The organism is Streptomyces sp. NPDC017940 (genome assembly GCF_044328435.1).
GTDB lineage: Bacteria > Actinomycetota > Actinomycetes > Streptomycetales > Streptomycetaceae > Streptomyces.
Map to the genome: position 1 here is coordinate 226,975 of NZ_JBIRHJ010000003.1, position 56,614 is coordinate 283,588.

The 56,614-nt window shown below is 71.3% G+C and carries 50 protein-coding genes, 2 tRNA genes and 1 riboswitch (1 of these 53 cut by a window edge); of the genes, 21 read left to right on the forward strand and 31 right to left on the reverse strand.

Features of this window, described 5'->3' with window-relative positions; all coding sequences use genetic code 11:
- Positions 1-641 precede the first annotated feature (641 nt).
- Positions 642-1,916 (reverse strand): extracellular solute-binding protein, encoded by a 1,275-nt coding sequence (locus tag ACH4DX_RS11165; RefSeq protein WP_398120457.1) that lies wholly within the window; start codon positions 1,914-1,916, stop codon positions 642-644.
- A 386-nt stretch (positions 1,917-2,302) separates the two neighbouring features.
- Between ACH4DX_RS11165 and ACH4DX_RS11170 the strand changes: the two genes are divergently transcribed.
- The 8 genes from ACH4DX_RS11170 (at position 2,303) to ACH4DX_RS11205 (ending at position 12,908) form a co-directional block, all read left to right on the forward strand.
- A complete protein-coding gene (locus tag ACH4DX_RS11170; RefSeq protein ID WP_398154896.1) occupies positions 2,303-3,124 on the forward strand; it encodes a GntR family transcriptional regulator in 822 nt (273 codons plus the stop codon).
- A 245-nt stretch (positions 3,125-3,369) separates the two neighbouring features.
- Positions 3,370-5,520, forward strand: coding sequence for a carbon starvation CstA family protein (locus tag ACH4DX_RS11175; RefSeq protein WP_398154897.1), 2,151 nt, complete (start codon positions 3,370-3,372; stop codon positions 5,518-5,520).
- Positions 5,520-5,717 carry a CstA-like transporter-associated (seleno)protein gene (locus ACH4DX_RS11180; protein WP_398155249.1) on the forward strand — a complete coding sequence of 66 codons (198 nt, stop codon included), beginning with the start codon at positions 5,520-5,522 and terminating at the stop codon, positions 5,715-5,717. Before ACH4DX_RS11175 ends, ACH4DX_RS11180 begins: the two co-directional genes overlap by 1 nt.
- Positions 5,718-5,850: 133 nt before the next feature.
- Positions 5,851-6,132: a DUF3311 domain-containing protein gene (locus ACH4DX_RS11185; protein ID WP_398120451.1), complete on the forward strand. Its 282-nt coding sequence runs from the start codon at positions 5,851-5,853 to the stop codon at positions 6,130-6,132.
- Positions 6,129-7,754: a monocarboxylate uptake permease MctP gene (mctP, locus tag ACH4DX_RS11190; RefSeq protein ID WP_398120449.1), complete on the forward strand. Its 1,626-nt coding sequence runs from the start codon at positions 6,129-6,131 to the stop codon at positions 7,752-7,754. Before ACH4DX_RS11185 ends, mctP begins: the two co-directional genes overlap by 4 nt.
- Before the next feature lie 165 nt (positions 7,755-7,919).
- A riboswitch (cobalamin riboswitch) is annotated at positions 7,920-8,078 on the forward strand.
- A gap of 128 nt (positions 8,079-8,206) precedes the next feature.
- Positions 8,207-10,663: a ribonucleoside-diphosphate reductase subunit alpha gene (locus ACH4DX_RS11195; protein ID WP_398154898.1), complete on the forward strand. Its 2,457-nt coding sequence runs from the start codon at positions 8,207-8,209 to the stop codon at positions 10,661-10,663.
- Positions 10,663-11,703 (forward strand): ribonucleotide-diphosphate reductase subunit beta, encoded by a 1,041-nt coding sequence (locus ACH4DX_RS11200; RefSeq protein ID WP_398120445.1) that lies wholly within the window; start codon positions 10,663-10,665, stop codon positions 11,701-11,703. Before ACH4DX_RS11195 ends, ACH4DX_RS11200 begins: the two co-directional genes overlap by 1 nt.
- 233 nt (positions 11,704-11,936) lie before the next feature.
- On the forward strand, positions 11,937-12,908 hold the full coding sequence (locus ACH4DX_RS11205; RefSeq protein ID WP_398154899.1) for a helix-turn-helix domain-containing protein: 972 nt from the start codon (positions 11,937-11,939) through the stop codon (positions 12,906-12,908).
- Between the two features lie 67 nt (positions 12,909-12,975).
- On the opposite strand, the gene ACH4DX_RS11210 is transcribed toward ACH4DX_RS11205, so the two are convergent.
- The 10 genes from ACH4DX_RS11210 to ACH4DX_RS11255 form a co-directional block, all read right to left on the reverse strand.
- On the reverse strand, positions 12,976-14,355 hold the full coding sequence (locus tag ACH4DX_RS11210; RefSeq protein WP_398154900.1) for a cytochrome P450: 1,380 nt from the start codon (positions 14,353-14,355) through the stop codon (positions 12,976-12,978).
- The gene (locus tag ACH4DX_RS11215; protein WP_398120437.1) at positions 14,355-15,344 is read right to left on the reverse strand and encodes a multidrug MFS transporter; all 990 of its coding nucleotides are present in this window, start codon (positions 15,342-15,344) and stop codon (positions 14,355-14,357) included. The genes ACH4DX_RS11210 and ACH4DX_RS11215 overlap by 1 nt, the downstream gene beginning before the upstream one ends.
- 574 nt (positions 15,345-15,918) lie before the next feature.
- Positions 15,919-16,569: a peptide deformylase gene (def, locus tag ACH4DX_RS11220; RefSeq protein WP_398120435.1), complete on the reverse strand. Its 651-nt coding sequence runs from the start codon at positions 16,567-16,569 to the stop codon at positions 15,919-15,921.
- A gap of 707 nt (positions 16,570-17,276) precedes the next feature.
- On the reverse strand, positions 17,277-18,257 hold the full coding sequence (locus ACH4DX_RS11225; RefSeq protein ID WP_398120804.1) for a tetratricopeptide repeat protein: 981 nt from the start codon (positions 18,255-18,257) through the stop codon (positions 17,277-17,279).
- A gap of 164 nt (positions 18,258-18,421) precedes the next feature.
- A complete protein-coding gene (locus ACH4DX_RS11230; protein WP_398154901.1) occupies positions 18,422-19,741 on the reverse strand; it encodes an HD-GYP domain-containing protein in 1,320 nt (439 codons plus the stop codon).
- A complete protein-coding gene (locus tag ACH4DX_RS11235; protein WP_398154902.1) occupies positions 19,738-21,168 on the reverse strand; it encodes an HD-GYP domain-containing protein in 1,431 nt (476 codons plus the stop codon). Before ACH4DX_RS11235 ends, ACH4DX_RS11230 begins: the two co-directional genes overlap by 4 nt.
- Positions 21,169-21,363: 195 nt before the next feature.
- Complete coding sequence (rsrA, locus tag ACH4DX_RS11240) at positions 21,364-21,690, reverse strand: mycothiol system anti-sigma-R factor (protein WP_398120429.1); 327 nt, start codon at positions 21,688-21,690, stop codon at positions 21,364-21,366.
- The gene (locus ACH4DX_RS11245; protein WP_398120427.1) at positions 21,687-22,370 is read right to left on the reverse strand and encodes a sigma-70 family RNA polymerase sigma factor; all 684 of its coding nucleotides are present in this window, start codon (positions 22,368-22,370) and stop codon (positions 21,687-21,689) included. Before ACH4DX_RS11245 ends, rsrA begins: the two co-directional genes overlap by 4 nt.
- Positions 22,371-22,591: 221 nt before the next feature.
- The gene (locus ACH4DX_RS11250; protein ID WP_398154903.1) at positions 22,592-23,254 is read right to left on the reverse strand and encodes an alpha/beta family hydrolase; all 663 of its coding nucleotides are present in this window, start codon (positions 23,252-23,254) and stop codon (positions 22,592-22,594) included.
- Between the two features lies 1 nt (position 23,255).
- Positions 23,256-24,071: an SOS response-associated peptidase gene (locus tag ACH4DX_RS11255; protein WP_398154904.1), complete on the reverse strand. Its 816-nt coding sequence runs from the start codon at positions 24,069-24,071 to the stop codon at positions 23,256-23,258.
- A 105-nt stretch (positions 24,072-24,176) separates the two neighbouring features.
- Here ACH4DX_RS11255 and ACH4DX_RS11260 point away from each other — a divergent pair, with 105 nt between their 5' ends.
- The 4 genes from ACH4DX_RS11260 (at position 24,177) to ACH4DX_RS11275 (ending at position 27,931) form a co-directional block, all read left to right on the forward strand.
- Complete coding sequence (locus ACH4DX_RS11260; RefSeq protein WP_398154905.1) at positions 24,177-24,899, forward strand: M50 family metallopeptidase; 723 nt, start codon at positions 24,177-24,179, stop codon at positions 24,897-24,899.
- A gap of 218 nt (positions 24,900-25,117) precedes the next feature.
- Positions 25,118-26,449, forward strand: coding sequence for a 3-phosphoshikimate 1-carboxyvinyltransferase (gene aroA / locus ACH4DX_RS11265; RefSeq protein WP_398120419.1), 1,332 nt, complete (start codon positions 25,118-25,120; stop codon positions 26,447-26,449).
- Between the two features lie 16 nt (positions 26,450-26,465).
- The gene (rsgA, locus tag ACH4DX_RS11270) at positions 26,466-27,476 is read left to right on the forward strand and encodes a ribosome small subunit-dependent GTPase A (protein WP_398120417.1); all 1,011 of its coding nucleotides are present in this window, start codon (positions 26,466-26,468) and stop codon (positions 27,474-27,476) included.
- Positions 27,477-27,607: 131 nt separating this feature from the next.
- A complete protein-coding gene (locus ACH4DX_RS11275; RefSeq protein ID WP_016645400.1) occupies positions 27,608-27,931 on the forward strand; it encodes a multidrug efflux SMR transporter in 324 nt (107 codons plus the stop codon).
- 104 nt (positions 27,932-28,035) lie between these two features.
- On the opposite strand, the gene ACH4DX_RS11280 is transcribed toward ACH4DX_RS11275, so the two are convergent.
- Positions 28,036-28,641: a TetR/AcrR family transcriptional regulator gene (locus ACH4DX_RS11280; RefSeq protein ID WP_398154906.1), complete on the reverse strand. Its 606-nt coding sequence runs from the start codon at positions 28,639-28,641 to the stop codon at positions 28,036-28,038.
- A gap of 174 nt (positions 28,642-28,815) precedes the next feature.
- On the opposite strand from ACH4DX_RS11280, the gene hisN reads away from it, so the two are divergent.
- Entirely contained in the window at positions 28,816-29,616 is an 801-nt protein-coding gene (gene hisN, locus ACH4DX_RS11285; protein ID WP_398120410.1) for a histidinol-phosphatase, read from the forward strand.
- A gap of 223 nt (positions 29,617-29,839) precedes the next feature.
- Complete coding sequence (locus ACH4DX_RS11290) at positions 29,840-30,238, forward strand: cyclic nucleotide-binding/CBS domain-containing protein (RefSeq protein WP_398120408.1); 399 nt, start codon at positions 29,840-29,842, stop codon at positions 30,236-30,238.
- Positions 30,239-30,302: 64 nt separating this feature from the next.
- Here the strand turns inward: ACH4DX_RS11290 and ACH4DX_RS11295 are convergent, their stop codons facing one another.
- On the reverse strand, positions 30,303-31,754 hold the full coding sequence (locus ACH4DX_RS11295) for a catalase (RefSeq protein ID WP_398154907.1): 1,452 nt from the start codon (positions 31,752-31,754) through the stop codon (positions 30,303-30,305).
- Between the two features lie 144 nt (positions 31,755-31,898).
- Between ACH4DX_RS11295 and ACH4DX_RS11300 the strand changes: the two genes are divergently transcribed.
- Positions 31,899-32,309, forward strand: a complete 411-nt coding sequence (locus ACH4DX_RS11300; protein ID WP_398120405.1) for a Fur family transcriptional regulator — start codon at positions 31,899-31,901, stop codon at positions 32,307-32,309.
- A 193-nt stretch (positions 32,310-32,502) separates the two neighbouring features.
- On the opposite strand, the gene ACH4DX_RS11305 is transcribed toward ACH4DX_RS11300, so the two are convergent.
- The 4 genes from ACH4DX_RS11305 to ACH4DX_RS11320 form a co-directional block, all read right to left on the reverse strand.
- Positions 32,503-32,576 (reverse strand) — tRNA-Met (locus ACH4DX_RS11305).
- An 80-nt stretch (positions 32,577-32,656) separates the two neighbouring features.
- On the reverse strand, positions 32,657-34,675 hold the full coding sequence (locus ACH4DX_RS11310; protein WP_398154908.1) for a sel1 repeat family protein: 2,019 nt from the start codon (positions 34,673-34,675) through the stop codon (positions 32,657-32,659).
- Between the two features lie 246 nt (positions 34,676-34,921).
- Positions 34,922-34,995, reverse strand: a tRNA-Met gene (locus ACH4DX_RS11315).
- 76 nt (positions 34,996-35,071) lie between these two features.
- On the reverse strand, positions 35,072-38,038 hold the full coding sequence (locus ACH4DX_RS11320) for a UPF0182 family protein (RefSeq protein ID WP_398155250.1): 2,967 nt from the start codon (positions 38,036-38,038) through the stop codon (positions 35,072-35,074).
- Positions 38,039-38,183: 145 nt separating this feature from the next.
- Between ACH4DX_RS11320 and ACH4DX_RS11325 the strand changes: the two genes are divergently transcribed.
- On the forward strand, positions 38,184-38,741 hold the full coding sequence (locus tag ACH4DX_RS11325; protein ID WP_398120403.1) for a PPA1309 family protein: 558 nt from the start codon (positions 38,184-38,186) through the stop codon (positions 38,739-38,741).
- A gap of 53 nt (positions 38,742-38,794) precedes the next feature.
- On the opposite strand, the gene ACH4DX_RS11330 is transcribed toward ACH4DX_RS11325, so the two are convergent.
- The 4 genes from ACH4DX_RS11330 to ACH4DX_RS11345 all read right to left on the reverse strand — a co-directional run bounded on the left by ACH4DX_RS11330 (position 38,795) and on the right by ACH4DX_RS11345 (position 42,065).
- Positions 38,795-39,883, reverse strand: coding sequence for a PDZ domain-containing protein (locus tag ACH4DX_RS11330; RefSeq protein WP_398154909.1), 1,089 nt, complete (start codon positions 39,881-39,883; stop codon positions 38,795-38,797).
- Between the two features lie 77 nt (positions 39,884-39,960).
- A complete protein-coding gene (locus ACH4DX_RS11335; RefSeq protein ID WP_030560632.1) occupies positions 39,961-40,143 on the reverse strand; it encodes a hypothetical protein in 183 nt (60 codons plus the stop codon).
- A gap of 138 nt (positions 40,144-40,281) precedes the next feature.
- A complete protein-coding gene (locus ACH4DX_RS11340; RefSeq protein ID WP_398120400.1) occupies positions 40,282-40,743 on the reverse strand; it encodes a molybdenum cofactor biosynthesis protein MoaE in 462 nt (153 codons plus the stop codon).
- A gap of 230 nt (positions 40,744-40,973) precedes the next feature.
- Entirely contained in the window at positions 40,974-42,065 is a 1,092-nt protein-coding gene (locus ACH4DX_RS11345; protein WP_398155251.1) for an SDR family oxidoreductase, read from the reverse strand.
- 365 nt (positions 42,066-42,430) lie between these two features.
- On the opposite strand from ACH4DX_RS11345, the gene ACH4DX_RS11350 reads away from it, so the two are divergent.
- Together ACH4DX_RS11350 and ACH4DX_RS11355 are read left to right on the forward strand one after the other, a co-directional pair.
- Positions 42,431-43,879: a zinc-dependent metalloprotease gene (locus tag ACH4DX_RS11350; protein WP_398120396.1), complete on the forward strand. Its 1,449-nt coding sequence runs from the start codon at positions 42,431-42,433 to the stop codon at positions 43,877-43,879.
- The gene (locus ACH4DX_RS11355) at positions 43,876-44,400 is read left to right on the forward strand and encodes an NUDIX hydrolase (RefSeq protein ID WP_398120394.1); all 525 of its coding nucleotides are present in this window, start codon (positions 43,876-43,878) and stop codon (positions 44,398-44,400) included. Before ACH4DX_RS11350 ends, ACH4DX_RS11355 begins: the two co-directional genes overlap by 4 nt.
- A 38-nt stretch (positions 44,401-44,438) precedes the next feature.
- On the opposite strand, the gene ACH4DX_RS11360 is transcribed toward ACH4DX_RS11355, so the two are convergent.
- From ACH4DX_RS11360 to ACH4DX_RS11375, 4 genes are all read right to left on the reverse strand, one after another.
- On the reverse strand, positions 44,439-45,194 hold the full coding sequence (locus tag ACH4DX_RS11360; RefSeq protein ID WP_398120392.1) for an AIM24 family protein: 756 nt from the start codon (positions 45,192-45,194) through the stop codon (positions 44,439-44,441).
- Between the two features lie 16 nt (positions 45,195-45,210).
- Entirely contained in the window at positions 45,211-45,891 is a 681-nt protein-coding gene (locus tag ACH4DX_RS11365; protein WP_058849678.1) for an AIM24 family protein, read from the reverse strand.
- A gap of 11 nt (positions 45,892-45,902) precedes the next feature.
- Entirely contained in the window at positions 45,903-47,648 is a 1,746-nt protein-coding gene (locus ACH4DX_RS11370; protein WP_398154910.1) for a TerD family protein, read from the reverse strand.
- 116 nt (positions 47,649-47,764) lie between these two features.
- Positions 47,765-48,361 (reverse strand): M48 family metallopeptidase, encoded by a 597-nt coding sequence (locus tag ACH4DX_RS11375; protein WP_398154911.1) that lies wholly within the window; start codon positions 48,359-48,361, stop codon positions 47,765-47,767.
- A gap of 323 nt (positions 48,362-48,684) precedes the next feature.
- Here ACH4DX_RS11375 and ACH4DX_RS11380 point away from each other — a divergent pair, with 323 nt between their 5' ends.
- Both ACH4DX_RS11380 and ACH4DX_RS11385 read left to right on the forward strand, forming a co-directional pair.
- On the forward strand, positions 48,685-49,821 hold the full coding sequence (locus ACH4DX_RS11380) for a ThiF family adenylyltransferase (protein WP_398154912.1): 1,137 nt from the start codon (positions 48,685-48,687) through the stop codon (positions 49,819-49,821).
- A gap of 41 nt (positions 49,822-49,862) precedes the next feature.
- Positions 49,863-51,266 (forward strand): ABC1 kinase family protein, encoded by a 1,404-nt coding sequence (locus ACH4DX_RS11385; RefSeq protein ID WP_398154913.1) that lies wholly within the window; start codon positions 49,863-49,865, stop codon positions 51,264-51,266.
- Between the two features lie 28 nt (positions 51,267-51,294).
- Here ACH4DX_RS11385 and ACH4DX_RS11390 read toward each other — a convergent pair whose 3' ends face one another.
- The 5 genes from ACH4DX_RS11390 to ACH4DX_RS11410 form a co-directional block, all read right to left on the reverse strand.
- Complete coding sequence (locus ACH4DX_RS11390) at positions 51,295-51,612, reverse strand: hypothetical protein (RefSeq protein ID WP_398155280.1); 318 nt, start codon at positions 51,610-51,612, stop codon at positions 51,295-51,297.
- A 93-nt stretch (positions 51,613-51,705) separates the two neighbouring features.
- The gene (locus tag ACH4DX_RS11395; RefSeq protein ID WP_058849684.1) at positions 51,706-52,032 is read right to left on the reverse strand and encodes a hypothetical protein; all 327 of its coding nucleotides are present in this window, start codon (positions 52,030-52,032) and stop codon (positions 51,706-51,708) included.
- On the reverse strand, positions 52,029-52,397 hold the full coding sequence (locus tag ACH4DX_RS11400) for a WhiB family transcriptional regulator (protein WP_398120382.1): 369 nt from the start codon (positions 52,395-52,397) through the stop codon (positions 52,029-52,031). The genes ACH4DX_RS11395 and ACH4DX_RS11400 overlap by 4 nt, the downstream gene beginning before the upstream one ends.
- A gap of 166 nt (positions 52,398-52,563) precedes the next feature.
- Entirely contained in the window at positions 52,564-52,917 is a 354-nt protein-coding gene (locus ACH4DX_RS11405) for a hypothetical protein (RefSeq protein ID WP_398154914.1), read from the reverse strand.
- A 164-nt stretch (positions 52,918-53,081) separates the two neighbouring features.
- Positions 53,082-55,289, reverse strand: coding sequence for an ATP-dependent DNA helicase UvrD2 (locus tag ACH4DX_RS11410; RefSeq protein ID WP_398154915.1), 2,208 nt, complete (start codon positions 55,287-55,289; stop codon positions 53,082-53,084).
- 154 nt (positions 55,290-55,443) lie between these two features.
- Here ACH4DX_RS11410 and ACH4DX_RS11415 point away from each other — a divergent pair, with 154 nt between their 5' ends.
- Positions 55,444-55,701, forward strand: a complete 258-nt coding sequence (locus ACH4DX_RS11415; RefSeq protein WP_030560617.1) for a mycoredoxin — start codon at positions 55,444-55,446, stop codon at positions 55,699-55,701.
- 42 nt (positions 55,702-55,743) lie between these two features.
- Here ACH4DX_RS11415 and nudC read toward each other — a convergent pair whose 3' ends face one another.
- On the reverse strand, positions 55,744-56,614 hold the 3' portion of the coding sequence (gene nudC, locus ACH4DX_RS11420) for an NAD(+) diphosphatase (RefSeq protein ID WP_398120376.1). It continues 77 nt past the right edge of the window; only the last 871 of its 948 coding nucleotides appear in the window; the start codon falls outside the window, past its right edge — the gene reads right to left on this strand; its stop codon occupies positions 55,744-55,746.

The window sequence follows — 56,614 nt, forward strand, 5'->3', positions numbered from 1 at the left end:
GGGCGCGGAGAACACGGGTTGCGCCGCGGACGACGCGGAGGAGACCGGCTCACGCCGCCGGTGGCACGAGGAACACGGTCGCGCCGCGGGCGACGCGGGGGACACCTGTCGCGCCGGAAATGGCGCGATAAGTGCGGGTTGTGCCGTAAATGGCGTGAAGCACATTGGTGGTGCCGTCACGGTGCGAGAACGCCGTCACACCGTGACGGCGCGGGACCCGCGTACTCCCGGCGTGCGGGCGCGGGACCCGCATGCTCACGCCGGGAGGGCGCGGAGCCCGCGTACTCACGCCGCGAGGGCGCGAGGCCCGCACGCCCACGCCGGGACCGTACGGAACCCGCGCGCTCACGCTGGGCCGGTACGGACCCCGCATGCTCACGCCGGGCCGGTACAGGACCCGCATGCTCACGCTGGGCCAGTACAGGACCCGCATGCTCACGCCGGGCCGGTACAGGACCCGCGCGCTCACGCCAGGCCAGTACAGGACCCGCATGCTCACGCCGGGCCGGTACAGCACCCGCATGCTCACGCCGGGCCGGTACGGAACCCGCGCGCTCACGCCGTGACGGCGCGGAACGCACATGGGTACGCCGGGGGCGGCGGGGTCGGTGCACCCGCCGCCCCCGGCGGGGTCTGCGTCGTTACTGCTTCTGCGACAGGCGCTTGTTGAGCTCGCCCTCGACCTGCTTGGCGGCGTCCTCGGGCGACTTACCGTTCAGCACCGCGGTCATGTAGTTCTTGAGCGGGTTCGGCGGGTTCTCGACCGCGCCCCACTCCGGGATCAGCGGGGTGGTGCCACCGCCGGCGGCGGCGGGAGCGGCGGCCTCGGCGGCCGGGTTGCCCTCGAGGTTGGACTCGAGCGCCTTCTTGTTCGGGATCTGCCCGCCTTCCTTGGCGAACTGGCCCTCGAACTTGTCGGACAGCGCGATCTTCAGGAACTCCTTGGCCAGCTCCTGCTTCTTGCTGGTCGCGGCGATGGCGAGGTTGGAGCCGCCGAGGAAGACGCCCTCGGGCTTGTCGGCCGTGGCGCCCGGGATCGTGAAGTAACCGATGTCCTTCTCGATCTTCGGGTTGGCCTTGATGGCGGTGGGCGCTTCCCAGCTCATGCCGATGAAGGCGCCGGTCTTGCCCTTGGCGAAGACCTCGGCCTGCTGCGGGGTGGCCTCGTCCTTGTTCTTGGGAGCCTTGGAGAGGTCCGCGAACTGCTTGTAGGTCTTCATGGCCGCGGCGACCTTGGGGTCGTCGAGGTTGGAGACGTACTTGTCGCCGTCCTTCTTGACCAGCTCGGCGCCCTCGCCGATGGTCAGGCCGACGAAGTGGTACCAGTTCTGGCCGGGCAGGTAGATCGGCTCGGCGTCGGTCTTCTCGCCGATCTGCTTCAGGTCCTTGAGGAACTGGTCGCGGGTCTTCGGAAGCTCCTTGATGCCGGCGTCGGCCCAGATCTTCTTGTTGTAGATGACGACGCGGTTGAGCACGAACCACGGTGCGGCGTACTGCTTGCCGTCCACGACCGAGGACTTGTTCATCGACTCGGTCCAGTCGGCGCCGATGGTCTCCTTGAGGTCACCGAGCTCGGCGAGGCCACCGGTCTTGGCGTACGCGGCGGTCTGGGTGTTGCCGATCTCGAAGACGTCCGGCGGGTTCTCCTCGGACAGGGCGGTCGTCAGCTTCTGCTGAATGCCGTTCCACTGCTGGACCTCGAACTTCAGCTTCGCGCCGGTCTTCTTCTCGAAGGCCGCAGTAACATCCTTCTGCCACTGGTCCGGCGTCGAGCCGTCCATCGCCCAGAGCGTCAGGGTCTCCCCCTTGAAGCCGTCCGCCCCGGACTTCTTGTCGTCCTTGTCGTCGCCGCCACACGCCGCGACCGAGACCAACATGCCCGCGACACCGATAGCCGCTATGAGCTTGCGCTTCACAGTCATCCTCCTTTGGATGCCAGCCAACCCCCCACCCGCAGCGACCAAGAGGACCGAGAAAGGACCGAAAGACTGCCCGTGGGACTGGACCTGGTCTTTAATGGTGTAGACCAGTACGGGGAGCTTGGCCTAGACCTTTATAGGTGTCAAGGGTGTATAAGAAGGGCAGTCGCGTCCGTTATCGGACCGACACCTGAGGGGGTTCGGGCCTTTGTCGTGCCCGCGGAATTCCCCCGGGATCACGGCCCCGCGCGACCTTCGCACGAGCGGAGGGAGCCCCCTCGCCCCGGACCGTGCCACGATGTGAGCCGCGACAGACGGAGGACCCGGTGACCACAGCACAGGAGCCGGCGACAACAGCAGCACAGGAGCCCGGAAGGCGGAGCATGGGGACAGAGGCGGGCAGCACCCAGGCCGGGGCGGACACGTCCGCGACGGCGTCCGTGAGCGCGACCGTCCCCGCGGACGGCTCGGGCCCCGGAAAGTCGGTCCGCCCGGCGCGCGTGCCCAAGTACTACCGCCTGAAGCGGCACCTGCTCGACATGACCGAGACGCTGCCGCCCGGTACCCCGGTCCCGCCCGAGCGCACCCTCGCGGCCGAGTTCGACACCTCCCGCACCACGGTCCGCCAGGCCCTCCAGGAACTGGTCGTCGAGGGCCGCCTGGAGCGCATCCAGGGCAAGGGCACCTTCGTGGCCAAGCCGAAGGTCTCCCAGGCCCTGCAACTCACCTCGTACACCGAGGACATGAGGGCCCAGGGCCTGGAGCCGACCTCGCAGCTCCTCGACATCGGCTACATCACCGCCGACGACACCCTCGCGGGACTCCTGGACATCACCGCGGGCGGCCGCGTCCTGCGCATCGAGCGGCTGCGCCTTGCGAGCGGCGAGCCCATGGCCATCGAGACCACGCACCTGTCGGCCAAGCGCTTCCCGGCGCTCCGGCGCTCCCTGGTGAAGTACACCTCGCTCTACACGGCGCTCGCGGAGGTCTACGACGTGCACCTCGCGGAGGCCGGTGAGACCATCGAGACCTCCCTGGCGACGCCCCGCGAGGCCGGCCTGCTCGGCACCGACGTGGGCCTGCCGATGCTGATGCTGTCGCGGCACTCGCTGGACGGCGGTGGCCAGCCGGTGGAGTGGGTGCGGTCGGTCTACCGGGGCGACCGCTACAAGTTCGTGGCCCGCCTCAAGCGCCCCCAGGACTGACCCCCGCACGGGACCGCACACCGGCACCGCGTCCGGGCACTGCGCACCGGCACCGCGTCCGGGCACTGCGTACAGGACCGCGTCCGGGGACCACGTACGGGCACCGCACGGCACCCCACGCGCCCCCCGTACGGGCACCCCGCGAGGACCCGTACGGGCACAGTCCCGCCCGCCCCATGGCGCGGATCACATTCCTGCCCTACCGTCCTCCCGTCACCGCATGAACGTGAACGGGAGGACGGCCCGTGCGCACAGCGAACCCCAAGAGCATCGCCCTCTGGACGGTTGTCGGCCTGATCGGCGCCGCGGGCTGGACCGTACTCGCGCTCTCCCGCGACGAGGAGGTGTCCGCCGCCTGGATGGTGGCGGCCGCCCTCGGCTCGTACGCCATCGCCTACCGCTTCTACGCGAAGTTCATCGCGTACAAGGTCCTGAAGGTCGACAAACGCCGGGCCACCCCCGCCGAGCGGCTCGACAACGGCATCGACTACCACCCCACCGACCGCCGGGTGCTGCTCGGCCACCACTTCGCCGCGATCGCCGGGGCGGGGCCGCTCGTCGGGCCCGTGCTCGCCGCGCAGATGGGCTATCTGCCCGGGACCATCTGGATCATCGCGGGCGTGATCTTCGCGGGCGCCGTGCAGGACATGGTGGTCCTGTTCTTCTCCACGCGCCGCGACGGCCGTTCGCTCGGTCAGATGGCGCGCGACGAGATCGGCCCCTTCGGCGGCGCCGCCGCGCTGCTCGCCGCCTTCGCGATCATGATCATCCTGCTCGGGGTGCTCGCCCTCGTGATCGTGAACGCGCTCGCCGAGTCGCCGTGGGGCACGTTCTCCATCGCGATGACGATCCCCATCGCCCTGTTCATGGGGTTCTATCTGCGCGTCCTGCGGCCCGGCCGGGTCAGCGAGGTGTCGCTCATCGGCGTCGCGCTGCTGCTTCTCGCGCTGGTCGCGGGGCGGTGGGTGGCGGAGTCGTCGTGGGCGGAGGCGTTCACGCTCGCGCCGTCGACACTCGTGATCTGGCTGGTCGCGTACGGCTTCGTCGCCTCGATCCTGCCGGTGTGGATGCTCCTCGCGCCGCGCGACTACCTGTCGACGTTCATGAAGATCGGCACGATCGTGCTGCTCGCGCTCGGGGTCCTCGTCTCCCTGCCGACACTGCGGATGGACCCGGTCACCGACTTCGCCTCGCGCGGTGACGGTCCCGTCTTCGCGGGCTCGCTCTTCCCGTTCGTCTTCATCACGATCGCGTGCGGCGCGCTCTCCGGATTCCACTCCCTGATCTCCTCCGGTACGACACCGAAGATGATCCAGAAGGAGACGCAGGTCCGGATGATCGGGTACGGCTCCATGCTGATGGAGTCGGCGGTGGCGATCATGGCCCTGGTGGCCGCGAGCATCATCGACCCCGGCCTGTACTTCGCGATGAACGCGCCCGCGGGGGTGGTCGGCGACACCGTCCAAGAGGCGTCGAGGGCCGTCGCGGGGTTCGGATACACCATCTCCCCCGAGGACTTGGCGCAGGCCGCCAAGAACGTCGAGGAGAGTTCGCTGCTTTCGCGCACGGGCGGCGCGCCCACCCTCGCGATCGGCGTGTCCGAGATCTTCTCGAAGGTCACCGGCGACTCGCTGCGCGCCTTCTGGTACCACTTCGCGATCATGTTCGAGGCGCTGTTCATCCTGACCGCGCTCGACGCGGGCACGCGCGTGGGCCGCTTCATGCTCCAGGACATGCTCGGCAACGTCCACAAGTCCTTCAGGGACATCAGCTGGAAGCCGGGCCTCGTCCTCACCAGTGCCGCCGTGACCGGCGCGTGGGGCTACTTCCTGTGGGTCGGCGTGCACGAGCCGCTCGGCGGCATCAACCAGCTCTTCCCCATCTTCGGCATCGCCAACCAGCTGCTCGCCGCGGTCGCGCTCGCCGTCTGCACCACCCTGCTCGTGAAGTCCGGGCTCCTCAAGTGGGCCTGGATCACCGGGGTTCCGCTGGCCTGGGACGCCACCGTGACGCTCACCGCGAGCTGGCAGAAGGTGTTCTCCAGCGATCCACGGGTGGGCTTCTTCAAGCAGCGCTCGATCTACCAGGACGCCATCGACGACGGCAAGGTCCTGCCGCCCGCCAAGTCGATGGACGACATGCACACCGTCGTCACCAACTCCACGGTGGACGGGGTCCTTTCGGCCGCCCTCGCGCTGCTCGTCGTCGTCGTCGTGGTGGACGCGCTGCGCGTCTGCGTACGACACGTCCGCGACCCGCTGTCCTCGAAGCTGAGCGAGGCGCCGTTCGTGGAGTCGCGGACGGTGGCGCCCGCCGGTCTCTTCCCGACCGCGGAGGAGAAGGCCGAGCTGGCCGCCGCGTCGACCGCGCCCGCGGCTCCCCGGGACCCGTCGTGATCGCGGCACTGCGCCGCGTGGGGCGCTGGGTGCGGTGGTACGTGCGGGAGTTGACGGACGAGTCGGCGTACGACCGGTACGTGGCGCACGTACGCAAGGACCATCCGGCCGCCACCGTGCCGAGCCGCCGCGTGTTCGAGCGGATGCGGACGGACCGGCAGGAGTCGGACCCCCGGCAAGGGTTCCGCTGCTGCTGAGCTGCTGCTGAGCTGCTGCTGAGAAGCATGGTGATCCGTCCGTTATACGGACGGGGGTTCCGCACCGCGAGACCCGTCGCTTAGATTTCCCGCACGTTGAGCACGGGACAAGTGAGCGAACGGGAGCCACGGTATGCCAGCTGCGCCTGAAGAGAGTCCACCGGTGGTCACACCGGTCCGTGTGGTCATCGCCGTGTGCCTCGTCGCGCCCTTCGTGGCGATGCTCTGGGTGAGCTCCTACGCGAAGGCCGACCCGGACTTCATCGGCATCCCCTTCTTCTACTGGTACCAGATGCTGTGGGTCGTCATATCGACCGTGCTCACGATGGTCGCCTACCAGCTGTGGCAGCGTGACCAGCGCGCCCGCAAGGCTCTCCGGGACTCCCAGGACCTCAGCGAAAGGGCGTCCCGGTGAACGACGGCGTCAACGGCGTCGCACTCGCCGTCTTCATCTTCTTCTTCGTCGCCGTCACCGTCATGGGCTTCCTCGCGGCCCGCTGGCGCAGGGCCGAGAACGACAGCCTCGACGAGTGGGGCCTCGGCGGCCGGTCGTTCGGGACCTGGGTGACGTGGTTCCTGCTCGGTGGCGACCTCTACACCGCGTACACCTTCGTGGCCGTCCCCGCGGCGATCTACGCGGCGGGCGCGGCCGGCTTCTTCGCCGTGCCGTACACCATCCTGGTCTACCCGCTCATCTTCACCTTCCTGCCCCGCCTGTGGTCCGTCTCGCACAAGCACGGGTACGTCACCACGTCGGACTTCGTCCGCGGGCGCTTCGGCTCCAAGGGGCTCTCCCTCGCCGTGGCCGTCACCGGCATCCTCGCGACCATGCCGTACATCGCGCTCCAACTCGTCGGCATCCAGGCCGTCCTCGACGTGATGGGCGTCGGCGGCGGCGAGGACACCAACTGGTTCATCAAGGACCTGCCGCTGCTCATCGCCTTCGGCGTGCTCGCCGCGTACACGTACTCGTCCGGGCTGCGGGCACCCGCGCTGATCGCGTTCGTGAAGGACACCCTGATCTACATCGTGATCGCGGTGGCCATCATCTACATCCCGATCAAGCTCGGCGGCTTCGACGAGATCTTCCAGGCGGCCAACGAGAAGTTCTCCGCGACGAACGAGGCGACCGGGAAGCCGGTCGGGGCGCTCGTGCCGGGTGACGCGGGGACCTGGACCTACGCCACCCTGGCGCTCGGCTCCGCGCTCGCGCTCTTCATGTACCCGCACTCGATCACCGCGACGCTCTCCTCGCGCAGCCGGGACGTGATCCGCCGCAACACCACCATCCTGCCGCTGTACTCCCTGATGCTCGGCCTGCTCGCGCTGCTCGGCTTCATGGCGATCGCCGCCGGAGTCAAGGTCGAGAACGGGCAGTTGGCCATCCCCCAGCTGTTCGAGGACATGTTCCCGGACTGGTTCACCGGGGTCGCCTTCGCGGCGATCGGCATCGGCGCGCTCGTGCCCGCCGCCATCATGTCCATCGCGGCAGCGAATCTCTTCACCCGCAACATCTACAAGGACTTCCTCCGCCCCGACGCGACCCCGGCGCAGGAGACCAAGGTCTCCAAGCTGGTCTCGCTCCTGGTGAAGGTGGGCGCGCTCGCCTTCGTGCTCACCATGGACAAGACCGTCGCCATCAACTTCCAGCTGCTCGGCGGCATCTGGATCCTCCAGACCATGCCGGCGCTCGTCGGCGGCCTGTTCACACGCTGGTTCCACCGGTGGGCGCTGCTCGCGGGCTGGGCGGTCGGCATGATCTACGGGACGGTCGCCGCGTACGGGGTGGCCTCGCCGACGCAAGCGCACTTCGGCGGCTCCTCCAAGGAGATCCCGGGCATCGGCGAGATCGGCTACATCGGTCTGACCGCCTTCGTCCTGAACGTGGTCGTGACCGTGGTCCTCACCTTCGTCCTCAAAGCCCTCAAGGCCCCCGACGGCATCGACGAGACCTCTCCCGAGGACTACACCGCCGACGCAGGGGACAAGGGCGTGCAGGTCGAGCTGCCCACCGTGGGGGCGGGCACGGGACACTGATCCGCTACCGGCCCGGGCCACCGGGCCAGTAGTCTTCTGCCGCCCCTTCCACAGGGGATCCCCGTACGCGACACGGGCCGCCGACTCGTTCGGCGGCCCGTTCGTCGTGTCTGCCCCGAGGTGGCGGGCAACACGCCCGACACAAGATGTGGGCCCGCCTCGCACCACCGGACACAAGATGTATGCTCGTGCTCGCTGTCGCCGCAGGGGAATCCGGTGCAAGTCCGGAACTGTCCCGCAACGGTGTACTGGTACGCATTCGGGCGCTCGCGCCACACCCTGTACCAGTGAGTCCGACGACCTGCCGACGGCGTACCCGGATCGTCCGGTCCGGGTACCGAGACGTCCGGGCCTCGTGGAATGGGTTGGTGGACGCGGAGTCGCCCCTGCGTGGGCGCACGCGTGCCCCGCTGCTCCCCGAAGGCCCAGAGCCGAGCGAGGGAGAGCACCACGTGACCATCGCGCCCGCCGAGCCAGCGTCAGCGCAGGCCGAGCAGCAGCCCGCCGAGACCGGCCACCAGGCCGCGGCAGGACAGGCCGCCCCCGGACCGGCCGCACCCGGCGCCGAAGGCCCCGGTGCCGTCCTGCTGCGCACCCTGACCGACCTCACCGCCGACCTCCCCGACGCCGACCCCGGCCGGGTCGCCGCCGCTGCGCTGCGGGGCCGCTCGGCGAAGGCCGACGAGAGGGAGCTGCGGGAGCTGGCCACCGAGGCCGCCGCCGGGCTCATCTCCGAGGACCCGGCCTACTCCCGGCTCGCCGCCCGGCTCCTGAGCATCGGCATCCGCGAGGAAGCCGCGTCCCAGGGCGTCACGTCGTTCTCCGAATCGGTCGCCACCGGCCACCGCGAAGGCCTGATCGCGGACCGCACCGCCGACTTCGCCCTCCGGCACAGGGCCCGCCTCGACGCGCTCGTGGACGCCGCGCTCGCCGACGGCGCCGACCGCCGCTTCGGCTACTTCGGCCTGCGCACCCTGCACAGTCGCTACCTCCTGCGGCACCCGATCACCCGCAAGGTCATCGAGACGCCGCAGCACTTCATGCTGCGCGTGGCCGCGGGTCTCGCCGAGGACGAGAGCGAGCGGGCGCTCGACGAGGTCGCCGCCCTGTACGGCCTGATGAGCCGCCTGGACTACCTGCCCTCCTCGCCCACGCTCTTCAACTCCGGCACCCGCCACCCGCAGATGTCGAGCTGCTACCTGCTCGACTCGCCGCGCGACGAGCTCGACTCCATCTACGACCGGTACCACCAGGTGGCGCGGCTGTCCAAGCACGCGGGCGGCATCGGGCTCTCGTACTCCCGCATCCGCTCGCGCGGCTCCCTGATCCGCGGCACCAACGGGCACTCCAACGGCATCGTGCCGTTCCTCAAGACCCTCGACGCCTCCGTCGCCGCCGTGAACCAGGGCGGCAGGCGCAAGGGCGCGGCCGCCGTCTACCTGGAGACCTGGCACTCCGACATCGAGGAGTTCCTGGAGCTGCGGGACAACACCGGCGAGGACGCCCGGCGCACCCACAACCTGAACCTGGCGCACTGGATCCCCGACGAGTTCATGCGCCGCGTCGCCGCCGACAAGCCGTGGTCGCTGTTCTCCCCCGCCGACGTGCCCCAGCTCGTCGACCTGTGGGGCGAGGAGTTCGACGCCGCGTACCGCGAGGCGGAGGCGGCGGGTCTCGCGCAGAGGACCATCCCCGCGCGCGACCTGTACGGCCGGATGATGCGCACCCTCGCGCAGACCGGCAACGGCTGGATGACGTTCAAGGACACCGCCAACCGCACCGCCAACCAGACCGCGGAGCCCGGCCACACCGTCCACTCCTCCAACCTCTGCACGGAGATCCTGGAGGTCACGGACGACGGCGAGACGGCCGTGTGCAACCTGGGCTCGGTGAACCTCGGCGCGTTCGTGGACACCGCGGCGGGCGACATCGACTGGGAGCGGCTCGACGCCACCGTGCGCACCGCCGTCACCTTCCTCGACCGGGTCGTCGACATCAACTTCTACCCGACCGAGCAGGCGGGGCGCTCCAACAGCAAGTGGCGTCCCGTGGGCCTCGGCGCCATGGGCCTCCAGGACGTCTTCTTCCAGCTGAAGCTGCCCTTCGACTCGCCCGGGGCGCGCGCGCTCTCCACCCGGATCGCCGAGCGCGTGATGCTCTGCGCGTACGAGGCGTCCGCCGACCTCGCCGAGCGCAACGGCCCCCTCCCCGCCTGGGAGAAGACCCGCACCGCGCGCGGTGTCCTGCACCCCGACCACTACGGCGTGCGGCTCGCCTGGCCCGAGCGGTGGGCGGCGCTGCGGGAGCGCGTCGCGGCCACGGGCCTGCGCAACTCGCTGCTCCTCGCCATCGCGCCGACCGCCACCATCGCGTCCATCGCGGGCGTGTACGAGTGCATCGAGCCGCAGGTCTCCAACCTGTTCAAGCGCGAGACGCTGTCCGGCGAGTTCCTCCAGGTCAACACCTATCTGGTGGAGGAGCTCAAGCGGCTCGGCGTGTGGGACGCGCAGACCAGGGAGGCGCTGCGCGAGTCCAACGGCTCGGTGCAGGGCTTCAGCTGGGTGCCCGAGGAGGTCCGGACGCTGTACCGCACGGCCTGGGAGATCCCCCAGCGCGGGCTCATCGACATGGCGGCGGACCGCACGCCGTTCCTGGACCAGGCGCAGTCCCTGAACCTGTTCCTGGAGACGCCGACCATCGGCAAGCTCTCCTCGATGTACGCCTACGCCTGGCAGCGCGGCCTGAAGACCACGTACTACCTGCGCTCACGCCCGGCGACGCGCATCGCCCGCGCGGCCGGGGGCTCCGCCGCCACATCCGCTCCCGCCCCCGTCCCCGAGCAGGCGAGCGACCCCGAGGCGGTCGCCTGCTCCCTGGAAAACCCCGAGTCCTGCGAGGCCTGCCAGTGATGTCCCAGTCCGAACTGCACACCACGAACACCAGTGGTGAGAAGAACCTGCTCGACCCCGGCTTCGAGCTGACGCTGCGCCCGATGCGCTACCCGGACTTCTACGAGCGCTACCGGGACGCGATCAAGAACACCTGGACCGTGGAGGAGGTCGACCTGCACTCGGACGTGGCCGACCTGGCCAGGATGACGCCCGAGGAGCAGCATCTGATCGGCCGCCTGGTCGCGTTCTTCGCGACCGGCGACTCGATCGTGGCGAACAACCTCGTCCTGACGCTGTACAAGCACATCAACTCCCCCGAGGCGCGTCTCTACCTGAGCCGTCAGCTGTTCGAGGAGGCCGTGCACGTCCAGTTCTATCTGACGCTGCTCGACACCTATCTGCCCGACCCCGAGGACCGCAACGCGGCCTTCGCGGCGGTGGAGAACATCGCGTCCATCCGGGAGAAGGCCGAGTTCTGCTTCCGGTGGATGGACTCGGTGGAGAAGCTGGACCGCCTGGAGACCCGGGCCGACCGGCGCCGCTTCCTGCTGAACCTGATCTGCTTCGCGGCGTGCATCGAGGGCCTGTTCTTCTACGGTGCCTTCGCCTACGTCTACTGGTTCCGCAGCCGGGGCCTGCTGCACGGTCTCGCCACCGGCACCAACTGGGTGTTCCGTGACGAGACGATGCACATGAGCTTCGCCTTCGACGTCGTGGACACCGTGCGCAAGGAGGAGCCGGAACTCTTCGACGACGCCCTCGAGCAGCAGGTCACGGACATGCTGAAGGAGGCGGTCGAGGCCGAGTTGCAGTTCGCGCGCGACCTGTGCGGTGAGGGACTGCCCGGCATGAACACCGATTCGATGCGCGAGTACCTCCAGTGCGTCGCCGACCAGCGCCTCCAGCGCCTCGGCTTCGCGCCGGTCTACGGCTCCGAGAACCCGTTCTCGTTCATGGAGCTTCAGGGTGTGCAGGAGCTGACCAACTTCTTCGAGCGGCGCCCGTCGGCGTACCAGGTCGCCGTGGAGGGCTCGGTCTCCTTCGACGACGAGTTCTGAGGCCCGGGGCTGCCCCGCTCCGCGTCCCGCAGCTGGCGGTCGATCCGCCGGTCGTGCGCGTGGCCGATGAGTGAGGGCAGCGCCATGAGCAGGAAGACTCCGAGGACGGCCGCCGTGTCGAGTACGTCGTGTGCGTTCATGACGTCCACTCTCGCGGCGGCCGTCCGCGCACGGCAGTGGCAGTACTGCCGTACAGCCTCGATTTCCTGCCAGAGCTGCGGCACACTGGCGGCATGCTGACCAACGTGGCCGCCGTGGCGCTCGACGGGGTGCATCCCTTCGAACTCGGCGTGGTGTCCGAGGTGTTCGGGCTCGACCGCAGCGACGAGGGGCTGCCGGTGTACGACTTCGCGGTCGCCTCCGCCGAGGGCCCGGTGCTCTCCACCCACGCCGGTTACGCGATCATCACCGGGCACGGCCTCGAACGGCTCGAAGAGGCCGACCTCATCACCATCCCGGCAGGCGACTCCTACGTCACCAGGGACTTCCCGCCCGAGCTGCTCGACGCCCTGCGCCGCGCCGCCGACCGCGGCACCCGGGTCCTGAGCGTCTGCACCGGTGTCTTCGTGCTCGGCGCGGCCGGTCTCCTCGACGGGCGGCGGTGCGCGGTGCACTGGCGGCACGCCGAGGAACTGACGCGCCGCTTTCCCCGGGCCGTCGTCGAACCGGACGTGCTGTACGTCGACGAGGACCCGGTCATCACCTCGGCGGGCACCGCCGCGGGCATCGACGCCTGCCTGCACCTGGTCCGCAGGGAGAACGGGGCGGAGGTCGCCAACGCCATCGCCCGCCGCATGATCGTGCCGCCGCACCGCGACGGCGGCCAGGCCCAGTACATCGAGCGGCCGCTGCCCCGCACCCGGTGCGACACCGTCGGCGAGGTCCTGGCCTGGATGGAGCGCCACCTCGACCAGGAGGTGACCGTCGACCGGCTCGCCGCCCGCGCCCACATGTCCCCGCGCACCTTCGCCCGCCGCTTCCAGCAGGAGACCGGCACCACGCCGTACCGCTGGCTGCTGCGCCAGCGCCTGCTGCGCGCCCAGGAACTCCTGGAGACGACCGACGAGACCGTGGACACGATCGCGTACCGGTCGGGGTTCGGGAACGCGGCCGCCCTGCGCCACCAGTTCGTGCGCGCCCTCGGCACCACACCGAACAGCTACCGGCGCACGTTCCGCGGCCCGGGCACCGGCTCCGCCGCCTGAGAGGGCCCGGGCACCGGCCCCGCCGCCCGGGGAGGGAGGCGGGCCGGCGCCCGGGCCGGGGTGGGCGTCAGCGGCGCTCGGCCCGCAGGACCAGCTTCTTCGGGTGCAGCGTGATGCCCACCTTGGTGTCCGTGTCGGTCCGCCCGACCCGCCGGAGCCGCCACATGGGTGCGACGGTGGCGAGGATGATGGTCAGCTCCGCCAGGCTGAAGTGATCGCCGGGGCACTTACGGTTGCCGACGCTGAAGGGCATCATCGCGAACTCCGGTACGTCGGCCGCGCGTTCCGGATTCCAGCGGTCGGGGTCGAACTCCAGGTGCCGCTCGAAGGAACGCGGATCACGCTGCATCGCGTACACGCTGTAGACGATGTCCGCGTCGGCCGGAATCGCATATCCGCCGAGGTCGGTCCCGGCCACCGAGCGGCGCGTGAAAATCCACGCGGCCGGTCGGATACGCATCGCCTCCGTGACGACATTGCGCGTGTGCGGCAGCTCCTTGAGATCGGCGAAGGCGACCGGGCGCCCCCGCGCCACGGAATTTACCTCTTCAACCAAGCGCCTTTCCTGCTCCGGGTGTTCGGTGAGCAGATGGAACGCCCACGCCAAGGTGGACGCGACATTCTCCGCGCCGGCCACGACGAGCGAGACCACGTGGTCGTGGATCTCCCGGTCCGTCAGCGGCCGCCCGGATTCGTCGTGCGCCGCGAGCAATACGGCGAGGAGGTCCTGTTCGCCGCCGTTCCCGCGGGCGCGGCGTTCGGCGACGATCTCGTCGACGAGTGCGTGCAGATCGGCGAGCGCGCGGGCGAAGCGCCGGTTGGCGGGGGTCGGCACCCGGTGGAGCGGGCCGACGGAGAGCACCATGCGGCGGTACAGACCTTCGAAGACGGTGTGCAGCGAATCGCTGATCCGGTCCGCCTTCGCACCGATCGACTCGACCTCGAGGAGCGAGCGGGACACGATGCGCACGGCGGTGCGGAACATCTCCGCGCCGACGTCCACCGTGCTGCCGTCCACCCAGCGCGCGGCCGTCGCCTGTGCCTCCTGCTCCATCACGCGGGCGTAGTCGGCGATGCGCTCGGGCCGGAACGCGGGCTGCATCATCCGGCGCTGACGGCGGTGCAGCGGGCCGTTGCTGGTCGCGACGCCCTTGCCGAGCAGGACCTCCAGGGTGTCCCACAGCGGCCCGCCCACGATGTAGTCGGGGCTCTTGAGCATCTCGCCGACGAGCTCGGGAGCGCACACCGCGTAGGCGGTCCTCGGCCCGAGCCGGATGCGGACGAGGTCCCCGTGGTCGCGCAGGGCCGTCAGGAAGCCCAGCGGGTCGCGTACGAGGTTCCAGGCGTGGCCGAGAAGCGGTGCTCCGCCGGGGACCACGGGTGGGGTACGGAGCCCTTTCGGAGCGGTGTGGGCGGGTCGCGCGGAAGCGGCTGATTCGACGGTCATCATTCACCACCGGAGGGATCGGTTTCTGCCAGTGCGGTGCCGGATATTCCTGCCGTCGTGCCGCCCGGTAATTCGGGCGCGCCGGTGTCCGACACATACGGCGGAAGGGTTTGGTCGTCCCAACTCTCGACGCGATACCTGCCGGACTCGTGGTGGAACCAGTACACGGAACTGAACCAGTTCCGCATATTGAAGAGGCAGGATTGCAGCGCGGCGCTCACTTTCCTTCCCGAGGCACTCCCGTCCTTCAGCTCGGCGGCGAGCCGGAGGACTTCCGGCTCCGCCGCGAGGAAGTCACGGACGCAGTCGCTCACTCTCCTGTGGACTTCGGCGACCGCTTCCTGGAGCGAGAGTCCCTCGTGCTGGATGAGGGATATCCCGAGGTTGTGCACCTCGTCGCCCGCCAGTTCCTTGGGGAGCGAGCAGAGGTCGTTGTACCAGGCGGAGAAATCCTGGGTCGCGAGCGCCGCCGCGCGATAGGCCGGGTGTTTCCGCACCGCTTCCGGCAATTCGCAGCGCGCGGTGGGTTCGAGCAGATCGATCCACACCCAGTGCGCGAAGGTGAGGCGGCGCAGTTCCACGTACGCCGCCACGCCAGGGACGGTTCCGGTGCGCCGGTTGCCGAACTCGTGGTCGTAGGCGTCGATCACCGGGTGGAAGTGCCGGGCGAACCGGGCGTTCCAGCGCGGTCCGAGGTGTCCGTAGAGGCGCAGGACACAGTCCGCGAAGCCTGCGACCAGTGGGTCCGGGTGGTCCAGTTGCTCCCGCGGGTGCTCCAGGGTCCGGTGCAGGCCCTGGCACAGCCGCCGCCACTGCGCCGTCCTGCCGTGCACCGCGTCGCGGTCGTGCCGGTCGTCCCAGCCGAAGAACCAGGAGCTCAAGTCGGCTATGGCGTCGAGCAGTTCGTCAGGGGCACCGATGTAGTAGCCGGCCACGAGGTCGGTGTAGCAAAGGCTGTCGGCATATGCCGCCACCTTGTCGGGGGGCATGAGTCGCTTTTCCAGGAGCCATGCCCGCGAGTTCTCCTGAAGCTTTGGCCAATGCGGATGCAGATGCCGTGGAAACTCCGTCTCCACCACTGGGAGAGCCAGTGCGGGTGGTACGGATACCACCAGCCGACGAACGTCCGGACGCGCCGCACCGGCCGGCTTCCGGCGTTGCCGCGGGACGCGTTCCGCTGCATATGCCGCAAGCCCTGCCGGTACCCGTGTCGCCCGGTCCGACCGTGAAGTGCTGTGTGAGGAAGCAGGCACGAACAAACCCCTCTCGAACGCCTGAGGACCCACGCCCCTCCCGTCGTGCCGGGCGCGCGCCGTTGCGTATCACCGCGCTTTCCATTCAGCACTACAAGTGACCTTACAGGGAACAGATTTGCGCCATTCACTACCCCAGCATGCCGAGAACATCCCCTTACGTGACTGAATATGGATTAATGGCGGCTGATCGTGAACCAGTCCTGTCTGGTTTTGCACAGGTACGCCAACGGCCCCTGGTCGGTGGGGTGTCCCCGACCAGGGGCCGCTGTTGTCACGCGCTTCCCACGCGCCTCAGTCGTCGCGCACTTCAGTCATTCGGCACGACGGGGTAGCGCGGAGTGCCCTCCTCCATCTGCCGCAGCGCGTCCTTGCGCTCCCGCTTGGAGAGGCGGTCGATGTACAGATAGCCGTACAGGTGGTCCGTCTCGTGCTGGAGGCAGCGCGCGAAGTAGCCGGTGCCGCGCACCTTGACGGGGTTGCCCTTCTCGTCCTGCCCGGTCACGACCGCGTAGTCGGGGCGCGCGAGGGGGGCGTACGCCGTCGGCACGGACAGGCAGCCCTCGCCCGAGTCGTCCAGGCGGCGCCGGTCCGCGGGCAGGTCCTGAAGGACCGGGTTGCACACGACGCCCACGTGCCGCACGCCCTCGTCGTCCTGGCAGTCGTACACGAACACCTTCAGGTCGACGCCGACCTGGTTCGCGGCCACACCGACGCCCTGGGCGACGCGCTGGGTCGCGAACATGTCGTCGATCAGCTTCGCCAGGTCGTCGTCGAAGGCGGTGACGTCCTTGCACTCCTTGTGCAGGACCGGGTTGCCGACGACCGTGATCGGACGGGACGTGCCGCGCTCGCGGTAGGCCGTCTCGCGCGCCTCGCAGTCCTCCGTGTCGATGACGAAGCCCTCGTCGTCGACCGGGAGCACTCCACCCGGCTGCTGCTGCTCAGTGTCCTGCGCCATGTCCGCCGTATGCCTTCTTCCTGGGAACCGCTGCGTGTGGTGCCCGTACAGGGTACGGCGTCCTCCTCCGCCGGGCAGGCGATGCGGTCTGCTCCCACCCACCCGCCCTTCCCCCGCCCGGGGGCCGGGCCGGTCCGGCGCCTGCGGGCGGGCACGCGGAGCACCATCAAGCCGGTCTGGCACCTGCGGGCGGGCAGGCAGAACACCATCCGCCCCGTCTGGCACCTGCGGGCGAGCACGCAGAACACCATCCACCCCGTCTGGCGCCTGCGGGCGAGCACGCGGAGCACTACCAAGCCCGTCCGGCACCTGCGGGCGAGCGCGCAGAGCACCATCCAGTCCGTGCGGCGCCTGCGGGCGGGGGCGCAGAGCACCACCCAGCCCGTCCGGCACCTGCGGGCGAGCGCGCAGAACACCATCCACCCCGTCCGGCACCTGCGGTCGGGCACGCAGAGCACTATCAAGCCCGTCCGGCGATTGAGGACGAGCGCGCAGCGCGAAAAAGAGCCCGTCCGGCGATTGAGGACGAGCGCGCCAGCGCGACAACCCACCCACGCGCCCGCAGGCAAGCAATCCAGCTCAGCCCCACGCCAGCAGCCCCCAGGCAAGCAACCCGGCCCAGCCCCGCGCCAGCAGCCCGCAGGCAGTCGATCCAGCTCAGCCCTGCGCCAGCAGCCCCCAGGCAAGCAATCCGGCTCAGCCCTGCGCTAGCAGACCTCTTCCAGGTCCCGCCAGTCCCGGGAGTCCGGACTGTCGGCCACCCACCCGTCGAGGAGCCCACGGACGAGCCCGGCAGGGGCGGCGATCCCGCACTCGCGCTCGGGCACCCAGAGCGCACCGGGACTCCGGTGCCCGAGCGGCCCCGGATGCCCGGGCTCACTGTGGTCGTGGGGATCCAGATGCTCCCCGTCCCCCTCGTCACTGGGCATCCGCGACTCCGAGCACATCCGGCACAGCAGCCGCACGGACGACGACCAGTCCTCCGCGGCGAAGCCCGCGTCGGCAGCGAGCCGCTCCAGGGAGTCCCTGTCCTCCTCCGTGGCGGCCTCCAGGAGCACCACCCAGGTGGGCACCGGCGAGGGCGCCCACAGCTCGATCTCGTCGAAGACGGGGTAGGAGTGCCCGGCGGCCGTGGTGCGCTCGCCGTGCGGCACCCCGTCGTGCAGGACCACCTCGCCCCAGCGGCGCCCGGAGGACGGCAGCGGAATGGAGAGCACCTCCATGCGCGCCGGATCCAGCCTGCGGCCCCACACGACCTCCGCCTCGCCCTCCGGCGAGAGCCGCACGGCCGCGCTGCCGAGCTCCATGCCCGTGGGCTCACCCGTGGCCGCGACCCCGCCCGGCACCTTCAGACCGTACGCCTGCCAGGACCTGCGGGCCAGCGGCCAGTCCTGGAGGGCGGTCGCCGCGATGCCCACGTTCCACCAGTCCGGGGCGCCCGCCGACCGGTCCAGGAGCGCCACCGCCCGCAGCCCCGCGGCCCGCGCCTGGTCCCAGTCGTGCCGGAACTTGTGCAGGAGCGCGAGGTTGAACCAGGACTCGGACAGCCAGGGCTCGAGGTCCGCGGCACGTGTCAGGAGCGCGCCCGCGTCCTCGTAGCGGCCGTCGCCGATGAGCGTGAACGCCCGGTCGGTGGCCTGCCGCCAGGAGGCGGAGGGCCGGTGTCGTCCCTTGCCGAAGATCCTCACGATTCCCGCCTGCCAGCTCTTGTCGGGGTTGCCCCGCTTCCGTGCTGCCGCGCTCGCGCGCTTCCTTCGCATCCAACCACGGACCGTCGGACGGCCGCTCATTACCCATGGGTTACCCAGGTGGACGCGGGGTCAGACGGACTTTCCCCACACCCTCGACGGCGTCACCCGCGCTCCGCCGCCCGCCCGGTGCGCGCCGCCCGGCCCCGCGCGCTCCCCGGCCGTCGGCCCCCGGGCCGTCCCCGCGCCCGCGCGAGCACCCGTGCGAGGGCTTCCACGACTTCCGGCTGGTGGTCGCGGCCGGTGGCCAGGCGCAGGCGCTCCAGGGCGCCGAGGGACCCGTGCGGTCCTTCTTCCCGTGCCATCTCGTCGTATGCGTTCGCCGTGCGCACGATGCGGGCGGTGAGCGGCTGCTCGCGGTACGGGTCGGCCTGGCGCTCCACCACCACCGCGACGGCGGGCGCGACCCCTGTCCTGCGTACGACGGCGCCGCCGAGCAGGGCGATGCGGCGCTGCTCGGGCCCGGGCAGGACGGCGGTGGCCCCGTCAGGCACGGGGTCGACGAGGGAGAGCTGGCCGATGTCGTGCATCAGGGCGGCGTACTCGAGGACACCCAGGTCAAGGCCCGCGAGGCCCAGCTCGCGCCCCATGGCCCCGCTGAGGTCGGCGACGCGGCGGGCGTGCCCGGTGGGGGTGCAGCCGGCGATCTCGGTGGCGCGGGCCAGCGAGGCTATGGTCTGCCGGTAGGTGGTCCGCACGGCGGCGCACCTGCGGAAGGCCAGCTGGGTGAGGAGCAGCGGGAGGCTGAGGACGGGCAGCGCCCACAGCCCCGCCACGGCGACGGCCAGGGCCATCACGGCCCCCGTCGCGCACACCGCGGGCCCGATGCCGGACATGCCCCGCAGCTCCTCCCTGAGCAGCGGCCCGAACGGCCACCCCGACCGGACGTGCGCCATGGCGGCGGCGAGCACGGCGTCGTACAGCGCGGTGAGCGCGAGGAGCGTGACGATGACGACCGCGTACGCCGGGCCGTTGCCGGTGGCCGCCGTCAACCGGCCGGAGTCGTACAGGGGCTGGAAGCACAGCGCGGCGAAGCCCACCGTGAGGACCCGGCGGGCGATGTGGTCCAGGCAGGGGCCGCGGCCGAGCGCCACGTGCGGTACGGCGCCGACCAGGCCCGCCGCCACGACGACGGCGAGCACCTGGAGGACGCCGTGCTGACCGGGGCGGCCCGCGCACTCCCCCACGAGGGCGTACGCCAGAGCGCCCGCCGCCCCCAGGGGCGCCGGTTCGCGCCCTTTGCCGCTCCCCCAGCGCGCCAGCTCCCCCACGGCTATGAGCACCCCGAAGGCCAGCGCGGTGCCCGGGTCCTCGACACCGCGCCACAGGGTCGCGCCGAGCGCGCCGGCGGCGAGGAGGGCGGCGGCGGCCCGGACCGCCGCCGTGAGGGCAGCGGGGAGGCGCACCGCGGGGCGCGCGGTCACCGGCGGGCCGAACGCGGGCGGCCACCCTCGGCCCCGGGCGCCACATCGCCCTCGCCCCGCGACCGCCCGCCTTCGCCCCCCTCGGCTCCGAGACCCTCGCCCCCCAGATCTGGAGCCCCCAGATCAGGTGCCCCCAGACCAGGAGGCCCGAAATCAGGAGCCCCGAGGCCAGGCTCGCCCCCCGCCGTGACCTCCGAGTCCCACCCGTGCCGCCCCAGGGCCCGTGCGAGCGCCCGTACCATCGTCGCGTCGAACTGGGCTCCCGCGCAGCGCTCCAGTTCGGCGAGGGCGGCCGGGACGGGGCGGGCGCGGCGGTAGGAGCGGGTCGACGTCATGGCGTCGAAGGCGTCGGCGACGGCCACCACCCGGGCGACCTCGGGGATCTGCGCCCCCGAGAGGCCGTAGGGGTAGCCGCTGCCGTCGATGCGCTCGTGGTGGTGCAGGACGGCGGCCCGTGCCTCGCCGAGGAAGCCGATGCCCCGGACCATCTCGTGCCCGTACTCGGGATGCAGCTCGAGCACCCGGCGCTCCTCTGCGGTCAGCGGTCCTTCCTTGCGCAGCAACCGGGTGGGGACCCCGAGCTTGCCCACGTCGTGCAGGATCCCGGCGAAGCGCAGCAGTTCCACGCGGTCGTCGGCCATGCCGAGTTCGCGCGCGATGAGCACGGAGGCGCGGCCCACCCGCTCGCTGTGCCCGCGCGTGTACCGGTCCTTGAGGTCGACGGCCTGGACGAGGGCGCGGATGGTGGACCGGTGCGCCGACCGCTCGCGGTGGTACTGCGCGAACACCCAGCAGGAGACGCCCATGGGCAGCAGGACGAGCAGGGCCGCGGGCGGGCCGTAGGGGCTGGACCAGAGCACGGCCATCATCAGCCCGGCGAGCCCGTGCACGGCGACGGGCGCCAGCGACCTGGGCAGCAGGCCCCGCCAGGCCGTCCTTGCGGGCACCCGCTCCGCCGTCAGCAGGATCCCGCCGTCGAGCGCGCTCAGGACCAGGGCGAAGGCGAGCACGGCGGCCGCCGCGGGAAGGAACACGTAGGGGAAGTCGGGCGCGGAGGCGGCGGCGGGCCCGCCGAGCGCGGCGTACGCGTGCCCGGCGGCGCAGGCCGCCAGGGCCGGCTGCGCCGCGCGCCAGAGCCGCCGGAGCCCGCGCGGCCGCCGCTGAACGCGGGCGCACAGCGCCCCGGGGATGGCGACGAGCCCCGCGGCGGCGGGCGGCAGCAGGAAGACCCCGGCGAGCAGCACGGGGAAGAACGCGGCGGCGGCGACGTCACGCCGCAGGGCGTGCTCGCCCCCGGCGTACAGGACGGCGAGCAGGGCGAGCACGGACCAGCGCGTGTGCGGGCCGAGCGCGGGCGCGACACAGACCGCGCCGCCCAGGGCGGCGCACAGGACATACCCACGGGCCCGTGGCGGAACCGGGCGCACGGCCACCTCCTCCCCGATCCAGGTCCGGAGACTAGAACGGGGGTCGGGCACGCCACGGCTCACGGCCGCGAATTAGCACCTTCGAGTGAGAAAGCGCAGAGAAAGCACAGAAAGAAGGCGAGAAAGCGCGAAGAAACACGGAAAGAGGCCAGAAAGCGGCGACCCGTGAGAGAGGGAGCGGGAACGGGCGCCCGCTCAGGCCTCCGTGGCCCGGACGGCCGCGCCGTCGCCGGGCGCCGCCGTCAGGTCGTGCTCGGGCACGGCCTGGCCCGAGCGGATCAGATCGATCCGCCCCATCACCTTGGCGCGCAGGTCGGACGGTACGTCGTCGTGGCCGCAGCAGCGCTTGACCAGCTTCTTCACCGCCTGCTCGAGGCCGTACTTCTCCAGGCACGGAGAGCACTCCTCGAAGTGCGTCTCGAACTTGGTGCAGTCGCTGTCCGGCATCTCGTGGTCAAGGAACTCATAGAGATGGTCAAGGACTTCACTGCAATCAGTCTCGTGCGGCTCTCCGCAGCTCATGAGCCCGAGCCTTTCGCTTCGTTCGACTCTCCGGCACCGGCAGGGACCAGTCCGCGGTCGCGCGCGTAGTCCTCGAGCATGCCGCGGAGTTGGCGGCGGCCCCGGTGAAGACGGGACATCACCGTACCGATGGGTGTACCCATGATGTCCGCGATCTCCTTGTACGCAAAGCCCTCTACGTCCGCGAGATAGACGGCGATGCGGAATTCCTCCGGGATCGCCTGGAGCGCGTTCTTCACATCGGAGTCGGGCAGGTGGTCGAGCGCCTGCGACTCGGCGGAGCGCAGCCCGGTGGACATGTGCGACTCGGCCCGCGCGAGCTGCCAGTCCTCGATCTCCTCGGCGGCGCTGCGCTGGGGCTCGCGCTGCTTCTTGCGGTACGAGTTGATGAACGTGTTCGTGAGGATGCGGTACAGCCACGCCTTGAGGTTGGTGCCCTCACGGAACTGATGGAACGACGCGTACGCCTTGGCGTAGGTCTCCTGCACCAGGTCCTCCGCGTCCGCCGGGTTGCGCGTCATGCGCAGCGCCGCCGAGTACATCTGGTCGAGGAACGTCAGCGCGTCCCGCTCGAAGCGGGCCGTGCGCTCCGCGGCCGTCTCGGAGCCCCCGGCGGGACGCTCCGGGCGCTCGGGGTGACCGTGCTCAGTCTCTGCGTCGGTCCCAGTGACCGGACCCACCTCCTCCAACGACGTGGTGGTCCCGTGAGCGGTCCCACTGGTTTCGGAGGATAGACGACGACCCGCTTTGCGCGCCGCCCGAATAGGTGCCGCCTTGGGTGCGCGCAGCACGCTCCACTCCAGGTCAGCGGCGCTGGAGCGGTCCGGGCAGATGGTCGGTCCCATGGGGTGGGCTCCCTCTTCGGCGAACGGCTTGCAAGGTATGTCCGCCACAACAGCGCTCACGCGGCCCGCATTCCCGCCCACGCGGCGACGGCGTCCGTGATCCGCTTCACGGCCTCGTCCTGGGAGATGTCCGCGCGCTTGGGCACGGCGAAGGAGTGGTCGCCGTAGGGGATCTCGACGAGTTCGTAGGGGTAGGGGGTGCCGGTGCCGTCCGGGAACTCCGCGGGCCTGCCGAAGGGGTCGTTGCCGCCCTGCACGACCAGGGCGGGCACCCCGGCGCCGAGCAGTTCCTCCGCGCGGGACTTCTCCGGCCTGCCCGGGGGGTGCAGGGGGAAGCTGAGGGCGAGCACGGCCGCGGCGCCCAGCTCGGTCGCGGTGCGGCAGGCGACGCGGGCCCCGGCGCTGCGGCCGCCCGCGATCACGGGCAGGCCCTGCTTCTCCAGCGCGGGCCACAGGCCTCGCCAGCCCGTGTCCAGCGTCTTCGGCGCGGGCGCCAGTTTCTTCCCCGCGACCCGCCAGGGCTGCTCCACCAGGGCCACGGTCACGCCGTGCGCGGGCAGCGCGGCGGCGAGCGCCACGAGGTCCCGCGCCTCGATGCCGCCGCCCGCGCCGTGGCTGACGGCGAGCACGTGGTGCGCCCGCGGCGCCGGGTGCCAGGTGACGCGGGCCTCGCCCGCGTCGGTGGGGATGATCTCGCTCTGCGGTGCGTCCTTGGTCACGTCAGAAGAGTGTGCCCTCTTCCGGCCCCTCGAGCTCCTTCAGGAGCTCCGGCCCGTTGTTGCGGACGTTGCTCACCGCGGTGGAGACGGGATACGCCCGCAGCAGCCCCTCCGGCGGCGGCGCCAGCAGGGAGCGCAGGTCCTCGACGTCCGTACGGGAGGGGTCGAGCCAGGCGTCCCAGCGGTCCGGCGTGAGCATCAGCGGCATCCGCGGGTGGATGTCGGCGAGGGAGCCGGGCCCCTCCCCGGGGGCGCCCGCAAGCGGCGCGGTCTCCGCCTCCGTCGTGATCACCGAGCACGTCACCCACCAGGCCAGCGGGTGCTCGTCGGGCAGCGTGCGGTCGCGCCAGAACTCGTACAGACCCGCCATCGCGAACACCGATCCGTCGGCCGGCGTCACGAAGTACGGCTGCTTGCGCGGGCGCTTCTTCCTGCCCTCGACCTCCAGCTCGCGCTCGGCCTGCCCGGTCACCCACTCGTAATAGCCGTCCGCGGGCAGCACGCACCGGCGGGTGGCGAAGGCCCGCCGGTAGGAGGGCTTCTCGTGCACCGTCTCGGCGCGTGCGTTGATCATCCGCGCGCCGCCCTCCGGCGTCTTCGCCCAGGACGGCACGAGTCCCCACTTCAGCTTGCGCAGCTGACGAACCGGACGGCGCTCCTCAGCGTCCTTGAGAGGGCGGTCGAGGACGGCGTAGACCTCTTTCGTGGGAGCCACGTTGTAGTCGGGCTCCAAAGCCTCCTCCGGCTCCCACTTCTCCACCTCGAAGATCCCCGCGAGATCCTCCGGCCCACGACTCGCCGCATACCGTCCGCACATACGTGCAACACTGCCACGCCCGCCCGTCGCCCGACCACCACTCCGCGACGGCCGCGCCACCGCCTAGGGCCCGCCGCATGTCGAAGACAGGGAGCCATCCGAGCAATGCACACCACCGCTTCCGCCAGCCTCGGCGACCTCTGGGACCGGCTGACGGGCACGCAGTCCGCACCCGAGCAGTGGCTGGTGATCGTCACCGGCGTCGTCGCCCTGGGCGTCGTCGTCCCGCACGGCTTGTGGCGCGTGGCCCGCAACGCCGTCACCATCGCCCACGAGGGCGGCCACGGCCTGGTGGCCCTGCTCACCGGGCGCCGTCTGAACGGGATCCGGCTGCACTCCGACACCAGCGGCCTGACCGTCAGCCGCGGCAAGCCCACCGGCCTCGGCATGATCCTCACCGCGGCCGCCGGGTACACCGCGCCCCCGCTGCTCGGCCTCGGCGGCGCCGCACTGCTCGGCGAGGGCCGCATCACGGCGCTCCTGTGGATCGCCACGGCGCTGCTCGTCGCGATGCTGGTGATGATCCGCAACGCCTACGGCGCGTTGACCGTGATCGTCGCGGGCGGTCTGTTCCTCGGCGTGTCCTGGCTCGCGGACACCGACGTGCAGGCCGCCTTCGCCTACACCGTGGTGTGGTTCCTGCTCCTCGGCGGTGTGCGGCCCGCCTTCGAGCTCCAGGCCAAGCGCAGGCACGGCGGGGCGGGCGACTCCGACGCCGACCAGCTCGCGCGGCTCACGCACGTCCCGGCCGGAATGTGGCTGTTCCTGTTCCACGCCGTGTCCCTGTGCTCGCTGATAGGCGGGGGCCGCTGGCTGCTCGCGGTGTAACACCGGACGGCCGCCGGACGACGTGCCGGAGGCGGTCCGGTGCCGGGCGCCGTCCCGGTACCGCTCCCGCGCCGGTCGCCGTACGCGTTCGCGCGCCGCTCGCCGTGCGCGTTCGCGCGTCGGCGCGCACCGGATCTGTCGGCGGCTTCTCTGCTTCGCCTGGCTTTCGCCACTTCTGCTCACAATTCGCTGTCGGCGCCAACCACTAAAGTGTGGGCATGACCGTGAACCCGACAGACACCGCCCTCTGGCCAGCCCCGTACGCGAGCGGAGCCGTCGCCGCGACGGTCCACGTGCCGGGCTCGAAGTCGGTCACCAACCGTGGCCTCGTCCTTGCCGCGCTCGCCGCCGAGCCGGGCTGGCTGCGCCGCCCGCTGCGCTCGCGCGACACCCTCCTGATGGTGGCCGCGCTGCGCGCCATGGGCGTCGGCATCGAGGAGACGGTGTCGTCGAGCTCCGCGGGCGCCGGTGACTCCGGCGAGGCCTGGCGCGTGATCCCCTCCGGCCTCCAGGGCCCGGCCACGGTCGACGTCGGCAACGCGGGCACGGTCATGCGCTTCCTGCCGCCCGTCGCCACGCTCGCCGACGGCCCCATCCGCTTCGACGGCGACCCCCGTTCGTACGAGCGCCCGCTGCACGGCGTGATCGACGCGCTGCGCGCCCTCGGTGCCCGCGTCGACGACGAGAACCGCGGCGCCCTGCCCCTGACGGTGCACGGCGGTGGCGCCCTGGACGGCGGCCGGGTCGAGATCGACGCCTCCTCCTCGTCCCAGTTCGTGAGCGCCCTGCTGCTCTCGGCACCGCGCTTCAACCAGGGCGTGGAGGTGCGGCACGTGGGCAGCGCCCTGCCCTCCATGCCGCACATCCGGATGACCGTCGACATGCTGCGCGCCGCCGGCGCCCAGGTCGACACCCCCGAGGCGGGCGGCGAGCCGAACGTCTGGCGGGTCACGCCCGGCGCCCTGCTCGGCCGCGACCTGACGGTCGAGCCCGACCTGTCCAACGCCCAGCCGTTCCTGGCCGCGGCCCTGGTCACCGGCGGCCGCGTCACCGTCCCCGACTGGCCCGCGCACACCACCCAGCCCGGCGACGCGCTGCGCCGCATCTTCACCGAGATGGGTGGTTCCTGCGAGCTGACCGAGCAGGGCCTGACGTTCACGGGCTCCGGCTCGATCCACGGCCTCGACGTGGACCTGAGCGAGGTCGGCGAGCTGACGCCGGGCATCGCGGCCGTCGCCGCCCTCGCCGACTCGCCGTCCACGCTGCGCGGCGTCGCCCATCTGCGCCTGCACGAGACGGACCGGCTCGCCGCGCTCACCAAGGAGATCAACGAACTCGGCGGCGACGTCACCGAGACCGCCGACGGCCTGCACATCCGCCCGCGCCCGCTGCACGGCGGCGTCTTCCACACCTACGACGACCACCGCATGGCCACGGCGGGCGCGGTCATCGGCCTCGCCGTCCCCGGCGTACAGATCGAGAACGTCGCGACGACGGCCAAGACGCTGCCCGACTTCCCCGACCTGTGGGCCGGAATGCTCGGGAACTGACGGGCGAGTCACGATCATGCGCCGCTACGGGAAGAACCCGGACGAGGACGACATCCGCGTCCGCCCCAACCGCAAGGGCAACCGCCCACGCACGCACATCCGCCCCAAGCACGAGGACGCCGCGGAGGGCATGGTCCTCACCGTCGACCGGGGCCGCCTCACCTGCCTCGTCGACGGCCGGACCGTGGTGGCGATGAAGGCCCGCGAGCTGGGCCGCAAGGCCGCCGTCGTCGGTGACCGCGTCGCCGTCGTCGGCGACCTCTCCGGCGCGAAGGACACCCTCGCGCGCATCGTGCGCATCGAGGAGCGCACCTCCGTGCTGCGCCGCACGGCCGACGACGACGACCCGTACGAGCGCGTGGTCGTCGCCAACGCCGACCAGCTCGCCATCGTCACCGCCCTGGCCGACCCCGAGCCGCGCCCGCGCATGATCGACCGCTGTCTGGTCGCCGCCTTCGACGGCGGCCTGACGCCGCTGCTCGTCCTGACCAAGTCCGACCTCGCGCCCCCGGACAAGCTCCTCGAGCTGTACGGGGACCTGGACATCCCCTACGTCGTCACCAGCCGCGGCGAGCTGGAGGACGGCGACGCCGCCGACCTCGTGCGTCGCGAACTCGCCGGGAAGGTCACGGCGTTCGTCGGCCACTCCGGCGTCGGCAAGACCACGCTGGTGAACGCGCTCGTGCCGCCCGAGCGGCGGCGCACCGTGGGCCATGTGAACGCCGTGACAGGGCGCGGTAGGCACACCACCACCTCCGCCCTCGCGCTGCCGCTGCCCGACGACGAGGGCTGGGTGGTCGACACTCCGGGCGTGCGCTCCTTCGGCCTGCACCACGTCGACCCCTCGCGTGTCATCCACGCCTTCCCCGACCTGGAGCCCGGCACGGAGAACTGCCCGCGCGCGTGCGGCCACGACGAGCCGGACTGCGCCCTCGACGCGTGGGTGGCGGCGGGGCACTCCGACCCCGCCCGGCTGTACTCCCTGCGACGCCTGCTCGCCACCAGGGAGCGGCGCGAGGGCGACTGACCGGGCCTCATCTCGCCCTGATCTCCGCGTTGTTTACGCCCCCGCCGCGCCGGTAAGTGCATACTCGCACCAAGATTGGCTCAAGCTTTGGCGAAGCGGTCACGGAACGTACGGATGTGGGAGGCACAACCATGGCGTGGCTGCTGGTCATTGTCGCCGGGATCCTCGAGACGGGCTTCGCGGTCTGCCTGAAGCTCTCGCACGGCTTCACCCGGCTCTGGCCGACCATCGCCTTCGCGTCCTTCGCCCTCGGCAGCTTCGGCCTGCTCACGCTCGCCCTGAAGAAGCTGGACGTCGGGCCCGCGTACGCGGTCTGGACGGGCATCGGCGCCGCGGGCACGGCGATCTACGGCATGATCTTCCTCGGCGACCTCGTCTCCACGCTGAAGATCGTCTCGATCTCGCTGGTGATCGTGGGCGTCATCGGGTTGCAGTTGTCGGGGTCGGCGCACTGAGCTGCCCGGGGGCCCGGAACTGCCGGGGGGACTGCAAGCGGGCCCAGGGCTTGCTCGGGGGCCCCAAGCGGGCCCGGGGCTTGCTCGGGGGCCCTGGACGGGGGCTAGCGCCCCGCCGTCCCCGCGATCACCCTCCGTACCAGCCGTGCCGGGTCCTCCTCCCGGCCCGCGGGCGCCACCACGTACGACAGGGCGACGCGCACCGCGCTCTCGCAGGCCCGCGCCAGGTCCTCCGTCTCGGACGGGCGGCCGCGCTCCGTCAGTGCGGCCATCGCCCGGTCCCGCACCTGGGCGAGGAGTTCACCGGGGGCCGGAACGCCCGCGTCCGCCCGGCGCTGCGCGGGCACCGGAGAGCTGGACACGGCCGCCCGGCTCGGCGCCGGGAGGCGTTCGCTCCAGCAGCCGGTGAGCACCGCGCGCACCAGGACGTTGTCGCGCGCGGCACCGATCGTCCACGCGCTCACCGCGGCGAGCCGGTCCACCGGGTCCCTGGCCTGCGCCAGCGCCCGCTCCACCCCGCGCAGATAGGTGTCCGTCTCGCGCCGCAGCAGCGCCCGCGCGAGGCCGTCCTTGCTGCCGAACTCGTTGTAGAGCGTCTGCCGGGACACCCCGGCGACCGACGCCACGTCGACCATCCGCACACCGGCCCACGGCCTGCGGGCCAGCGCGGTGTAGGCCGCGTCGAGCAGTGACTCCCGCGCTGCCGGCATCGTCGCCTCCCGCTGCCCAAGGCCCGGGCCCGGACGCCCCCCGCGGCCCTGCTCGTCAGAGTTGACGCGCCCGCGGGCACTGTCAAGGGGTCCCGCGAGCACTGTCAAGGGGTCCCGCGAGCACCGCCGACACGCGCTGTGGCCCGTGCGAAACGAGATCGATACTGTTCACTCATGCCCGACTACCACGATGATCTGCGCCTCGCCCACGTTCTCGCGGACGCCGCCGACGCCGCGACCATGGACCGGTTCAAGGCCCTCGACCTCAAGGTGGAGACCAAGCCGGACATGACACCGGTGACCGAGGCCGACAAGGCCGCCGAGGAACTGATCCGCGGCCAGTTGCAGCGGGCCAGGCCGCGGGACGCGATCCTCGGCGAGGAGTACGGCATCGAGGGCACGGGCCCCCGGCGCTGGGTGATCGACCCGATCGACGGCACCAAGAACTACGTACGCGGTGTGCCCGTCTGGGCCACGCTGATCTCCCTCATGGAGGCGGGCGAGACCGGGTTCCAGCCGGTGGTCGGCGTCGTCTCGGCGCCCGCGCTCGGCCGTCGCTGGTGGGCGGCGAAGGGCGGCGGCGCGTACACCGGGCGCAGCCTGACCTCCGCGAGCCGGCTGCGGGTCTCCCAGGTCTCCCGGCTCCAGGACGCCTCGCTCGGGTACTCGTCGCTGAGCGGCTGGGAGGACCAGGGGCGCCTCGACGGCTTCCTCGACCTCACCCGCGCCTGCTGGCGCACGCGCGGCTACGGCGACTTCTGGCCGTACATGATGGTCGCCGAGGGCTCCGTCGACCTGTGCGCGGAGCCGGAGCTCTCGCTGTGGGACATGGCGGCGACCGCGATCGTCGTGACCGAGGCGGGCGGCCGTTTCACCGGGCTCGACGGCACCCCGGGCCCGCACAGCGGCAACGCGGCGGCCTCGAACGGCCTGCTACACGACGAGCTGCTCGGGTATCTGAACCAGCGCTACTGAAGCACACGCGGGGGACTCCTGATACCCGAGCGCCCCCGAACTGCCCGCCTCCGCCCCCTTGTTGCCGCTCCGCGCGCCTGCGACTCTATGAGTCCCCCCACTTGTGAACTTGTGAAGCCATTCTCCAGCTCGACGCCGTGGATCCCCTGCCGCCGCTGCCAAGCGGAGGCAAACCTTCGGCCTCGGACGGACCACGGTTTCACCAAGGAGGTGGCTCAAGCCCATGCTCGTCCGTGACGCCATGAGCACAGTGGTCCTCACCATCGGTCCCGCCCACACCCTCCGGCAGGCCGCCCGTCTGATGGCGGCCCGTCGCGTCGGCGCGGCCGTCGTCCTCGACACCGACACCTACGGCCTCGGCATCCTGACCGAGCGCGACGTCCTGAACTCCCTCGGCCTCGGCCAGGACCCGGACCTCGAGACCGCGGGCACGCACACGACGACCGACGTCGTCTTCGCGGCGCCGACCTGGACCCTGGAGGACGCCGCCGACGCGATGGCGCACGGCGGGTTCCGGCACCTCATCGTGCTCGACGGCGACGAACCGGCAGGCATCGTCTCCGTACGCGACATCATCCGCTGCTGGGCACCGGTGCGACGGCGGACGGCCACGGTCGTCTGAGCACGGCAGACGGGCCGGACCCCCGAGGGGATCCGGCCCGTCACCCACGGCAAGGGGCGGGGGTTCAGCCGCGCAGGGCCTGGACCGCGGCCTCCAGCCGCTTGCCGAAGTCTCCGTCCGCCTGACGGAAGTTGTTGATCGCGCGCTCCGCGATCTCGTCGCGGGTGACGCCCGCGATCGCCCCGGAGAGGTTGTCGACGAGGCGCTGCTTCTCGTCCTCCGACATCAGCCGGTAGAGATTGCCCGCCTGCACGAAGTCGTTGTCCTCGGCGTGCGAGGGCGTCTCGTGGTTGCCCGTTCCACCGGACACCGCCGTCGGCGCCCACAGCGGGCGGTCGGTCTGGTGGGGACCGCCGAAGCTGTTCGGCTCGTAGTTCTTCGCGCCCTTGTGGCGGCCGTCGTACAGGAGGCCGTCACGGGAGTGGGTGCGCGCCTCGGTGGCGTGCGGGCGGTTGACCGGCAGGTGGTCGGCGTTGATGCCGACGCGGTAGCGGTGGGCGTCGCCGTACGCGAACAGGCGGCCCTGGAGCATCTTGTCCGGGGACGGGCCGATGCCCGGCACGAAGTGGGCGGGGCTGAAGATGGACTGCTCGACCTCGGCGAAGACGTTCTCCGGGTTGCGGTTGAGCTCCAGCTTGCCGAACTCGACGACCGGGTAGTCGGCGTGCGGCCACACCTTGGTCAGGTCGAACGGGTTGAAGCGGTACTCCGCCGCCTCGGCCGCCGGCATGATCTGCACCCCCACGGTCCAGGACGGGAACTCGCCGCGCTCGATGGCCTCACGCAGGTCGCGCTGGTGGGAGTCGGGGTCCTTGCCCGCGAGGACCTCGGCCTCCTGGGCGGTGAGGTTCTTGATCCCCTGGTCGGTCTTGAAGTGGTACTTGACCCAGAAGATCTCGCCGAACTCGTTGGTCCACTGGTAGGTGTGCGAACCGAAACCGTCCATGTGGCGGTACGAAGCAGGGATGCCGCGGTCGCCGAACAGCCAGGTCACCTGGTGCGTGGACTCCGGGCTCAGGCCCCAGAAGTCGAAGACGTTGTCGGCCTCCTGGGAGCCCGTGTACGGGTCGCGCTTCTGGGTGTGGATGAAGTCCGGGAACTTGATGGCGTCCCTGATGAAGAACACCGGGGTGTTGTTGCCGACGAGGTCGTAGTTGCCCTCCTCGGTGTAGAACTTCAGCGCGAAGCCGCGCGGGTCGCGCACGGCGTCCGCGGCACCGAGGTTGCCCGCGACCGTCGAGAAGCGCAGGAAGGTCTCGGTCTGCTTGCCCACCTCGGAGAGGAACGCGGCGCGCGTGTACCGGGTGACGTCCGCGGTCACCGTGAACGTGCCGTAGGCGCCCGCGCCGCGTGCGTGCACGACGCGCTCCGGGATGCGCTCACGGTTGAAGTGCGCGAGCTTCTCCAGGAGCAGCTGGTCCTGGACAAGGACCGGTCCGCCGGCGCCCGCGGTCTCGCTCTGCTGGTTGTCCGCGACCGGTGCGCCGGCCTCCGTGGTGAGGGGTCCCTGCGTCACGTGCGCCTCCTGCGTCAATTCGTGCACTTCCTGTCCCTTGGCCTGAGCCGCTTCCGATCCTACAATAGACATTGTCTAAGTCAAGCAGTCATCCAAAGTCACACTCGTTCGGGACCTGGTCCCTGTGCTGTTAGGCTGGTTTTCATGAGCGACCTGTTGGAACGACTGCGCGGACGCGGCTGGCGCATGACCGCCCAGCGGCGCGTCGTGGCCGAGGTCCTCGACGGAGAGCACGTGCATCTGACGGCGGACGAGGTCCATGCCCGCGCCGTCGTCAAGCTGCCGGAGATCTCCCGGGCGACCGTCTACAACACGCTGGGCGAGCTGGTGACGCTCGGCGAGGTGATCGAGGTCGCGACGGACCGCAGAGCCAAGCGGTACGACCCGAACGCGCACCGGCCCCATCAGCACCTGGTGTGCGCCCGCTGCGGCGCCATCCGCGACGTGCACCCGACGGGCAATCCGCTGGCCTCGCTCCCCGACTCGGAGCGCTTCGGGTTCACCATCTCGGACGTGGAGGTCACGTATCGGGGTGTGTGTCCGAACTGCGCCTGACGTCGCACCGACCGAACACGTGTGAAGGCCCGGCACCGCATGGCGGTGCCGGGCCTTCACACGTGCGTGGCGCCCCTGCCCGAGGTTTCTTGTCCCGAGGCCTCTTGTCCCGAGGCCTCTTGCTCCGGGGTCTCCTGTGGGACGCACACGCCGAAGGCCCGGATCCTGTCTGGATCCGGGCCTTCGTCTTGAGTAGCGGGGACAGGATTTGAACCTGCGACCTCTGGGTTATGAGCCCAGCGAGCTACCGAGCTGCTCCACCCCGCGCCGTTGTGTTGCAACCATACGTCAGGCCCACGACCAGCGCAAATCGCTTCCCCCACGCTCCCCGCACGGCCGAGGGCGCCCTACGCCGTCAGTTCCTGCCGCAGCGCCTCGCGCAGTCGGCCCGCCCGCTCGGCGACCTCCGCGGGACCGAGCTCCACGGCCCGCGAGGCCCACCGCTGCCCCTCGGCGAGCTGCCCCCGCCGCGCGTACAGCAGGGCGAGCCGCAGCGCCGCCCGGCCGTGCCCGGCGTCGGCGGCCCGCGTCCACCACAGCGCCGCCTCCGGCTCGCTGCCCTCCCTGGCGAGGAGCAGGCCGAGGTTGAAGGCCCCGTTGCGGCTTCCGGCCTCCGCCGCCGACCGGTACCAGCGCGCGGCCTCCACCACGTCGCCCCGCGCCGCGGCGAGCATGCCGACACGGACCTGGGCCCGCCGGTGCCCCTGCTCGGCCGCGCGCTCGTACCACTCCTCGCACTCCGTCTTCTGCACCGCGGGCTCGCCGAGCGCGGGCGGCCCCGGAGGCGGGCGGCGCGCGTCGAGCACGGTGCCGAGGCGGTAGGCCGCCTCCGCGCTGCCGCCGCCGGCCGCGCACCGCAGGTGCCGTTCGGCGTCCCGCTCGTCGCCCTCGCGCAGCCGTGCGGTGCCGACCTGGAGAGCGGCCTCGGTGTGCCCGGCCGCCGCGGCCCGCTCGTACCACTTCAGGGCCGCGGCGTCGTCGCCCCGGCTCGCGTACAGGATTCCGAGGTTGAACGCGGCGTCGACGCTGCCGGCCTCCGCGGCCTTGGAGAACCACGGCTCGGCACCGGCCGCGTCGCCGCCCTGGAGCAACAGCACGGCGAGCGCGTTCGCCGCCTCGCGGTGCCCGGCGTAGGCGGCGCGGCGGTACCACTGGTCGGCCTGCGCGGTGCGCTTCTGCTCGGCGCAGAGCAGGCCGAGGTTGTACGCGCCGTTGTTGTCGCCCGCGTCCATCGCCGCGCGGTACCAGCGCTCGGCGGTCTGGGTCTCACCGCGCTCGGCGTGCAGCGCGCCGAGCGCGTTCGCGGCGTTCCCGTCGCCGTCCTGAGCGGCTCTGAGCCACCACACCGCGGCGTTCTCCTCGTCGCCCGCGTCGCGCAGCAGGAAGCCGAGCGCGCACGCGGCGCGGGCCTCGCCGTCCTTGGCGGACGTCAGGTACCAGCGCCCCGCCTCCTTCAGCTCGCCGCGCCGCTCCAGGATCGCGCCGAGGTGCAGGGCGGCACGGCGGTGTCCGCGCGCGGCCGCCTGCCGGTACCACTGCTCGGCCTCGTCGGCGAGCGACAGGCTGCCGCCGCCCGCGCGCCTCGCGTCGGGGCCCGCGGGTCGGACAGCTGCCGTGCGCGCGTTGTCAGAGCGCGCGTCACCGGGGCGCGCGGCAGCCGTGGGGCGCGTGACCTTCGCGCGCGCCCCGTCACCGACGACCGCGCCTGCGGCCTTCACCCCCTCGCCCCTCGCCCCTCGCGCCCTCGTCCCGTCGGTCCGCGCACCGACGGCCCGCGGCCCCGGCGTCTCCCCCGGGCCCGGAGCCTCCCGCTCGGCCCGCTTGTCGAGCGCCCTGGCCAAGCGGTACGCCGCCTCACGGTGGCCGCGCTCTGCCGCCGTGCGCATCCAGCGCTCGGCGCCGACGTCGCCGCGGTGCTCCAGGAGGTCGGCGAGGGCGTACGCCCCCAGGGTGTGGCCCTGCTCGGCGGACTGCCGGAGCCAGTACTCGGCGGCGGGCTCGTCGCCGCGCTCGCGGTGGTGCCGGCCGAGCGCGTGCGCCGCCGCCGAGGAACCCGCGACGGCGGCGATGCGCCACCAGCCGGCCGCTTCGTCGACATATCCACGTTGGTGCAGAAGGACACCGAGGTTGTTGGCCGCGGCCCGGTCACCCGCCGCGGTCGCTCCGCGCAGCAGGGACTCGGCGCCGTCGAGATCCCCGCGGCGCAGCAGCAGGCTGCCCAGAACGCTCATCGCGTCCACGTCCCCGGCCTCGGCGGCGAGCCGGTGCCGCAACTCTTCCGCGGCCGTCCCGGGATCCTCCCGGTCGGCCGGCTGCGCAAACCGCCCCGTCTCCAACAGAGTTGCCTTGTCCCCCATAACGTCCATCGTCGCACCACCCTCAACCTGGGTACACCTGGTATACCGCAGCCAGTGAGGTCACTTCAGCGTTTTGTCGACATGCCCACAGAGAGATAAGTGAAACACAAGTCCGCTCAACTCCCCCCGCCCGAACCACTCTTCGCACGAACCCCACACCGATGGCATGGGACACCGGCACAGGCCTCCGGGAGAGGCCCGGCCGGGCATGACGAAGGCCCGGATCCTGATGAGGATCCGGGCCTTCGTCTTCAGTAGCGGGGACAGGATTTGAACCTGCGACCTCTGGGTTATGAGCCCAGCGAGCTACCGAGCTGCTCCACCCCGCGCCGTTGTGTGGCAACCGTACCACGGCGCGAGGGGCCTCCCGCGCGCTGCTCGCGCGCTCGGGAGCAGGCAGGCGGGCTAGCCGCCGTCGCCCTTGTCGGGCTTCTCCGGCCCACCCGGCTCCTTGGACTTGTCGGACCCCTTCCCGTCGCCGCCTCCCGACGGCTCGGCCTGGGCGTCCTCGGCCCGCTGAAGGGCGTCCTGGAGCTTCTGCTGGGCCTTGCCGTAGGCCTCCCAGTCCTGCTCCTTGAGCGCCGTGTTGCCCTCTTCGATCGCCTCCTGGGCGTCATCGATGGCCTTCTGGAGCTCGGGGTTGTCGGAGTCGCCGGTCGCCGGTGGCTTCTCCTTGTCCGGGTCGGGTTTGTCACCCTTGTCCGGTGGCTCGACCGGAGTCGCGCCCTCGGCTCCGAAGACCACGTTCAGCGCCTTGTCCAAGGTGTCCTCGAACGCGATCTTGTTGCCGTAGGTGACGAGGACCTTCTTCAGAAGCGGGTACTTCAGCCCGCCGCCCTTGACGTAGACGGGCTCCACATAGAGCAGGCCTCCGTCCAGGGGCACCGTCAGCAGGTTTCCGTAGTCGACCTCGGAGTCGCCGCCCTTGAGCAAGCGGATCTGCTCGGCGATCGCCTCGTTGGAGTTGAACTTGCTCTGCACCTGTTTGGGTCCGTCGACCGTCGTGCTCGACGGCATCTTCAGGATTCTGATCTTGCCGTAGTCGTCGGTGCCCGGCTCGGCGTTCACCGACATGAAGGCACTCAGGTTGTCCCGGCCGTTGGGATTGAAGGACGTCGTCAGGGAGAAGTCCTGCTTCTTCTGGCCGGGCATCTTCATGCTCAGGTAGTACGGCGGGACCGCGCTCGACGTCTGGTTCGTCGGGTCGTCCGGCACCTGCCACACCTCGCTGCCGCTGAGGAACGTCTCGGCGTCCTTCACGTGGTAGCGGGTGAGCAGCTCACGCTGCACCTTGAAGAGGTCCTGCGGATAGCGCAGGTGGTCCATCAGGTCCGCGGAGATCTCGCCCTTGTCCTTGACGGTGCCCGGGAACGCCTTGCGCCACGTCTTCAGTATGGGGTCCTTGGTGTCCCACTCATAGAGCTTGACGTCTCCGGTGTAGGCGTCGACGGTGGCCTTCACGGAGTTGCGGATGTAGTTGACCTGGTTCTGCTGGGCCACCACCGCGCGCTGGTTGTTCTTCGCGGTCAGCGAGTCGGCCGTGGTGTCGCCGAGCGTGGTGCGCGACGCGTACGGATAGCCGTTGGTGGTGGTGTACGCGTCGACGATCCACTGGATCTTGTTGCCGACGACCGCGGGGTAGGCGTCACCGTCGATGGTGAGCCAGGGGGCCACCGCTTCGACGCGCTCCTTGGGCGTGCGGTTGTACATGATCCGCGAGCCTTCTCCGATCGCTCCGGAGTACAGCATCTGCGGTTCGCCGAACGACACCGCGTACGCGGCACGGTTGAGCGGGTTGGAGAGGTTGACGCCGCTCTTGCCCTTGTAGCTCGTCGTCTTCTCGCCGTCGTCGTCGGAGTAGTCGATCTCCTTCTGGGGACCGCCGACGATGGAGTACTGCGTGGTCTTCTCGCCGTAGTAGATCCGCTGCTCGTACTTGCCGAGGCTGCCCTTGGACGGCAGATCGGACTCGGTGAACCTCGGCCGCCCCTGGTCGTCGGCCTCGGTGCCCTTGGCCGCGACCACGCCGTACCCGTGGGTGTAGCGGAAGTGGTCGTTGATCCAGTTGTTCTTCGGGATGCCGTCCAGGTTCAGCTCGCGCAGACCCACGACGGTGTCCTGGGCCTTGCCGTCCTTCGTCCTGTACCGGTCGACGTCCAGGTTCGAGGGGAAGCCGTAGTAGTTCTTCATCTGCTGCAACTGCTGGAACGTCGGCGAGACGATGTTCGGGTCGAGCAGGCGCAGGCTCGCGGCGCCCGCGACGTCGTCGCGCAGCTTCGTCTTGTCCTGGGTCTTGCTGACGCCGGGGTACTCCGTGACGTCCGTGCCGCCGATGCCGTACGCCTTGCGGGTCGCCTCGAGGTTCTTCTCGACGTACGGGGACTCCTTGGCCTGCTCGTTCGGCTGGACCTGGAACTTCTGCACGATGGCCGGGTACAGACCGCCGATGAGGATCGCGGAGAGGACCATCAGACCGAAGCCGATGACCGGCAGCTGCCAGGTGCGCCGCCACAGCGTCGCGAAGAACAGCAGCGCGCAGATGACGGCGATGCAGAACAGGATGGTCTTCGCCGGCAGATAGGCGTTCGCGTCGACGTAGCGCAGGCCCGTCCAGTTGCCCGTGGCCTTGAAGTCACTGGACTTCACCGCGAGGCCGTACCGGTCGAGCCAGTAGGCGACCGCCTTCAGGGCGACGAAGATGCCGATGAGCACCGACAGATGACCGGTCGCGGCGGCCGTGGCCCGCCCGCCGGGGCTGGTGATGCGCAGGCCGCCGTACAGGTAGTGGGTCAGGGCTGCGGCGATCACCGAGAGCACCGTGGCCGCGAAGCCGAAGCCGAGCAGGAAGCGGTACCAGGGCAGGTCGAAGGCGTAGAAGGCCACGTCCAGGTTGAACTGGGGGTCCTTCTGGTGGAAGGGGACGCCGTTGACCCACATCAGCCAGGTGCGCCACTGGCCGGAGGCGGACGCGCCCGCGATCAGGCCGACGAGGGCCGTGATGCCGATCAGCAGCCACTTCTTGTAGGGCGCGATCGCCATCCGGTACCGGTCGAGGCTCTGCTGCTCCATCGACATGGCGCTCAGGGGCGGGCGCAGCCGGTGCGCCAGCCAGATGTTCACGCCGACCGCGGCCGCCATGAGGAGGCCGAAGACGAAGAACAAACCGATCTTGGTCGTCAGGGTGGTGGTGAAGACCGATGAGTAGTGGACCGAGCGGTACCAGAGCCAGTCCGTCCAGAATCCCGCGAACATGACGAACGCCATGGCAAGGACGGCCAGGACGCCGAGCGTCATGAGCAGGGTCCGGACACGACGGGACGGTCGGCCCACTCTGATCCGTGGCCCCGTCGGGCCTCCGCCGCGGTCCGGCATCTGGAAAGCCAAGGTGCGCACCTCGAAGTTCGCTGTAGCTGTGGCTGGCTGAAACGGGCCCCGCGATCGTAGAGCCCACTCATGCAACTTACCGATGCTTTACTCAGTTCCCGTTCCCGGGTCCGAACGAGGCAGGATATTGGGCATGCCCAACGTTTCCCCCTCCGGCCCACCGATGGCCGCGAGCCCCTTGACCGTTGCCGTGCTCGAGATCGACGACTATGTCGGCGGGCTCGGCTGGGATCAGCCCGCCCGTCTCTTCGCCCTCGTCGACACCGCCCGGCTGCGCACGCAGGAGCCGACCCTCGCCGACCGCCTGGGCCTGTCCGACGACACGTCCGCCGCGGCACTCACCCCGATCGAGCAGGACGAACTGCCCGCGGGCTCGCCCCTCGACGAGTTCCTCGGCACCATCGCCTGGCCCGACTCCGTCGTCGGCTGCGCCCTCAGCGTGGAGCGCCTCATGCTGCCGCCGTCCGCGGAGGCTTCCGTTCCGGAGGGCATGAGCGAGAAGCAGCTCGCCAAGTGGGTGGCCGAGCACCCGGAGCGGCAGGAGGTCCGCATGACCGTCGCGGTGCTGCGTGACGGCGCCCGCGAGTCGGCGCTGCGGCTGCGCGCGAAGGATTCGCCGACGGAGGTGCTCACGGGCTCCGACCTGGTGCCGGGCCTCGCGGAGGCCCTTGCGGCGACGTTCGCGGAGTAGCCGCCGGGCGTCTCCACGGCCGGGGCCGGTGCCGACCCCGGCCGTGGGGGACGTCAGCTCGTGGTGCACTTCGGCAGGTCGGCGGTGTCGCCCTTGCTGATGGCCTTGAGGGACTTCACCGCGTCGTCGATGGTGTCCACCTTGACGAGCGTGAGCCCGTCGGGGACGTCGCTCGCCGCTGAGGCGCAGTTGTCCTTCGGCGTCAGGAAGTACTCGGCGCCCTTGTCGCGCGCGCCGACGGTCTTCATCTCGATGCCGCCGATCGGGCCGACCTTGCCGTCCTCCTCGATGGTGCCGGTGCCCGCGACGAACTTGCCGCCGGTGAGGTCGCCGGGCGTGAGCTTGTCGACGATGCCGAGGGCGAACATCAGGCCCGCGCTCGGCCCGCCCACGTCGGCCAGCTTGATGTCGATGGTGAACGGGTACGTGTGGTCGGTCCCCGCCTTGATGCCGACGATCGCGCGCCCGTCGTCCTCGGCCTTGTCCGTGGTGATCCGCACGGTCTCGGTGGCCGTCGGCTTCTTGCCGGCCTTCTCGGCGGCGGCCGCCTCCTTGACGGGGACGACACCGAACACGACGGGCTCGCCCGCCTTGTGCTTCGTGACGAGCTCGGCGACGTCCGTGAACCGCTTGACGGGCTTCCCGTCGACGCTCCTGATGACGTCGCCCGCGTGCAGCTTGCCCTCGGCGGGGCTGTCCTTGTAGACGGTGGAGACGACCACCTGCGACTTCACCGGGAGCTTCAGTTCCTTCAGGGCGGCGACCTTCGCGCTCTCCTGGGACTGGCTGAACTCCTCGGCGTTCTCCTGGGTGGACTGCTGCTCCGTCTTGCCGTCCGGGTACAGGGTGTCGTGCGGCACCACGATGTTGTCGTGCGCCAGCCAGCCGTACACGGCCTCCGCGAGGTTCATCTTGTAGTCGGCGCTGGTCACCCGGACCGTCGTCATGTTCAGGTGGCCGCTCGTGGGGTACGTCTTGTGGCCCGAGATCTGCAACACCGGCTCGCCGCCGTGATCGCCCAGGGTGTTCACCGTGGGCCCCGGGGACATCTCCGAGTACGGCACCTTGATGAGCACTCCGGCGCAGAGCAGCGCGATCAGCATCAGGGTGGAGGCGAGCATCGTCGCAGTGCGGCGTGGCATGGAACGACAGTACGGGACGGTCCTGTGCGTGCCTCCCTGGGGCGTCCGTACGAGACCGCCGCGGGCCCGGAGCGGGGTCAGGCGGCGGTGTCGGTGCCCGAGCGGGACTTCTCCATGGCCTCGCGGAACGCCGCGTAGCCGTTCAGCTCGCTGTTGTCACCCGTCCGGCCGCTCTTGCGGGCCCGGTTGGCCCACGCGGCCCACAGACCGGCACCGACGGCCGCGAGAACAGGAATCAGCAGCCAGGCGAGCGATGCCATGTCGACCTCCCGACCCCTTGGGCGACCGCGACCGACCGCGACCGACTGATCAGCAGATTAACCATCAGCTCCGACAACGCTCACAGCAGGGGTCCGGTTACGCAACCGGAGCCCCACCCGGTGGGGGGCCGGGCCGGTCTAGGCCCCGACCCACTCCTCCTGGCCGTCGGAGAACCGCTGGTGCTTCCAGATGGGCACCTCGTGCTTGAGGTCGTCGATCAGCCTGCGGCAGGCCGCGAACGCCTCGGCGCGGTGCGGGCAGGACACGGCGACGACGACCGCGAGATCGCCCACGGCGAGGTCACCGACGCGGTGCACGGCGGCGAGGGCACGCACCGGGAAGTCGGCGACGACCTTCTCCGCGACGCGGCGCAGCTCCGCCTCGGCGCTCGGGTGGCTGGAGTACCCGAGCTCGTCGACGTCCGCGCCCCCGTCGTGGTTGCGCACCGTCCCGACGAACAGCGCCGTGCCCCCCGCTGCGTCGTCGCCGACGGCACGGAAGACCTCGTCGAGCGAGAGCGGGGTGTCCCGGATCGCCAGCAGCCGAATCGGCTCGGCACCGGGCTGCTCCCCGGGGTGGTCCATCGGATTACGTGCCATACGGTCATCGTGCCGCACCCCACCGACAACCCGAAATAGCGCGTTCCTACAGCACCGGCACCCTCTCCTGTGGGCGATCACCCCGCAGTCCCCGCCGGCCACCACACCCGCCTCTCCCCTGTGGGCAATCGTCCCGCAGGGCGGGACGGGTGGGCACAGCCCCCGCTGCCGGGCACCGCCCTGTGGGGGCCGAGCCGAGTACCCCGGCTAAAGGCCCCCGGCCAGCCCCCTCACAGCCGCCGCCGCGCCTTACGCGCCCGCCGCACGAGCGCCGCCGTACCCAACAGAGCCACCGTCGCCCCCGCGGCCCCCGCGGCCGTCGCGTCCTTGCGCCCGAGCCGCCGCCCGGCGACAGTGCGCCGCCCGGCCACCTCGTCGAGCAGCTCCGCGAGCACCTCCTCGTTGGTCCACTGCGGCCGCCACCCCGCGTCGTGCAGCCTGCTGACGCTGACGACCCAGGGGTACATCGTGTACGCGAGGTCACCCGCCGGGGACGGCGTGAGCCCGATGCGGTGGAGCCGGGCCGCCGCGCCGAGAGCGACCGTGGAGGGCAGCTCCATGCGCCGGATGCCGCTCAGCTCCTCGACCTCCTCCTGCTCCAGCCAGCCGTCGCACCCGACGGCGAGGTCCCCCTCGACCTTCTCCACGACGGCGTACTCCAGCGCGCTGCACAGGTCGTCGACGTGACAGAACTGCCACGCGGGCCGCGAACCGGCCACCACGAGAAGCCGCGGCGACTCGAAGTACCTGGTCAGCGCGGTGTCGGTGCCGCCGACGAGGATGGCGGGCCGCACCACGGTGACGTTCAGGCCGGGGTGGGCGCGCGGGGCCCGCCGGGCGAGCCGTTCGATCTCCAGGAGGTCACCGACACCGGTGGCCTCGGCCGTCGCCCGCAATTCGGCGTCTTCGGAGAGGGGCAGTTCGTTGTCGGACAGCGCTCCGTAGACCATCGCCGACGTGCACAGCACGACACGGTGCACACCGGCGGCGGCCGCAGCCGTCAGAACGGTCTGGGTGCCGCGCACGTTGTACGCGGTGCGGGCGGCGGCGTCGGTCTCCAGGTCGAGGTCGAGCGCCAGGTGCACGACGACGTCGACACCGCGCAGCTTCTCCGCGATGGCCGGGTCGCGGACGTCCAGGATGTGCCACTGGGCCCGCGCGCACTCGCCGCGCCGCTCGTCGATGGCCACGACCTGCTTGATCTGCTCGGACGCGGCGAGGCGCTCGGTGAGCTGCGCGCCCACGCCCGCTGCCGCGCCGGTGACGGCGACGACGGGCCCGCGCGGGGTCCTGGGCGGAGCGCCGTCGCGCGAGGGCGCCACGGCGGCGGACGGCGTCTCCTTGGCCGGTGCGGACTCCTGCTCCCGCACGGAGTCCTGCTCCTGCGCGGAATCCTGCGCCCGCGCGGAATCCTGCGCTCCGCCGGGGCCGGGCGGGGTCGGGTCGTCGGAAGGGTTTCGCGCTGCGCGAACCTGTGGATCTGGGGAACTCACCGGGCGTCTCCAGCGGTTGTCTTCAGTATGTGCGCGAACTGACGCGTACGTACCAGGTGGCATCCATCCTGCCGCAGCCCCCGAGACGGCGAAGCACCGAGGCCCGATCCGGCCGGGGTGTCTACGCTGGGTGGTGTTGTCGGGCAATCGCCGCCGGATCCAGGATCCGGCGGCCCAACGAGCCGAGGAATCCCGTGAGTGACACCCCATTCGGATTCGGCCTTCCGCCGGAGGAGCCGGAGAACGGCGACGAGGGCAAGAAGAAGGACACCCCCGGAGGGGGACAGGGTTCCGGTGGCCCTGCCAACCCGTTCGGTTTCGGGGCGATGGGCGCCCCGGGCGCCGGTGACAATCCCTTCGCCGCCATGTTCGGGTCGATGAACCCGGGCGACCTGGGCGCCGCCTTCCAGCAGCTCGGCCAGATGCTGTCGTACGAGGGCGGCCCGGTGAACTGGGACATGGCCAAGGACATCGCCCGCCAGACCGTCTCCCAGGGCACCGCGGACGGCACCAAGGACGCGAGCGTCGGCCCCGCCGAGCGCTCCGCAGTCCAGGAGGCCGTGCGCCTCGCGGACCTGTGGCTGGACGACGCGACGTCCCTGCCGTCCGGCGCGGGCAGCGCCGTGGCCTGGAGCCGCGCCGAGTGGGTCGAGGCGACCCTGCCGGCGTGGAAGGAGCTCGTCGACCCGGTCGCCGAGCGGGTCGGCCTGGCCATGGGTGACGTCCTGCCCGAGGAGATGCAGGCCATGGCGGGCCCGCTGATCGGCATGATGCGCTCCATGGGCGGCGCGATGTTCGGCCAGCAGATCGGCCAGGCCGTCGGCGTCCTCGCGGGCGAGGTCGTCGGCTCCACGGACATCGGCCTGCCCCTGGGCCCCGCGGGGAAGGCCGCGCTGCTTCCGGCGAACGTGACGGCCTTCGGCAAGGACCTCGGCGTCCCCATGGAGGAGGTGCGCCTGTATCTGGCGCTGCGCGAGGCCGCCCACCAGCGGCTCTTCGCCCACGTGCCGTGGCTGCGCTCGCATCTGTTCGGCGCCGTCGAGGGGTACGCCCGCGGGATCAAGGTCGACACCTCCAAGCTGGAGGACGTCGTCGGCCAGTTCGACCCGCAGAACCCGGAGCAGTTGCAGGAGGCGCTCCAGCAGGGCATGTTCCAGCCGGAGGACACGGCCGAGCAGAAGGCCGCCCTCGCCCGTCTGGAGACCGCTCTGGCGCTCGTGGAGGGCTGGGTGGACGCGGTCGTGCACGCGGCGGCCAAGCCCCGTCTCTCGTCCGCCGACGCGCTGCGCGAGACGCTGCGCAGGCGCCGTGCCACCGGCGGCCCCGCCGAGCAGACCTTCGCCACGCTCATCGGCCTGGAGCTGCGTCCGCGCCGGCTGCGGGACGCCTCGCGCCTGTGGGCCTCGCTCACGGACGCGCGCGGGGTGGACGGCAGGGACGGCCTGTGGGCCCACCCGGACATGCTGCCGACGGCGTCGGACCTGGACGACCCGGACGGCTTCGTGCACCGCGAGCACCTGGACTTCTCCGAGCTGGACAAGATGCTCGGCGAGGCGGCGGGCTCCGGCGCCGCGAAGCCCGACCTGTCCAAGGGCGACGACGAGCGTACGGACGGCGACGGCAAGGGCGACGACGGCAAGTGAGCCTGCACGACGACGCGGTCCTCGTACTGAAGGGCTACGAGGACCAGCCCGAGCTCCGCCAGTACTACCTGGACCACCTGTCGGCCCACCCCGACGACGGCCTCTGGAAGGCGTGCACGGCGGGCCATGTGACCGCGAGCGCCCTGGTCGTCGACCCCGCGCGCGGACGCGTCCTGCTCACGCTGCACCGGAAGCTGCGGATGTGGCTCCAGATGGGCGGCCACTGCGAGCCGGGCGACACGACGCTGGCCGCGGCGGCGCTGCGCGAGGCCACGGAGGAGTCGGGGGTGCCCGGCCTGACGCTCCTTACGGGCGGTCCCGTCCGGCTGGACCGGCACCCGATCCCGGGTCCGTGCACCCAGCACCTCGACGTGCAGTACGCGGCGCTCGCCCCGGCCGACGCGGTGGAGGCGATCAGCGACGAGTCACTGGACCTGCGCTGGTTCGCGTACGACGACGTGGCGGACGTGGCCGACGAGTCGGTCGTCCGCCTGGTGGAGGCGACGAGGGCACGCCTGTAACCGGCGTGCCCCGGCGTCCCCTGACCGGGGCCGCTGCCTCAGTTCCAGACGTTGCCCTGGTTCTGCCCCCGGGCACCCTGCTGGCCCATGCCGAACTGGGCGCGGGCTCCCTGGCCGATGGTGGCGTGCTGCGGCGGCAGCATCTCGCTGGGCTGGACGAGGGCGTAGCCCTGCCCCATGAAGCTCAGCTCCCAGCCCTCGCCGGTGTTGCCGCGGCGGCGCCACACGCCGGACGAGTGCGTCTGGGCCTGCATCTGCACCCGCAGCCCGCTGGACCAGGCGACGATCGCGTCGGCGTCCGCGTTGACGTACCGGTCCGGGGTGACCGGAAGCATCAGCGGCTGCCCGGAGGTCATCAGGGCGACCTTGCCGCGGCCGGTGATGTTGAGCTGGTACTTGCCGGAGCCGGAGATGCCGTACTGGCTGTCCACGGCGATGACCTGGTGGGTCAGCGAGGAGTCCAGGGCGAGGACGTAGGAGCTGTCCACCGTCAGGCCGTCCTGGTCCACGTCCACCAGGTGGATGTACTGCGCGAGGTTCGCGAAGTAGACGGTGCCCTGGCCGTGGCAGCGCATCAGGTCCAGGCCCTCGCCGGTGTGCGCGCGGGCGCGCTGGTGGCCCCCGCTCTGGAACTCGGCGTCGAACTCGATGAGCCCCTGGTAGGCGACCATGGCGCCCTTGCGGGCAAGCACGTCGTCGTGGCCTTCGAGGGCGACCCGCAGGAGCTGCGGGTTCTGGACGGTGTAGCGCTCCCGGGTCTGCTGCTCGGTGTGCGCGAAAAGCGAGCTCTGCATGGTGTCCTGCTCCTCCTCAGCTCCGGATCCGGAGGCGGTCGGTGCTGTCCTCACTGGGCTGTACGACGACGATGCCCTCTCCGGAGAAGCCCATCTGGTAGGCCTCGCCGCTGCCGCGCCCGATCAGGGAGCCCGCCCTGAAGCTGCGCTTGCCCTTCACCTTCAGGTTCGGCGACCAGGCGATCAGCGCGTCCGGGTCCACGTACGTCTCGTCCTCGCCGCGGCCGCAGTCGACGACGATGGGCGTTCCGCGCGAGGTGAGCGCCACCCAGCCCTGGCCTGAGACCTTGATGTTCCACAGGCCCTGTCCCGCGAACTTGGCCAGGCCCTTGACCCGCTCGACGCCCCACTGGAGGCTCGCGTCGAAAGCGAGCAGGTTGGTGCCGTTCACCGACAGCGAGTCGCCCGCCAGGTTGATGACGACGACGTCGGCTCCGTAGTCGGCGAGGTAGAGCAGGCCGTCTCCGGAGCACTTCATCAGCGGGGCGCCCTCACCGGTGATCCAGTCACGGGCGATCTGGCGGACGGCGGGCGGGTTCGGCTCGTACTGCACGAAGCCTTCGTAGGCGACCATCGATCCCACGCGCGCGAGGAGGTCGTTCCCCGTCTGCATGGCGACCTTGACCATGTGGTGGCCGTGGTTCTCCATACGGGCGGCGACGGGCGCCGGGGCAAAGCCCGCGAGCTGCTGGTTCATGACGGGCTCCCTCAGACCTCGAACGGCTGGACGACGATGAAATTGCCGGGCGCGCCACGGAACTGGAGGTTCACGCTCTCCCCCGTGGAGCCCGCGGAGGCATTGCCGCGCAGCCTGACCTGGCTGGACACGATCGCCTGTGCGGCCGCCGACCAGGCGACCACGGCGTGGCAGTCCGCGAAGGTCGTCGGCGTGACCGGCAGCACGACGGGCATGCCGTGGGTCTTGACCACGACCGTGCCGGTTCCCTGGAACTGCATGACGAACAGCGCGCCCCCGGGGATCCCGTGGCCCTCGATGCGGCGCACCTCGTGCTGGAGCGTCTCGTCGAAGGCGAGGACGTTCTCCGCGGAGACACAGATCGCGTCCCCCTGGAGCTCGATGGGGTGCAGGTGCGTGCCCTCTTCCGCGAGGAAGACCTGGCCGCGGCCCGAGCAGCGCATGAGCTGCATCTCCTGGCCGGTCGCGTTGCCGACGACGCGGCCCTGGAAGCCCGCGCCCTTGTAGCCGAACTCGACCTTGCCCTGGTACAGGACCATGCTGCCCTGGCGGGCGAGGACCGGGTGGCCGCCGACGCCGAGGTCGACGCGGACCAGCTTCTCGTTCTGCTGCGTCCAGCGCTGCCCGGTCGCCGCCTCGCGGTACTTCTGGAGCGCGGAGGCCACGCCCGCCCCTTGCGGGGAACCCTGCGGAACCCCACCGGCGGCGCCCGCAGCGAACGGGGCCTGGCCGGGGATCTGTGCCTGGGGCTGCTGACCGTAGCCGGGCGGGGCCGGAGCGGCGGGCTGCTGGCCGTAGGGCTGCGCCGGGGCTCCTGGCGGCTGGCCGTAGCCGGGGGGCAGGGGGGCGGACGGCTGCTGGCCGTAGCCGGGGGGCGGCGGGGCCTGGCCGAACTGCTGCGGCGGCTGCTGTCCGGACTGGCCCTGGGGCTGCGCGCCCGGCTGGCCGTATGGCGGGGCCTGCGGGGGCACCGCGGCTCCGCCCGGCTGGTTCAGCGGCGCGACGATGGTCTGCGCGGCGTGCACCGACGGGTTGGGGGCCGGGGCGGGCGGCGGAGTGGCGCCCGCGGGGGGCGCGAAGTTCTGGGCGGGCGCGGGGGCGGGGGCCTGCGCGGGGGCCGGGCTCGGTGTCGCGGGGGTCGCGGGCGCGGCGAACGCGGGCGGGGCCGCGGCAGCGGCGGGCGGGGCGAAGCCGGGGGCGGCCTGCGGCGGCGCGGCGGCGGGCTCCTCCTCGGCGACCTCGCCGCCGAAGTTCTTGATCAGCGCGTCGAGACCGCCGTCGAAGCCCTGTCCGACGGCGGCGAAGCGCCACACGTCCTTCAGATAGAAGTCGCCTAGCATCAGGGCGCGCTCGGTGGAGAACTCCGAGCCCGTGAACGAGTACCGCGCGACTTCCTCGCCACCGGCCACGAGCCGGATGTAGCCGGAGCTGATCTGCGACATCTGCCCGGCGCCGTCGATCGCCGCGGAGAACGACAGCTTCTGGATCCGGGGCGGTACGCGGTCGAGGGTGACGCGGAAGGACTCGGTGTCACCGGCCTGGGCGCCCAGGAGCTGGAGCGACTCCTCCGGGGACTTCGGCTGGTTGAAGAAGATGAAGTAACGGTCGTCCGAGAGCCGCTCGTCCGCGTCGAGACCGAAGCAGCTGATGTCGAAGGTCACCCCGGGGGCAGCGATGTGCACGCCCACGTACAGATCGGTCCCCGCGGTGAGGTCACTGATCTTGGCCTTGTGGCCGCGTTGGAATTCCCTGGCCATACGTAACGACCGTCCCCCATCCCGAAGGTGAATGCGTCGCGCCAGGCTAACCGCTCCGTCCGACGCCGGACGAAGTCGGTACAGAGCCGGTACACAACCCCTTCGCCGGGCGGGCCCTACTCCTCCCGGGCGGCCGGCAGGTGCGGCAGCCGGTCCGCGGCGGCCACCCCTTCGAGGTAGCCGCGGGCCCGCTCGGTACGCGGATACGCGTCGAGGAGGCGCCAGAATCGCGGCCCGTGCCCGGGGACCAGGAGGTGTGCCAGCTCGTGGAGCAGGACGTAGTCCACGACGTACTCGGGCATGCCCTGCAACCGGTGCGAGAGCCGGATGCTGCCTCCCGCCGGTGTGCACGAGCCCCATCTGGTGTTCTGGTTCGTGACCCAGCGAACGGACGTCGGCCGCGCCCGGGCGTCGAAGAACTGCTCGGAGAGCCGCTTGGCCCGCTCGGCGAGTTCGCTGTCGCCGAGGACGCGTTTGCTTTCCTGTGCCGCGAGCTTGTCCAGCATGACGGACACCCAGCGCTGCTCCTCCGCCTCGGACATGCGTGCGGGGATGAGGACCACGGTCCGGTTGCCCTCCCGGTAGGCCGAGACCGTTCTGCGGCGGCGGGCGCTCCTTCGCACCTCGACCGCGCTTGCCGCCGCGCGTGCTGGGGGCGGACTGGTCGCGCTGCGCTGCGGGCTTCCGGCACGGTGCAGTGGGTCGGCGGGCACGCCTCGACGTTACCCGCTGGGCGTAGGGGAAGTCCCGCCTCCGGGACGGTTCGGTCGCGATCCACTCCCCGTGCGCTTGATTAGTACGACAAGTACTCATCGCCTGTGGACAACCGGACGCACGTCCTGGCGCGGCCGGGCATTCTGGCATTCGAGCGGGGCCGAGTGGCACCGAGCGGACCGAGTGACCCGAGCAGTGCCCGGAGGGGCATCGGACGACGCCGAGTAGCTCTGAGCAGTACCGACAAATAGACCTGAGCGGTCCTGAGAAGCACTGCTCAGAACCAAGCAGCACGGAACGGGACGAAGACGGGGGACCCACCATGCATCCGATCCTCAAGCCTGCCCTGCGTCGCGGCTGGCGCGACCTGAACACCGTTCAGCTCGGCGTGACCCGGACGCACGCCCGGGTCCTCGGTCCGGTCGACACGGCCACGGGCAGTTTCCTCACGCTCCTCGACGGCACCCGCGGGCTGCCCCTCCTGCGCGAGGAGGGACGGCGGATGGGTCTGCCCGACGGCCATGTGGACCGGCTCCTGCACCGCCTCGCCCGGGCCGGCCTCCTGGACGACGCGACGGGGGGCGGCCCGGCGGCCGACGCCCTGCGCTCGCGCGCCGACGTGATGGACCGGCTGCGCCCCGACCTCGCGGCGCTGTCGGCCGTCACCCCCGCTCCGAACCAGGGCATCCGCAAGCTGGCCGCGCGCCGGGTCACCCGGGTGCGGGTGCAGGGAGCGGGCCGGGTCGGAGCGGTCGTCGCCTCGGTCCTGTCGGGCGCGGGCATCGGCCAGGTCGATGTGATGGACGGCGGCCGCGTGGAGCCGTGGGACATCGCGCCGGGCGGACTGCCGCCCGAGTCCGTCGGCCGGCGCAGGGACGCCGCGGCCGGAGCAGTGGTGCGGCAGGCGGCTCCGGGCCGCCCACCGCGTCGCCCCGAGGACCGGGGTGGCGGTGAGCGCCCGCTGTCGTTGGTCGTCATCGCCCCGCGCGACGGTCTGGACGCCTTCGCCCCCGTCCCCGGCGTCGCCGAGCCCCTGATCGCCGCGGGCACGCCCCATCTGTACGCGGGTGTGATCGAGGGCACAGGCGTGGTCGGGCCCCTGGTCCTGCCAGGTGTCTCGGCCTGCGCCGGTTGCCTGGCCCTTGCCCGCGCCGACGAGGACCCGGCCTGGCCTCGGATGCTGGCCCAGTGGCGTTCGGGTCATCGCCGCCAGGTGCCCGCCTGTGACCTGGCGCTCGCGACGGCGGTCGCCGGACTCGCCGCCGCCCATGCCCTCGCCTTTCTGGACGGGGCTGATCCCGCGCCGGCGGGTGTGCGCTGGGAAGCCTCGACGCCCGGTTTCGACTGGCGCAGGCAGCGCACACGGGCCCACCGGTCCTGCCCGTGTGCGGCACGCGAGCAAGATAAGGGGGAGCAGACCTCCGTGGATCGAGAACCGCACGAGACAATGGTCCGGTAACCGCCTGAACGGGCGCGGCTGTCTGGGTTTTGGAGGGGCGCATGTCTGATCTTCCCCGGAAGGCGGTCACCCGGACCGCCAAACTGGCCGCGCTGCCGATCGGCTTCGCGGGCCGCGCCACCTGGGGGCTCGGCAAACGGATCGGCGGCAAGTCCGCTGAGATCGTCGGCCGTGAGCTGCAACAGCGCACGGCGGAGCAGTTGTTCAAGGTGCTCGGCGAGCTGAAGGGCGGCGCCATGAAGTTCGGGCAGGCGCTGTCCGTCTTCGAGTCGGCCCTGCCCGAGGAGGTCGCCGGGCCCTACCGCGCGGCGCTGACGAAGCTCCAGGAAGCCGCGCCACCGATGCCGACGCGCACCGTGCACGGGGTCCTGGAGGAACGGCTCGGTACGGACTGGCGGGAGCAGTTCCTGGAATTCGAGGACAAGCCCGCGGCCGCGGCGTCGATCGGCCAGGTCCACCGGGCCGTGTGGCGGGACGGGCGCGATGTCGCGGTGAAGGTCCAGTACCCGGGCGCGGGTGAGGCGCTGCTCTCGGATCTGAACCAGTTGAGCCGCTTCGCCCGGGTCCTGGGGCCGCTGATTCCCGGCATGGACATCAAGCCGCTCATCACCGAACTGCGCGACCGGGTCTCCGAGGAGCTGGACTACGTCCTGGAGGCGCAGGCCCAGCGGGCCCACGCCGAGGAGTTCGCGGACGACCCGGACGTGGTGGTGCCGGACGTGGTGCACCAGTGCGAGCAGATCCTGGTGACGGAGTGGATCGACGGGGTGCCGCTGTCCGAGGTGATCGCGGAGGGGACCCAGGAGCAGCGGGACCGCGCCGGCCAGCTCCTGACCCGTTTCCTCTTCTCGGGCCCGGCTCGCACGGGCCTGCTGCACGCCGACCCGCATCCGGGCAACTTCCGGCTGCTGCCCGGCGAGAAGGGGGAGTGGCGGCTCGGTGTCCTGGACTTCGGCACGGTGGACCGGCTGCCCGGCGGGTTGCCGTCGACGATCGGTGACTCGTTGCGGATGACCGTCGAGGGCGAGGCGGACGCGGTCTACGACATGTTGCGCGCGGAGGGCTTCGTCAAGGAGACGGTCGATCTGGAACCGGAGGCCGTCCTGGACTATCTGCTGCCGATCATCGAGCCCGCGGTGGCGGAAGAGTTCACGTTCACGCGCGGCTGGATGCGCAGTCAGGCGGCCCGCATCGCCGACCCCCGCTCCCCCGCCCATCAGCTGGGCAAGCGGCTGAACCTGCCGCCGTCGTACCTCCTGATCCACCGGGTGACGCTCAGCACCATCGGTGTTCTGTGTCAGCTGGGTGCGACGGTGCGGATGCGGGACGAGTTGGAGGAGTGGCTGCCGGGTTTTGTGGCGCGGGAGCCGGAGTTCGCGGCGGAGGAAGCCGAGGGCGACGAGCGGGACGGCCTGGAGGAGGCGGGGACGGCGGCCGAGGCGTGACGGTGGGTGACCGGGCGAGGGGGCCGGTTCACCACCAGCTGGAGTCGAGGCGGCCCTCGATCGACCGGATGTTGTCGCGGGCGCAGACGTCGCAGAAGTAGTGCCGGACGCCGTTCTCCACGGAGCAGATCCAGGTCGGCGACCACCCGTCGGCGACCGCACCACAGCGTGAGCACACGGCGCTCAAGGTGCTGCCAGCGCTGACGCGGTCCTCGGCGTCCCGAGTGCGGGCGCTGCCCTCGGTGCCACGAGTGCGGGCACCGTTCTCGGCGTCCCGAGTGCCGACCGTGCTCTCGGTGCTCTCGGAGTTCTCGGCGTCCGCAGGTTCAGGAGGCTGCTGGTCCACGCGGTGACCCTATCCCCGCCGCCGGGGTATCGGTGGGCACAACGCACCGCGGGGGCAGGTCCGTTCGGACCGGCCCCCGCTTGCTGTCTCCTGTTACTGCATGACCGCCATGGCGAGCGCGCGCCGGGCACGCAGGGACGCGCGCTCCGCGCGGCGCTGCATGCGGCGGGCCGCGATCAGGCGGGCGGCCGGACGGTGCTCGTCGGCCTCACGCAGGCGTTCGTGCATATGCGCACGAGCCAGGGCTTCTGGGATGAGTTGCATCTCGCGGGTCCTGTTCTGGCGTGAGCCGGTCACGCCGGTGGTGGTGAAGAAGTCTGGGGTCGCGGAGCCGCTGGGCTCGCTCGCTGGTGCTTTCATCGGGGCCTGCTTCTTGGGGTCGTGCGTCAGGGGGCGATCGATCGTTCCGGCGGTACTCATGCCACGACCGGGTTCTTCCGCGGACGGCCACGCGGCCGCTTGCGGGCTACGACCACACCCTGGACGAACAGCTCGCCGCCCCAGACGCCCCACGGCTCACGCCGCTCCTTGGCGCCGGCCAGGCAGGCCTCCATCAGCGGGCAGGTACGGCAGAGGGACTTCGCGTACTCGACGTCCGCGGGCGACTCGGCGAAGAAGACCTCCGGGTCGTAGGCACGGCAGGGGACGGGTACGCCGAGGTTCTCGATGGCGTCGTCGAGCGCGGTGAGCGTGGTGAGGGGGGTCAAGGTCGGGTCCTCCGTGGGAACGGGCGGCGGGAGAGTGTCTGCATGCGGTACGGACGGGGCGTGCGCTTCGAGTTGCACGGTGGTGTTTTCCTCGTCTGGTCGTGCCGGCCGGGTCGGCCGGTTGGCGGCTGGTACCGGGTCTTGCTCGGCCCCTTCGCTCCGTCTCCCCGTTACGGGGAAAACAGAAGGGCCGCGGATCCCGGGTGGGGTTCCGCGGCCCTGAAGGCGCCGGTCTGATCGAGGATCAGACTGGATCACTCCAGGGTTCGAGCCCACGGAAGGCCCACATCGTGTGGTGCTGCGTCGTCTGCTTCCGGAATTCGGCACCGGCTGCCGCGAAGGCATAGGCCTGCGCCTGTGCCGTCACTGCTGCTGCTTCCGGTGCCTTGGTCGGTCGCTCATTGCCCTCACGGATCTGGAGACCCGAGACAGGCAGGGAGGCGGACGCCGGGCGCACGGCGGCACTGCCGACGGTCAGGGCGGCGTTGCCGAAGGACAGACCGGTGCCCTGGTCGGAGAGGCCGAGCAGGCAGGAAGCGACGACCGAGCGATCGGTCATTTTCACGGTGCTGATGAAGCTCTCGTTGATGCTGATCACTGGATTCGCCTCCTCTCGGCGTCTAGGGGGATCGGCCGGAACCGACCCTGCGGACTGACAAGTACAGCATGGGACCAGGGCTTCGGAGAAGCCGCCGTTCCCGTGCTTAAGAACCTATGGGGATTGCTGGCGCATGCGCAAACTATTTTTTCGACGAGTTTGAATCATTTCGCTTGGCCGCCCGTCGCAAGCTCCTGACCTGCGCACATGGCGAGGACGTCGGCTCCGAACCGGTTCAGCTTGCGCGCGCCGACGCCGGGGATCCGGGCCAGCTCGCCCTCGTCCTCGGGGACCGCCTCCGCGATGGCGATCAGGGTTTTGTCCGTGAAGACGCAGAACGGGGGCTGGCCGAGGGTCCGGGCCTGGTCGGAACGCCACTCGATGAGCCGTTCGTAGAGCCCTTCGTCCATGTCCGACGGGCAGTCCTCGCACCGCATGAGCTTCATCTCGCCCGCGTCGGTGAGGGTGCGGCCGCAGACCCGGCACCGGGCCGGGGAGCGGGCACCGCGGCGGTGGCCGCGGGCGGCACTCCGGTCGCCGACGCTGCCGGTGCCCCGCTCGATGCCTCCGGCGCCGCCCTCCGTGCGCGCCCCGGCAGCCGTGCCCGAGCCCGGGCGCAGGCCGTCGAGGAAGCGGCTGGCGCGGCGGCCCGCCCTGCCCCCCGGGGATCGGGACAGGGCCCAGGACAGGAAGAGGTGGGCGCGGGCGCGGGTCACACCGACGTAGAGGAGTCTGCGCTCCTCCTCGACCTGTTCGTCGGTCCTGGCGTACGTGATCGGCATCATGCCCTCGGCCAGGCCGACCAGGAAGACGGCGTCCCACTCCAGGCCCTTGGCGGCGTGCAGGGAGGCGAGGGTGACGCCCTGGACGGTGGGCGCGTGCTGGGCGGCGGCGCGCTCGTCCAGCTCGGCCACGAGGTCGGCGAGCGTGGCCTCGGGCCTGGCACCGGCGAAGTCCTCGGCGAGGCGCACCAGGGCGGCCAGGGACTCCCAGCGGTCCCGGACCGCGCCGGAGCCCGCGGGCGGCGTGGTCGTCCAGCCCTTGGTGGAGAGGACGGCCCGGACCTGCGAGGGCAGGTCGACCACGTCGTCCAGGAGGGCGTCGTTGCCGCCGAAGCGGGCGGCACCGCGCAGGGCGGCACCCGCCTCGCGGACCTCCGTGCGCTCGAAGAAGCGCTCGGCGCCGCGCAGCTGGTAGGGGATGCCCGCGTCGGCGAGTGCCTGTTCGTAGATCTCCGACTGCGAGTTGGTGCGGAACAGGACCGCCATGTCGCTCGCGGGGACGCCGTCGGACAGGAGGGCGCGGATGCGGCGGGCGGCGCCTTCGGCTTCGGCGGGCTCGTCCGCGTACTCCGTGTACACCGGGTCGGGGCCGGGGTCGCGCTGGGAGACCAGGGCGAGGCGGTGGTCGGCGGCGCGGCCGCGCGCCTGGGCGAGCAGGCCGTTGGCGAGGTGGACGACCTGGGGCGTGGAGCGGTAGTCACGGACGAGCTTCACGACCGTGGCCCCGGGGTGGTGGGTGCGGAAGTTCAGCAGGTGGTCGGGGGTGGCGCCGGTGAAGGAGTAGATGGTCTGGCTGGCGTCCCCCACGACGCACAGGCTGTCGCGGTCGCCGAGCCACAGCTCGAGCAGGCGCTGCTGGAGCGGGCTCACGTCCTGGTACTCGTCGACCACGAAGTGCTGGTACTGCGAGCGGACCTGTTCGGCGATGTCGTGGCGGTCCTGGAGGATGCCGACGGCCAGGAGCAGGACGTCCTCGAAGTCGATGACGGTGCGGTCGCGCTTGAGGTCCTCGTACGCCGCGTACAGCTGGGAGATCTCGGCGGCGGCGCGGGGGGTGTCGCGGCCGGCCTCGGCCGCCGCCGCGGCGTAGTCGGCGGGGACGGTCTGGGTGACCTTGGACCACTCGATCTCGCCGGTGACGTCCCGCAGCTCGTTGCGGTCCAGGCGGACGCGGCAGGCCGCGGCGGCCTCCGCGACCAGCTGGATCTTGCGCTCCACCAGGCGCGGCAGCTGCCCGCCGACGGCCTTGGGCCAGAAGTACTGGAGCTGGCGCAGGGCCGCGGAGTGGAACGTGCGCGCCTGGACGCCGGTGGCGCCGAGCTGGCGCAGGCGGCCGCGCATCTCCCCGGCCGCGCGATGGGTGAAGGTGACGGCGAGCACGCTGGTGGGCTGGAGGATTCCCGCGCGCACGCCGTAGGCGATGCGGTGGGTGATGGCGCGGGTCTTGCCCGTGCCCGCGCCCGCGAGCACGCACACCGGTCCGTGCAGGGCGGTGGCGACCTCGCGCTGCTCCGGGTCGAGCCCTTCGAGCACCGCGTCGGCGGTGTCCGGGACCCGCGGGAAGAGGGTGGAGTGCGTTGCTGCTGTCACCCCGCCATGCTGCCAGGTCCTGCGGGACGGATGAGCCGCGTTGTCCACAGGCGGACGCCCGCGGTCGTACTAATGCGGGAATGGTGACCGGGTCCCGTACGTTCTGAGTCAGTGCGACGACGCACCCCCCGAGCCGTAGAGGAGCACGAGAGACATGCCGGGCACTGTGACGATGTACAGCACCACGTGGTGCGGCTACTGCCGTCGGCTGAAGAGCCAGATGGACCGCGAGGGCATCGCGTACGACGAGATCAACATCGAGCACGACCCGGAATCCGCGGCTTTCGTCGAGAAGGCGAACGGCGGCAACCAGACGGTTCCCACGGTCCGCGTGGTGCCCGCCACGGGCGGCGACGAGGTCGTCATGACGAACCCCAGCCTCGCCCAGGTCAAGCAGGCCCTCGCGGTCTGACGTCCCGGGCCGCGGCCCGGGGCGGGCCGCGGCGGGAGCGGGTCAGCCGACCGTGCCGGGCTTCGGCAGGGGCTGCCCGTACCACAGCTCGATGAGGCGGGCCGCGATCGAGATGCCGTAGGGAGGCAGGATCTCCCCGGACTCGAACGCGGCCCGCAGGTCGTCCCGGGAGAACCAGCGGGCCTCGTGGATCTCCTCGCCGTCGACGTTGATCTCCGACGAGGTGGCGCGGGCCATGAAGCCCAGCATCAGGCTGGACGGGAACGGCCAGGGCTGGCTCGCGACGTACTCCACGTCGCCGACCGTGACGCCCGCCTCCTCCCAGACCTCGCGGCGCACGGACTGCTCGATCGACTCGCCGGGCTCGACGAAGCCCGCGAGGGTGGAGAAGCGGCCCTCGGGCCAGTGGACCTGACGGCCGAGGAGCGCGCGGTCCTCGTCGTCCGTCACCAGCATGATCACGGCCGGGTCGGTGCGCGGGTAGTGCTCGCCGCCGCAGGCCTGGCAGCGGCGGATGTGGCCGGCCGCCGCGATGACGGTGCGCTCGCCGCAGCGCGAGCAGAAGCGGTGCATGCGCTGCCAGTTCTCCAGGGCCACGGCGTGCACCATCAGACCCGCGTCGCGCGGGGACAGGAGCAGGCCCGCCTCCCGCAGCCCCGCGGCCCGCGCGGAGGCGTCCATGCGGCCGGGCAGCGAGTCCTTCTGAAGCGCGAAATAGCTCACGCCGTCGTCGTCGGTCCCGAGGAAGTAGCGGTGGGCTTCGGTGAGGGGGGCCTCGAACGTCGGCGTCATCACGAGCTCGGTGTGCCCGTCGGGCGTCTCGTCGATGAGCACCTGGCCGCCGGATACCACGAACACCCGTGTCGAGGGGTGGCTCCACGCGGCCGCGAGCCAGGCCTCGTCGAGGCGGTGG

Excerpts from the sequence above, each read along its gene's own strand:
- ACH4DX_RS11170 (WP_398154896.1), top strand. The coding sequence starts at position 2,303 with ATGGGGACAGAGGCGGGCAGCACCCAGGCCGGGGCGGACACGTCCGCG.
- ACH4DX_RS11185 (WP_398120451.1), top strand. The coding sequence starts at position 5,851 with ATGCCAGCTGCGCCTGAAGAGAGTCCACCGGTGGTCACACCGGTCCGT.
- ACH4DX_RS11200 (WP_398120445.1), top strand. The coding sequence starts at position 10,663 with ATGTCCCAGTCCGAACTGCACACCACGAACACCAGTGGTGAGAAGAAC.
- ACH4DX_RS11205 (WP_398154899.1), top strand. The coding sequence starts at position 11,937 with ATGCTGACCAACGTGGCCGCCGTGGCGCTCGACGGGGTGCATCCCTTC.
- ACH4DX_RS11210 (WP_398154900.1), bottom strand. The coding sequence starts at position 14,355 with ATGACCGTCGAATCAGCCGCTTCCGCGCGACCCGCCCACACCGCTCCG.
- ACH4DX_RS11215 (WP_398120437.1), bottom strand. The coding sequence starts at position 15,344 with ATGCCCCCCGACAAGGTGGCGGCATATGCCGACAGCCTTTGCTACACC.
- def (WP_398120435.1), bottom strand. The coding sequence starts at position 16,569 with ATGGCGCAGGACACTGAGCAGCAGCAGCCGGGTGGAGTGCTCCCGGTC.
- rsrA (WP_398120429.1), bottom strand. The coding sequence starts at position 21,690 with ATGAGCTGCGGAGAGCCGCACGAGACTGATTGCAGTGAAGTCCTTGAC.
- ACH4DX_RS11255 (WP_398154904.1), bottom strand. The coding sequence starts at position 24,071 with ATGTGCGGACGGTATGCGGCGAGTCGTGGGCCGGAGGATCTCGCGGGG.
- ACH4DX_RS11260 (WP_398154905.1), top strand. The coding sequence starts at position 24,177 with ATGCACACCACCGCTTCCGCCAGCCTCGGCGACCTCTGGGACCGGCTG.
- aroA (WP_398120419.1), top strand. The coding sequence starts at position 25,118 with ATGACCGTGAACCCGACAGACACCGCCCTCTGGCCAGCCCCGTACGCG.
- rsgA (WP_398120417.1), top strand. The coding sequence starts at position 26,466 with ATGCGCCGCTACGGGAAGAACCCGGACGAGGACGACATCCGCGTCCGC.
- ACH4DX_RS11275 (WP_016645400.1), top strand. The coding sequence starts at position 27,608 with ATGGCGTGGCTGCTGGTCATTGTCGCCGGGATCCTCGAGACGGGCTTC.
- ACH4DX_RS11280 (WP_398154906.1), bottom strand. The coding sequence starts at position 28,641 with ATGCCGGCAGCGCGGGAGTCACTGCTCGACGCGGCCTACACCGCGCTG.
- hisN (WP_398120410.1), top strand. The coding sequence starts at position 28,816 with ATGCCCGACTACCACGATGATCTGCGCCTCGCCCACGTTCTCGCGGAC.
- ACH4DX_RS11290 (WP_398120408.1), top strand. The coding sequence starts at position 29,840 with ATGCTCGTCCGTGACGCCATGAGCACAGTGGTCCTCACCATCGGTCCC.
- ACH4DX_RS11300 (WP_398120405.1), top strand. The coding sequence starts at position 31,899 with ATGAGCGACCTGTTGGAACGACTGCGCGGACGCGGCTGGCGCATGACC.
- ACH4DX_RS11310 (WP_398154908.1), bottom strand. The coding sequence starts at position 34,675 with ATGGACGTTATGGGGGACAAGGCAACTCTGTTGGAGACGGGGCGGTTT.
- ACH4DX_RS11320 (WP_398155250.1), bottom strand. The coding sequence starts at position 38,038 with ATGCCGGACCGCGGCGGAGGCCCGACGGGGCCACGGATCAGAGTGGGC.
- ACH4DX_RS11325 (WP_398120403.1), top strand. The coding sequence starts at position 38,184 with ATGCCCAACGTTTCCCCCTCCGGCCCACCGATGGCCGCGAGCCCCTTG.
- ACH4DX_RS11330 (WP_398154909.1), bottom strand. The coding sequence starts at position 39,883 with ATGCCACGCCGCACTGCGACGATGCTCGCCTCCACCCTGATGCTGATC.
- ACH4DX_RS11335 (WP_030560632.1), bottom strand. The coding sequence starts at position 40,143 with ATGGCATCGCTCGCCTGGCTGCTGATTCCTGTTCTCGCGGCCGTCGGT.
- ACH4DX_RS11340 (WP_398120400.1), bottom strand. The coding sequence starts at position 40,743 with ATGGCACGTAATCCGATGGACCACCCCGGGGAGCAGCCCGGTGCCGAG.
- ACH4DX_RS11360 (WP_398120392.1), bottom strand. The coding sequence starts at position 45,194 with ATGCAGAGCTCGCTTTTCGCGCACACCGAGCAGCAGACCCGGGAGCGC.
- ACH4DX_RS11365 (WP_058849678.1), bottom strand. The coding sequence starts at position 45,891 with ATGAACCAGCAGCTCGCGGGCTTTGCCCCGGCGCCCGTCGCCGCCCGT.
- ACH4DX_RS11370 (WP_398154910.1), bottom strand. The coding sequence starts at position 47,648 with ATGGCCAGGGAATTCCAACGCGGCCACAAGGCCAAGATCAGTGACCTC.
- ACH4DX_RS11380 (WP_398154912.1), top strand. The coding sequence starts at position 48,685 with ATGCATCCGATCCTCAAGCCTGCCCTGCGTCGCGGCTGGCGCGACCTG.
- ACH4DX_RS11385 (WP_398154913.1), top strand. The coding sequence starts at position 49,863 with ATGTCTGATCTTCCCCGGAAGGCGGTCACCCGGACCGCCAAACTGGCC.
- ACH4DX_RS11395 (WP_058849684.1), bottom strand. The coding sequence starts at position 52,032 with ATGAGTACCGCCGGAACGATCGATCGCCCCCTGACGCACGACCCCAAG.
- ACH4DX_RS11415 (WP_030560617.1), top strand. The coding sequence starts at position 55,444 with ATGCCGGGCACTGTGACGATGTACAGCACCACGTGGTGCGGCTACTGC.